The 57,671-nt window shown below is 44.1% G+C and carries 51 protein-coding genes and 2 pseudogenes (1 of these 53 running past the window's edge); 25 read left to right on the top strand and 28 right to left on the bottom strand.

Going from position 1 to position 57,671, the window contains the following annotated elements; genetic code table 11:
- The 6 genes and pseudogenes from IQQ51_RS27560 to IQQ51_RS22220 all read right to left on the bottom strand — a co-directional run.
- Positions 1 to 552: pseudogene (locus tag IQQ51_RS27560) on the bottom strand (RluA family pseudouridine synthase); the annotation flags it as partial.
- 151 nt (positions 553 to 703) lie between these two features.
- A complete protein-coding gene (locus IQQ51_RS22200) occupies positions 704 to 1,324 on the bottom strand; it encodes a glutathione S-transferase family protein (protein WP_193842162.1) in 621 nt (206 codons plus the stop codon).
- A 35-nt stretch (positions 1,325 to 1,359) separates the two neighbouring features.
- Positions 1,360 to 2,391 carry an NADP-dependent oxidoreductase gene (locus IQQ51_RS22205; RefSeq protein WP_193842163.1) on the bottom strand — a complete coding sequence of 344 codons (1,032 nt, stop codon included), beginning with the start codon at positions 2,389 to 2,391 and terminating at the stop codon, positions 1,360 to 1,362.
- Between the two features lie 143 nt (positions 2,392 to 2,534).
- Positions 2,535 to 3,125 carry a TetR/AcrR family transcriptional regulator gene (locus IQQ51_RS22210; protein ID WP_050634255.1) on the bottom strand — a complete coding sequence of 197 codons (591 nt, stop codon included), beginning with the start codon at positions 3,123 to 3,125 and terminating at the stop codon, positions 2,535 to 2,537.
- Between the two features lie 180 nt (positions 3,126 to 3,305).
- A complete protein-coding gene (locus IQQ51_RS22215) occupies positions 3,306 to 3,779 on the bottom strand; it encodes an FKBP-type peptidyl-prolyl cis-trans isomerase (RefSeq protein ID WP_017062642.1) in 474 nt (157 codons plus the stop codon).
- 76 nt (positions 3,780 to 3,855) lie between these two features.
- Complete coding sequence (locus IQQ51_RS22220; protein ID WP_004731367.1) at positions 3,856 to 4,482, bottom strand: thioredoxin domain-containing protein; 627 nt, start codon at positions 4,480 to 4,482, stop codon at positions 3,856 to 3,858.
- Between the two features lie 258 nt (positions 4,483 to 4,740).
- On the opposite strand from IQQ51_RS22220, the gene IQQ51_RS22225 reads away from it, so the two are divergent.
- Entirely contained in the window at positions 4,741 to 5,376 is a 636-nt protein-coding gene (locus IQQ51_RS22225) for an OmpA family protein (RefSeq protein ID WP_017631828.1), read from the top strand.
- Between the two features lie 109 nt (positions 5,377 to 5,485).
- Here the strand turns inward: IQQ51_RS22225 and IQQ51_RS22230 are convergent, their stop codons facing one another.
- Positions 5,486 to 5,845 carry a glutaredoxin family protein gene (locus IQQ51_RS22230; protein ID WP_193842164.1) on the bottom strand — a complete coding sequence of 120 codons (360 nt, stop codon included), beginning with the start codon at positions 5,843 to 5,845 and terminating at the stop codon, positions 5,486 to 5,488.
- Positions 5,846 to 5,934: 89 nt separating this feature from the next.
- Positions 5,935 to 7,527, bottom strand: coding sequence for a nitric oxide reductase transcriptional regulator NorR (gene norR, locus IQQ51_RS22235; protein WP_017072223.1), 1,593 nt, complete (start codon positions 7,525 to 7,527; stop codon positions 5,935 to 5,937).
- 368 nt (positions 7,528 to 7,895) lie between these two features.
- Here norR and hmpA point away from each other — a divergent pair, with 368 nt between their 5' ends.
- Positions 7,896 to 9,092: an NO-inducible flavohemoprotein gene (hmpA, locus tag IQQ51_RS22240; protein WP_193842165.1), complete on the top strand. Its 1,197-nt coding sequence runs from the start codon at positions 7,896 to 7,898 to the stop codon at positions 9,090 to 9,092.
- 159 nt (positions 9,093 to 9,251) lie between these two features.
- Here hmpA and IQQ51_RS22245 read toward each other — a convergent pair whose 3' ends face one another.
- Positions 9,252 to 10,232: a TDT family transporter gene (locus IQQ51_RS22245; RefSeq protein WP_193842166.1), complete on the bottom strand. Its 981-nt coding sequence runs from the start codon at positions 10,230 to 10,232 to the stop codon at positions 9,252 to 9,254.
- 206 nt (positions 10,233 to 10,438) lie between these two features.
- Complete coding sequence (clcA, locus tag IQQ51_RS22250; protein ID WP_193842167.1) at positions 10,439 to 11,845, bottom strand: H(+)/Cl(-) exchange transporter ClcA; 1,407 nt, start codon at positions 11,843 to 11,845, stop codon at positions 10,439 to 10,441.
- Between the two features lie 552 nt (positions 11,846 to 12,397).
- On the opposite strand from clcA, the gene IQQ51_RS22255 reads away from it, so the two are divergent.
- The 3 genes from IQQ51_RS22255 (at position 12,398) to IQQ51_RS22265 (ending at position 15,635) form a co-directional block, all read left to right on the top strand.
- Positions 12,398 to 13,381, top strand: a complete 984-nt coding sequence (locus tag IQQ51_RS22255) for a CobW family GTP-binding protein (protein WP_017069160.1) — start codon at positions 12,398 to 12,400, stop codon at positions 13,379 to 13,381.
- Positions 13,382 to 13,563: 182 nt separating this feature from the next.
- Complete coding sequence (locus IQQ51_RS22260; protein ID WP_019821956.1) at positions 13,564 to 14,850, top strand: DEAD/DEAH box helicase; 1,287 nt, start codon at positions 13,564 to 13,566, stop codon at positions 14,848 to 14,850.
- Positions 14,851 to 15,014: 164 nt separating this feature from the next.
- A complete protein-coding gene (locus IQQ51_RS22265; protein ID WP_017064486.1) occupies positions 15,015 to 15,635 on the top strand; it encodes a LysE family translocator in 621 nt (206 codons plus the stop codon).
- 256 nt (positions 15,636 to 15,891) lie between these two features.
- Here the strand turns inward: IQQ51_RS22265 and IQQ51_RS22270 are convergent, their stop codons facing one another.
- A complete protein-coding gene (locus IQQ51_RS22270; protein ID WP_193842168.1) occupies positions 15,892 to 17,919 on the bottom strand; it encodes a PhoX family protein in 2,028 nt (675 codons plus the stop codon).
- Positions 17,920 to 18,173: 254 nt separating this feature from the next.
- On the opposite strand from IQQ51_RS22270, the gene IQQ51_RS22275 reads away from it, so the two are divergent.
- The 6 genes from IQQ51_RS22275 to IQQ51_RS22300 all read left to right on the top strand — a co-directional run bounded on the left by IQQ51_RS22275 (position 18,174) and on the right by IQQ51_RS22300 (position 22,538).
- Positions 18,174 to 18,515 (top strand): YggL family protein, encoded by a 342-nt coding sequence (locus IQQ51_RS22275; protein ID WP_048606344.1) that lies wholly within the window; start codon positions 18,174 to 18,176, stop codon positions 18,513 to 18,515.
- A gap of 263 nt (positions 18,516 to 18,778) precedes the next feature.
- Positions 18,779 to 18,919: a hypothetical protein gene (locus tag IQQ51_RS22280; protein ID WP_181949898.1), complete on the top strand. Its 141-nt coding sequence runs from the start codon at positions 18,779 to 18,781 to the stop codon at positions 18,917 to 18,919.
- The gene (locus IQQ51_RS22285) at positions 18,912 to 19,595 is read left to right on the top strand and encodes a spondin domain-containing protein (protein WP_048606346.1); all 684 of its coding nucleotides are present in this window, start codon (positions 18,912 to 18,914) and stop codon (positions 19,593 to 19,595) included. The genes IQQ51_RS22280 and IQQ51_RS22285 overlap by 8 nt, the downstream gene beginning before the upstream one ends.
- A 9-nt stretch (positions 19,596 to 19,604) precedes the next feature.
- Positions 19,605 to 20,285 carry a spondin domain-containing protein gene (locus IQQ51_RS22290; protein ID WP_193842169.1) on the top strand — a complete coding sequence of 227 codons (681 nt, stop codon included), beginning with the start codon at positions 19,605 to 19,607 and terminating at the stop codon, positions 20,283 to 20,285.
- 81 nt (positions 20,286 to 20,366) lie between these two features.
- Positions 20,367 to 21,098, top strand: a complete 732-nt coding sequence (locus tag IQQ51_RS22295; RefSeq protein ID WP_193842170.1) for a response regulator transcription factor — start codon at positions 20,367 to 20,369, stop codon at positions 21,096 to 21,098.
- 66 nt (positions 21,099 to 21,164) lie between these two features.
- A complete protein-coding gene (locus IQQ51_RS22300; RefSeq protein ID WP_193842171.1) occupies positions 21,165 to 22,538 on the top strand; it encodes a sensor histidine kinase in 1,374 nt (457 codons plus the stop codon).
- Positions 22,539 to 22,587: 49 nt separating this feature from the next.
- Here the strand turns inward: IQQ51_RS22300 and IQQ51_RS22305 are convergent, their stop codons facing one another.
- Together IQQ51_RS22305 and IQQ51_RS22310 are read right to left on the bottom strand one after the other, a co-directional pair.
- Positions 22,588 to 23,052 carry a hypothetical protein gene (locus IQQ51_RS22305; RefSeq protein WP_017062624.1) on the bottom strand — a complete coding sequence of 155 codons (465 nt, stop codon included), beginning with the start codon at positions 23,050 to 23,052 and terminating at the stop codon, positions 22,588 to 22,590.
- Positions 23,053 to 23,210: 158 nt separating this feature from the next.
- Positions 23,211 to 24,140: a DMT family transporter gene (locus tag IQQ51_RS22310; RefSeq protein ID WP_050654117.1), complete on the bottom strand. Its 930-nt coding sequence runs from the start codon at positions 24,138 to 24,140 to the stop codon at positions 23,211 to 23,213.
- A 149-nt stretch (positions 24,141 to 24,289) separates the two neighbouring features.
- On the opposite strand from IQQ51_RS22310, the gene IQQ51_RS22315 reads away from it, so the two are divergent.
- Entirely contained in the window at positions 24,290 to 24,748 is a 459-nt protein-coding gene (locus tag IQQ51_RS22315; RefSeq protein WP_017062622.1) for an Lrp/AsnC family transcriptional regulator, read from the top strand.
- Between the two features lie 169 nt (positions 24,749 to 24,917).
- Here IQQ51_RS22315 and IQQ51_RS22320 read toward each other — a convergent pair whose 3' ends face one another.
- Both IQQ51_RS22320 and IQQ51_RS22325 read right to left on the bottom strand, forming a co-directional pair.
- The gene (locus IQQ51_RS22320; RefSeq protein ID WP_017062621.1) at positions 24,918 to 25,160 is read right to left on the bottom strand and encodes a hypothetical protein; all 243 of its coding nucleotides are present in this window, start codon (positions 25,158 to 25,160) and stop codon (positions 24,918 to 24,920) included.
- A gap of 269 nt (positions 25,161 to 25,429) precedes the next feature.
- Positions 25,430 to 26,005, bottom strand: coding sequence for a hypothetical protein (locus IQQ51_RS22325; protein WP_052879503.1), 576 nt, complete (start codon positions 26,003 to 26,005; stop codon positions 25,430 to 25,432).
- Between the two features lie 96 nt (positions 26,006 to 26,101).
- Between IQQ51_RS22325 and IQQ51_RS22330 the strand changes: the two genes are divergently transcribed.
- From IQQ51_RS22330 to phaC, 5 genes are all read left to right on the top strand, one after another.
- Positions 26,102 to 26,785: an SH3 domain-containing protein gene (locus IQQ51_RS22330; protein ID WP_193842172.1), complete on the top strand. Its 684-nt coding sequence runs from the start codon at positions 26,102 to 26,104 to the stop codon at positions 26,783 to 26,785.
- Between the two features lie 529 nt (positions 26,786 to 27,314).
- Positions 27,315 to 28,055: an SDR family oxidoreductase gene (locus IQQ51_RS22335; RefSeq protein ID WP_048613548.1), complete on the top strand. Its 741-nt coding sequence runs from the start codon at positions 27,315 to 27,317 to the stop codon at positions 28,053 to 28,055.
- A gap of 26 nt (positions 28,056 to 28,081) precedes the next feature.
- Positions 28,082 to 29,293 (top strand): acetyl-CoA C-acetyltransferase, encoded by a 1,212-nt coding sequence (locus IQQ51_RS22340; protein ID WP_193842189.1) that lies wholly within the window; start codon positions 28,082 to 28,084, stop codon positions 29,291 to 29,293.
- A 130-nt stretch (positions 29,294 to 29,423) separates the two neighbouring features.
- Positions 29,424 to 29,771 (top strand): phasin family protein, encoded by a 348-nt coding sequence (locus IQQ51_RS22345; RefSeq protein ID WP_048613546.1) that lies wholly within the window; start codon positions 29,424 to 29,426, stop codon positions 29,769 to 29,771.
- 75 nt (positions 29,772 to 29,846) lie between these two features.
- A complete protein-coding gene (gene phaC / locus IQQ51_RS22350; protein WP_193842173.1) occupies positions 29,847 to 31,673 on the top strand; it encodes a class I poly(R)-hydroxyalkanoic acid synthase in 1,827 nt (608 codons plus the stop codon).
- A 127-nt stretch (positions 31,674 to 31,800) separates the two neighbouring features.
- Here the strand turns inward: phaC and IQQ51_RS22355 are convergent, their stop codons facing one another.
- From IQQ51_RS22355 to napF, 6 genes are all read right to left on the bottom strand, one after another.
- The gene (locus IQQ51_RS22355) at positions 31,801 to 31,938 is read right to left on the bottom strand and encodes a TIGR02808 family protein (protein WP_065675419.1); all 138 of its coding nucleotides are present in this window, start codon (positions 31,936 to 31,938) and stop codon (positions 31,801 to 31,803) included.
- 11 nt (positions 31,939 to 31,949) lie between these two features.
- Positions 31,950 to 32,531, bottom strand: coding sequence for a NapC/NirT family cytochrome c (locus IQQ51_RS22360; protein WP_009845456.1), 582 nt, complete (start codon positions 32,529 to 32,531; stop codon positions 31,950 to 31,952).
- Positions 32,532 to 32,560: 29 nt separating this feature from the next.
- Positions 32,561 to 33,022: a nitrate reductase cytochrome c-type subunit gene (locus IQQ51_RS22365; protein WP_017062614.1), complete on the bottom strand. Its 462-nt coding sequence runs from the start codon at positions 33,020 to 33,022 to the stop codon at positions 32,561 to 32,563.
- 125 nt (positions 33,023 to 33,147) lie between these two features.
- On the bottom strand, positions 33,148 to 35,637 hold the full coding sequence (gene napA / locus IQQ51_RS22370; RefSeq protein ID WP_050634230.1) for a periplasmic nitrate reductase subunit alpha: 2,490 nt from the start codon (positions 35,635 to 35,637) through the stop codon (positions 33,148 to 33,150).
- The gene (locus IQQ51_RS22375; protein ID WP_019824440.1) at positions 35,634 to 35,939 is read right to left on the bottom strand and encodes a chaperone NapD; all 306 of its coding nucleotides are present in this window, start codon (positions 35,937 to 35,939) and stop codon (positions 35,634 to 35,636) included. Before IQQ51_RS22375 ends, napA begins: the two co-directional genes overlap by 4 nt.
- 23 nt (positions 35,940 to 35,962) lie before the next feature.
- Complete coding sequence (gene napF, locus IQQ51_RS22380) at positions 35,963 to 36,442, bottom strand: ferredoxin-type protein NapF (RefSeq protein WP_048606369.1); 480 nt, start codon at positions 36,440 to 36,442, stop codon at positions 35,963 to 35,965.
- Between the two features lie 253 nt (positions 36,443 to 36,695).
- On the opposite strand from napF, the gene narQ reads away from it, so the two are divergent.
- Together narQ and IQQ51_RS22390 are read left to right on the top strand one after the other, a co-directional pair.
- The gene (gene narQ / locus IQQ51_RS22385) at positions 36,696 to 38,426 is read left to right on the top strand and encodes a nitrate/nitrite two-component system sensor histidine kinase NarQ (protein WP_193842174.1); all 1,731 of its coding nucleotides are present in this window, start codon (positions 36,696 to 36,698) and stop codon (positions 38,424 to 38,426) included.
- On the top strand, positions 38,413 to 39,045 hold the full coding sequence (locus IQQ51_RS22390) for a response regulator (protein ID WP_008219279.1): 633 nt from the start codon (positions 38,413 to 38,415) through the stop codon (positions 39,043 to 39,045). Before narQ ends, IQQ51_RS22390 begins: the two co-directional genes overlap by 14 nt.
- 193 nt (positions 39,046 to 39,238) lie before the next feature.
- On the opposite strand, the gene dcuC is transcribed toward IQQ51_RS22390, so the two are convergent.
- The 3 genes from dcuC to IQQ51_RS22405 all read right to left on the bottom strand — a co-directional run bounded on the left by dcuC (position 39,239) and on the right by IQQ51_RS22405 (position 42,273).
- Positions 39,239 to 40,606: an anaerobic C4-dicarboxylate transporter DcuC gene (gene dcuC, locus IQQ51_RS22395; protein WP_172378948.1), complete on the bottom strand. Its 1,368-nt coding sequence runs from the start codon at positions 40,604 to 40,606 to the stop codon at positions 39,239 to 39,241.
- A gap of 463 nt (positions 40,607 to 41,069) precedes the next feature.
- Entirely contained in the window at positions 41,070 to 41,576 is a 507-nt protein-coding gene (locus tag IQQ51_RS22400; protein ID WP_193842175.1) for a hypothetical protein, read from the bottom strand.
- A complete protein-coding gene (locus tag IQQ51_RS22405) occupies positions 41,569 to 42,273 on the bottom strand; it encodes a winged helix-turn-helix domain-containing protein (protein WP_193842176.1) in 705 nt (234 codons plus the stop codon). Before IQQ51_RS22405 ends, IQQ51_RS22400 begins: the two co-directional genes overlap by 8 nt.
- Before the next feature lie 358 nt (positions 42,274 to 42,631).
- Here IQQ51_RS22405 and IQQ51_RS22410 point away from each other — a divergent pair, with 358 nt between their 5' ends.
- From IQQ51_RS22410 to IQQ51_RS22425, 4 genes and pseudogenes are all read left to right on the top strand, one after another.
- Positions 42,632 to 44,857 (top strand): lipase, encoded by a 2,226-nt coding sequence (locus IQQ51_RS22410; protein WP_193842177.1) that lies wholly within the window; start codon positions 42,632 to 42,634, stop codon positions 44,855 to 44,857.
- The gene (locus IQQ51_RS22415; protein ID WP_193842178.1) at positions 44,847 to 46,040 is read left to right on the top strand and encodes an outer membrane protein transport protein; all 1,194 of its coding nucleotides are present in this window, start codon (positions 44,847 to 44,849) and stop codon (positions 46,038 to 46,040) included. The genes IQQ51_RS22410 and IQQ51_RS22415 overlap by 11 nt, the downstream gene beginning before the upstream one ends.
- A 194-nt stretch (positions 46,041 to 46,234) precedes the next feature.
- Complete coding sequence (locus IQQ51_RS22420) at positions 46,235 to 47,557, top strand: efflux RND transporter periplasmic adaptor subunit (RefSeq protein WP_193842179.1); 1,323 nt, start codon at positions 46,235 to 46,237, stop codon at positions 47,555 to 47,557.
- Positions 47,544 to 50,622 (top strand): annotated as a pseudogene (locus IQQ51_RS22425) (efflux RND transporter permease subunit). The gene IQQ51_RS22420 and the pseudogene IQQ51_RS22425 overlap by 14 nt, the downstream one beginning before the upstream one ends.
- A gap of 96 nt (positions 50,623 to 50,718) precedes the next feature.
- Here the strand turns inward: IQQ51_RS22425 and IQQ51_RS22430 are convergent.
- From IQQ51_RS22430 to IQQ51_RS22445, 4 genes are all read right to left on the bottom strand, one after another.
- A complete protein-coding gene (locus IQQ51_RS22430; RefSeq protein WP_193842180.1) occupies positions 50,719 to 51,630 on the bottom strand; it encodes a 2OG-Fe(II) oxygenase in 912 nt (303 codons plus the stop codon).
- 235 nt (positions 51,631 to 51,865) lie between these two features.
- The gene (locus IQQ51_RS22435) at positions 51,866 to 52,630 is read right to left on the bottom strand and encodes a DUF481 domain-containing protein (protein WP_193842190.1); all 765 of its coding nucleotides are present in this window, start codon (positions 52,628 to 52,630) and stop codon (positions 51,866 to 51,868) included.
- A 191-nt stretch (positions 52,631 to 52,821) separates the two neighbouring features.
- A complete protein-coding gene (locus IQQ51_RS22440) occupies positions 52,822 to 53,718 on the bottom strand; it encodes a hypothetical protein (protein ID WP_193842181.1) in 897 nt (298 codons plus the stop codon).
- A 232-nt stretch (positions 53,719 to 53,950) separates the two neighbouring features.
- Positions 53,951 to 54,667 (bottom strand): GntR family transcriptional regulator, encoded by a 717-nt coding sequence (locus IQQ51_RS22445; RefSeq protein WP_009845448.1) that lies wholly within the window; start codon positions 54,665 to 54,667, stop codon positions 53,951 to 53,953.
- A gap of 317 nt (positions 54,668 to 54,984) precedes the next feature.
- Here IQQ51_RS22445 and mngA point away from each other — a divergent pair, with 317 nt between their 5' ends.
- A complete protein-coding gene (mngA, locus tag IQQ51_RS22450) occupies positions 54,985 to 56,919 on the top strand; it encodes a PTS 2-O-a-mannosyl-D-glycerate transporter subunit IIABC (protein ID WP_050644166.1) in 1,935 nt (644 codons plus the stop codon).
- A gap of 236 nt (positions 56,920 to 57,155) precedes the next feature.
- Positions 57,156 to 57,671, top strand: partial view of a mannosylglycerate hydrolase gene (gene mngB, locus IQQ51_RS22455; protein WP_193842182.1) — the 5' end (the start) only. It continues 2,124 nt past the right edge of the window; only the first 516 of its 2,640 coding nucleotides appear in the window; its start codon is at positions 57,156 to 57,158; its stop codon lies beyond the right edge, outside the window.

The following is a 57,671-nucleotide window of genomic DNA, read 5'->3' on the forward strand; positions in this document are numbered from 1 at the left end:
ATTCCCTAATGCTTTTTCTTGGTTTGCTTGCTCTCTGAGTTCGTTACGCTGAGCTTTGTTCGCGGCCATTGCTAACTGAAAGGCTTCGATAGCTTGTGCTGATTCGATTTTTAACCCTTCAAGCTCGGCCAATAATGCGTCCAGGTTGTGCGACTGTTGCAGCTTTTCAATGTCGTCCGCGAGTTGCAACTGGCGAGCAAGGTTCGCACTGTTCTGAGATTGAAACTGTTCTGAATCGAAGGCTGGTGGAACAAAGTGAATGTTGTTTAATTGAGAGACCAAAGCCGGATCTAACTGCAAGCCTGAAAACGCAGAAAGGTAGCCTAACTCTTGTGTTGTTGGATTCTGCACAAGAAGCACAGCGTAGAGATTACCTTGCGAGGTTTCATTCACACCACAGTCGATAAGTGACTGTTGAAGCTGCAACATAGCGAGTTCACACACAGGGTGCGGCGTATAGTAATACGGGAACGTAAAGCGAGTTGGTAGCGCTAAATCGACATTCGTGTTTGCTAGGTGCAGAGGTGTGTATTGAGCGAGGTTTGCTGGCATTAAGATCAAACTCTATGGCTGTTCAGTTAGAGTTCGGTATTGTTGTCGAAATGAAGACAAATGAGAAGCCAAAGCAGAAGATAAATCGGCTTTGGCTTCATTTAGATTGTTATGTTCATACTATGGAAGCATTGAATGGAACAAATCTTGATTAGTTCGAGTGCTCTAGCTCCACTTGCTCAGCTTTTTGGTAAGCAGGGTGGCTTGTTAAAAGTTCACCGTATTTAGCAATGTTTGGGTAGAGCGCAGTTGCACCAAAGTTACCCACGATTTCTACGATGAACGACATCATAAAATCTGCACCTGTTAGTGTGTTTGCAACCAAGTAGGTTTTACCTTCAAGTGCATTATTCACGTAAGTTAAGATCTTTTGGTTTTCATCGTCTGCATAACCGCCTAGGAAGTTAGTTTCACAGCCGTCTTTCATCACAAAGATCTTAAGCAACATTGGCAAAATACCTGAGCTCTCAGCGAAGTGAAGCCACTGCGAATATTCCACGTAGTCTGCGGTGCCGCGTGTAGGTGCGAACTTACCCTGACCGTATTTGTCGATTAGGTATTCCGTGATAGCACCAGATTCAGTGATCACGACGCCATCGTCTTCAATGACAGGAGATTTACCCAATGGGTGAATGGATTTGAGTTCTGGTGGTGCAAGAAAAGTGACACTGTCTCGTTGGTAGGGTTTGATTTGGTAATCTACCCCAAGCTCTTCCAATAGCCAGATGATGCGCTTTGAGCGCGACTTATTCAGGTGATGCAAAGTAATCATGATTCTACCTAGTTAACGGGTTCAGTTTATTGAATTTATTTAGCTTCGTTCGTTTTGATAACAAGCTTACCGAAGTTCTGACCTTCCAATAGGCCCATGAATGCTTGTGGCGCATTCTCTAGACCTTCAACCAGGTGCTCACGATAGTGCATCTTGCCTTGAGATAGCCATTCTGTCATTTGAACAGCAAACTCGTTGTAGCGGTGTGCGTAGTCATCAAAGATGATGAAACCTTGCATCTTAATTCGTTTAACCAACAGCATACCCATCAGGCTAGACATACGATCTGGTCCTTCAGGCAGTGAAGTCGCATTGTATTGAGAGATAAGGCCACACACAGGAATACGAGCACCTGTGTTAAGCAGAGGCATTACTGCATCGAATACCTTGCCGCCAACGTTTTCAAAGTAAACGTCGATGCCGTTGTCACACGCTTTAGCCAATTGCTCCGCGAAGTCGTCAGCTTTGTGGTCGATACATTCATCAAAGCCAAGAACCTCTTTCGCGTACTGACACTTCTCTTGACCGCCTGCAACGCCGATAACACGACAGCCTTTTAGTTTGCCGATTTGTCCAACGGTTGCGCCTACAGCCCCTGTTGCTGCTGCAACGACTAGCGTGTCGCCTTGTTTAGGTTGGCCGATATCAAGCAAGCCCATGTAAGCGGTAAAACCAGGCATACCCATGATGCCAAGCGCGTAAGAAGGGTGCGTTGGTTCTTTGCCGAGTTTGATTAGGCCTTCACCGTTAGACACACCAAGATCTTGCCAACCTGTGTAAGCCAGTACCCATTCGCCAACTTCGTAATCAGCGTGGTTTGATTCTTCAACCTGACATACGGTTGCGCCAACCATTACTTCATCAATCGCAACGGGATCTGCGTAGGATTTAGCATCGCTCATACGACCACGCATGTAGGGGTCTAGAGAAAGGTAAACTGAGCGAAGTAACATCTCGCCGTCTTTGATACTTGGCGCAGCTACTGTCTCTAAACGGAAGTTGTCTTGAGTTGGTGCGCCTACTGGGCGAGAAGCCAATACGATGCGGCGATTGTCTTGTTGAGTCATTGGATATCCTTAATCTATGTTTTATATATTTAGAATTAGACCAGTCGTCTAGTCTTGTTGTCTAAAAATCCCGCCGTCATCAAGTTGATAAGAGGGCGGGTGATTTCTTTTAAGTCAAAGCCTATAAAGCGCGCTGCGCGTTATTAGCTTTCACCTTTTAAAATTCGTTCGGTAAGGCTCAAAGCCGACTGTAAGCTATGTGAACTTTGGCTCAGCTTGCTCAATAAGCTCGCGCCTAACCACATTGAGTATAGGTTCTGAGCTGCTTCTTGGCTGTCTTCAACCTTTATAGATCCATCTTCGATACCGCCGACAATGCACTGCTCGATGGTATTCGTCACTTTCTCAGCACCCTTTAGTAGCGCTTGGCGCATAGGATCAGAAAGATCAGAAACTTCCGCGCTGAGTTTAACGACCAAGCATTTATGAGCATTACAGGTACCGTTTTCGGTCTTCGCCCATAGCGAGAAATAGCTCAAGATTCGCTGATAATGATTACCTTCACCGTGTACTAAAATTGCTTCAATCTTAGTGATGTAGTTTTCAAAATAGTGTTGAATCAACGCCTCGCCAAATTGCTCTTTAGATCTAAAGTAGTGGTAAAACGATCCTTTCGGCACGTCCGCTTCTTTAAGCAATTGCGATAAGCCAACGCCGTTAAAGCCGTTGTTTACTATTAGTTGGTAGCCCACATCTAAAACATGTAGGCGTGTGTCATTCGTTTTTTCGTTCATGGGCGGTACTATAAGTTAAATTAGACCAGTCGTCTAGTGGTCGAGTTTTGAGGGTATATTTGGTCGTTGTTACAGTAGCTAGGTAGTTAAGTAGCCAAATAGCCAAAGTGGCTTCAAATGTTCAGATATAAAAAAGCCCCAACATAGCGCGTATGTTGGGGCTTAAATCAGTTACTTCGATTATTTGATAGAGATGAGTTCTACATCAAAAATCAGAGTCGATGATGGTGGGATAGGGCCAGAACCGCCTTTACCGTAAGCTAGAGTGCTTGGAATAAATAGACGAACTTTTTGGCCTTCAACCATGTAAGTCAAACCTTCTTGCCAGCCTTTGATTACTTGCTTAAGAGCAAATGAGATTGGCTCGCCGCGCTCAACAGAGCTATCGAAAACAGTGCCGTCGATCAGCGTACCGTGGTAGTGAACCGTTACTTTGCTGTTCTTAGTTGGGTGCTCTGTGCCTGTGCCTTCCTCAAGAACAAGGTATTGAAGACCGCTTTCAGTCGTAATCACGCCTTCTTTAGTGCCGTTTTCAATTAGAAATTGTTGGCCTTGTTCGAAGTTTTCTCCGCCAGACTTATGATTCGTCCAAGTACGGTAAATCATGAAACCCGCCAAAAGAAAGACAATGACCGGGATGACAAATTTAGACATAGTAAAACCTATTTATATTGAGTGCTGAATTTCGTAGTTAATACAAAATGTGTTAATCAGTTGACTAAAGCCGTGATTATGGTTGAGTCAAAAGGTAGTTGATCGTTTTTGCAATGCCAGCAACGTCTTGGTGACCTGCTGTTAGTACTTGGTATTTACCGTTGATGATAAAGGTTGGTACTGAGTTGATCTGACCTTTTACTGAGATCTCTTCTGCTTTCTTAACGTAGTCAAAAAGAGCGACTTGCTGTTCTTTGTTCAGCTGGTATGGGCTAACCAAACCACGAGAAGTAAACGCTGTCTCTAGTGCTTGTTGGCGTTGCTCAGGTGTTGCATCTGCACCCATTTGAACGGCACCAAATAGGTCGTCCATGAATGCGTGGTCAGGCGTCGCATCAAGCTGCATCACTGCTGTGTAGTAGATCATTGCGCTGATTTGAGCGCTTTCGTTGAACGTCACGTGCATCTTGCCAATAGTTTGGTCTGTTAAAGATTCAATCTCTGGAATGGCACTTTCCATTTGACGGCAGTGACCACAGTTAAGAGAGAAGATTTCAGTGATCGGAGACAAGTTAAATTCTGTTAGAGCAGTTGGAAGCGCTTCGTATTGAACGCCTTTTTGTGGCTCGTCTGTTTCACTACAACCGGCGATAATAAGTACGGCAGCAAGTGCTGTGATGAATTTAGTAAATGGTTTAAACATAATGTTTGCTCTAGCGTTGAGAAGTCGTGAGATTCTAACTATTTAGTACGAATTGGAAAACAATTATAAGGTAAATAAATGCAAACAGTTCGAACTAGCGGCTGAAGACAGGCTAGTAGACGGTTAACTGTGATCAACAGCACTTTTTTGGGTTCTGCTTTCTTTTCGTCTAAAGTTTTTCCCTCGGTGCCGATATAGACATTAGTGAATGGTTTATCTGCATGAGTGGTTGGTGAAGTAATGAGATATTTAGCGATAATGTTAAGCATAGCTTTGGCGGGGTGTGAAGCCACATCACCAACTGACTTACTTGGCGGTGACATGCTAGAAACTGCACCGCAAACCGATTACGACTTGATGCATCCTGAATGGGGTGTGGTTCAAACGACTCATGTAGCAAGCAATCGTGGGTACTCGATTCAGAGCAGTACTCATCAACAAAGAACCATAACGACCAACTACGGACGTGGCGTTTCGACTAACGATCCACTGGAAGTCTTTTTAAGACAAAACCGTATCGATTTTGAAGTGTTGCCGGGTAACCATGTGATGGTAAAGCTTGAGCAGCACGTGAACTTTAAAACAGGTTCAGCATTCCCCGAGCCAGCTTATAATCAATGGCTAGATACGCTAGGCAGCTACCTTGCTCAACGCCAAGATATTGATGTGGTGATTGAAGGGCACACCGATAATACGGGCACAGATCGAATCAATGATCCGCTTTCAGAGCAGCGAGCAAAAGAAGTGAAGGCTCGATTAGAGAGTAACTATGTGTCGAGTCGTTCTATTTATACTCGTGGATTTGGCGAATACGTACCAGCTTGCACCAACGCTTCTGCCCAAGGCAAGGCGTGTAACCGCCGTGTTGAATTGATGCTGATTGTAGCGAAGTAGTGGTTTGAACTTTCGCTCCCAATTTGAAGCGATTAACGCCAAATAACAGACATAAAAAATCCCTCACATTAGAGGGATTTTTTGTATCTAGATTTTGTCGCTTTATTGCTTATGCAAACTGCTTTTCTAAGTAAGTTACGATATCTGAAGATTCGTACATCCACTCAGTTTTGCCGTCTTTTTCGATACGTAGACAAGGCACTTTCACACGACCGCCGCCAGCTTCAAGTTCAGCACGGTGTTGTTCGTTGTTTTTTGCATCACGAAGTTCAAATTGAACCGACTGACGTTTCATCGCGCGGCGCACTTTCACACAAAATGGGCACGCTTCGAATTGGTATAACGTGTGCGTTTTTGCCTGCTCATTCACTTTGCTTTGTTCTTCTTGAGAACGCTTCACACCATGTGGGCTGAAAACAAAATTCAATAACAAGATGACACGACCTAAGAACCAACGGATAAACTTCATAACTCTCTCTACATATTTAAAATTAGCGTTACAATTTGCAGCATTATATACACAAGTTTTGTCAGATGCTCGCAACAAACCGCTAATATCTATTTTGTCCGTTCGATCGTGTGAGACTTAGCCACATTTAGCCCTAAACGCTTAGACAGTCGAGTTAGGTTTGCTCGGTCTGTTTTCAGAACTCGTCCTGCCTGTGCCCAGTTAAAGTTGGCATCTTCCAACACCTCAGTAATGATACTGCGTTGAAAATCGTCCGTTGCACCACGCAGCCCTGCAGAAAGGTCGATCGTTGGTGTCGATAACGGTGTGTTTTTCACCTGTGTCGTCGCAATAGGCTGATCTTGGTCTAGAGGCCCACAATCTTCCTTGGTGATTGTCACCAAGTTTTTATTGGTGCTACGCGCTAACGCTTTCAATGCGGAACGACTGATCACGTGCTCAAGTTCACGTACATTACCTGGCCAACCATAACGGTTTAGGAAAGAAAGAACGTCAGAGCGGAACTTAACTTGGTTGATACCAAGCTTACGACGCGCTTGTTCTAAGAAGAAACCTGCTAATAGGCTGATGTCGTCACCACGATCTTTCAGTGCTGGCACCGCGATAGGGTACACACTCAATCGGTGGTACAAATCGGCTCTGAATCGACCGTCTTCAACTTCTTGTTTTAGATCTCGGTTTGTCGCTGCCAATACTCGCACATCAATGGTTTGAATATTGTCTTGACCAACAGGTTGGATTTCGTTGTTTTGCAGCGCACGTAGGAGCTTACTTTGCGCAGCCAAAGGCAACTCACCAATCTCATCAAGGAACAGTGTGCCACCATCGGCTAAAGCAAACTTACCTAAGCGGTTTTTGTCTGCGCCCGTGAACGCGCCACGAACGTGACCAAACAGTTCACTCTCTACTAAGTTTTCAGGAATTGCAGCACAGTTTACGTAGACGAGTGGGTTACGTTTACGTTGAGATTGGTGGTGTAGGGTGCGAGCCACAAGCTCTTTACCAACCCCGGTGTCACCATGAATCAAGATATTAAACTCAGACGGCGCTACAACAGCGATGTCGTTCTTAAGCGCGACCATGGTGTCACTGTTACCAATCAACTCACCGCCGTCACGTTCCCACGCTTCTACGTTCAGTTCTTCGAGTAATTGCTTTGACTGCTTTGCTTGATGTTCAAGTTGCGAAAAGGTCAGTGCCATCTGCATGGTTGAGGCTGCAATAGCCGCCAGCACTTCAAGGTTACGCGCCGGAATATTCGCGAAGACATCAGGTTTCAAGCTGTCTAGAGTCAGAATGCCTAATAACTTGTCGCCAAATAGCAAAGGCAAGCCCATACAAGCATGCATTGGTAAATCGCCATCATGGTCAATAAGCAAACCATCGAAAGGATCGGGTAGGGAGCTGTCAGCATCGAAACGAACAGGAGAGCGAGACGCGCAGATCTCTTCAAATCGTGGATGTTCTGAAATGATAAAGCGACGACCGAATGTATCTCGGCTGAGCCCTTGCATTGCGATAGGTACTAGCGTGTCGCCTTGAAGACTTAAAAGCGCGACACAATCACACGTTATGGTTTTGCGAATGGCATCGATCAGGCGATTGAAACGATCTTGATCGTTGACACCACTTGCGAGGCCAATGGTCATTTCCATGAGGGTAGATGCGGAGATATCTTGCATAAAAAACTCTAACTGTGTGTGTTTATAAACATAATAGAGTCTTATTGACTTAAAAAAAAGGTCTTTTTGACATTTTTATAAGATGAGTTTTGAGAAGAAAACCAGTAATGACGGGGATTGATAAAGTTGGCACTGATTGTGCTAAAGATACAGCGAAGCCTAATTATAGCGCTGATTAAGCAGACTATTCTTGATCTCAATCAATCAGCTGGCATTAATCGGGTTTCGCGATTTTTTGAAATGAAAACGAGTCAAAATAACTCAGTTTCTAAAAATAACTAAGGTTTCAGAAAATCGATAAGTCATTCTTAATTTTTAGTAGTCAAAATGACATATAGGTCATAAGGCTCAGTGTTCGGAGTAAATTCATGCTTAACAATGCACATATCGAAATCATCAAATCTACTATCCCTCTACTTGAGAGCGCAGGCCCAGCTTTAACTCAGCATTTTTATCAACGCATGTTCACGCATAACCCTGAGTTGAAAGATATCTTCAATATGACTCACCAAAGAACAGGTCGCCAAGGCGTAGCACTGTTTGAAGCTATCGCGGCATATGCAAAGAACATTGAAAATCTAGCAGCGTTAACAACAGCCGTTGAACGTATTGCTCAGAAACACACAAGCTTTAACATTCAACCAGAGCACTACCAAATTGTTGGTTTACACCTGATTGAAACATTACGTGAACTAGCTGCTGACGCGTTTACTCCCGAAGTGGAAGAAGCATGGACAGCCGCTTACCTATTCTTGGCGCAAGTATTCATCGATCGTGAAGCTGAACTTTACCTACAGCGTAAGCAAGCTGTTGGTGGTTGGGAAGCAGCGCGTACGTTTGTGATTGCAGACAAAATCGAAGAGTCAGCGCTAGTAACAAGCTTCATCTTACAGCCAAAAGACGGCGGTGAAGTTCTTGATTACACTCCAGGTCAATACATCGGTATCGAAGTGAAGCCGGAAGGCTCTCAATACAGCGAGATTCGTCAATACTCACTGTCTGATAAGCCAAACGGCAAGCAATACCGTATTTCTGTTAAACGTGAAGGACAAGGCCAAGAGACACAAGGCGTTGTATCTAACCACCTACACGATACGGTTGCTGTTGGTGATGAAGTTAGCCTATACGCACCAGCAGGTGACTTCATGTATCAAGAGCGCAGCAAGCCAGTAACGCTTATCTCTGCAGGTGTTGGTGTCACGCCAATGCAGTCTATGCTTGAGTTCCTAAACACGGAAGATAAAAACGAGCCAGTACTTTACCTTCACGCTTGTGAGAACGTAGGCCAACACTCTTTCACGACTCGTGTTAAAGATATTGTTGCCGACAAAGGTTGGGAAGCGAAAACGTGGTACATGAACAAAGATGAATCTGCATGTGAAAACACGCATCAAGGCCAAATGGATCTAGCGTCTATCTCTGATACTAAAGGCTTTGAAGAGAGCGATTTCTACATCTGTGGTCCTGTTGGTTTCATGAAGAACATCGTAGAGCAGCTAGATGCATTGAAAGTTGACCGTTCACGCGTTCACTACGAAGTATTCGGCCCTCACGCTAACTTCTAATAGCTATCGGCATTTCTAGTAACACTCGCCTGATCTATTAAAAACCTTGCCTATTCAAAGGTCTCACATTGTGAGGCCTTTTTGGGTTTGGTTGGTTTTGTCTGACATCATCGACTACTGCAGAACACGATGGTTCAGCTAAGATCTTTTCTCTTCTATCTAAGAACGTTTCACCTTCTTAGACATGTAGTCGGAATCAAAAAATTCAGGCCAGTACATTTTCACGTAACCACCTGCGACCCAAATTACTAGGATGGTGGCGATGGTTAGCTCAAAGAATCCGAACTTGTGCAGCCAGTACCATTGTGGGTATTCCGTGCCGAAAAATGCGGTTAGACGATGCATGGCAATAGCGCTGATCACAGATGGGAAGGTGACGGCAGCAATTGAAGGTTGGAATTTCAAACGCATTAGGCGGATGTAACACAAGTAAATCAATAGTGTCATAGTGATGGCGATGCCAGCCAATGCACCTGTTAGAATTGGGTCTGGGTTGTCGAAGTTAACCAAGTAAGCGGCTAAAGATAAGTTAACCGGAGCCGCCATGATTGCGAGTGTTGGTCTTGCTCGGCGAGGAAGATTGCCTTCGAACACCAAGCGGTACAACACCACTGGCAACATAAGGAAATAGATACCAATACAAGTGACCGCAAGTGTTTCTGAAAATACGGTGTGCCCGAACTGTGTGCCAGCTAAGGAACTGCTGATCAAACCGACCGGATACAGAAACCAACTCGGTACAATGTTCGACATTTTGAAGTTGATGATCTGAAAACTAAAGAACAACACCATCATGGTAAAGTGCAGCAATAGCGCGCAGAACCATACTGGGTAGGCGATAGCTGGCGATATCTCGGCTAAATAGTCGCACAGAATCAGTAAAGCCATGCTCATTGGTGCCATCAAGCTTCCGCTTAACGGGTGGCGAATATCATTAAGGAAGGTATTAAAGTTCGTTAAATAGCGCAGTAAAACAGGCAGCAATAATAGCGCGCCGAATGCAGCTAGGTAGGGACGAATTATCTCACCAATGCCCGGGATATATAACGCCCAAGCTTGACCTAACCCAATAACGCCAAGTGCTAAAGACGCCTGAGATGGCGGCACATTTTTTACTTGGGTTAATCTTCTCCAGTTCAACGACTTGCTCCGACTTAGTTAATTACAGAATATTGGACTATTTGCCTTAGTTAGAGTGTGTAGGTCTTCCATCAATAGATTTTGAGGGCACTCAACTAATTTTGAGTGGATGATACCAAGTTTAACGTTTGCTTTTTTGATTTTGATACGGAATCGGGAGATTAAGCACGTTGAATGTGTGCTTTTGTTTCATGAGTCATTTGTAATTAACGCACTTCCTCTTGTTGAGGGAGATCTTGTTGTCTTAGTTTCTCGTTTTTCAGCGTACGGTTAAGCAGTTGACTGTAAATTGGCTGCCCACCTAACATTTGAGCAATGATTACCGCGCCTAAGCAGGTGATGATTAACGGCAGGATCAGGTAGTAGTTATTGGTCATTTCAATAACCAACAGTATGCCTGTGATAGGTGCTCGAACAGTGGCGGCAAATAATGCTCCCATGCCAGCAATGGCAAACATACCCGGTTCAATATTCAGTTCGGGAAAGAATGCCGCTGCGATAAGCCCAAACGCATAACCAAAGAGTGTTCCTAGCGCAAGCATTGGTGCAAAGATACCGCCGGGCGCACCGGAGCCGAAACAAAGCAGGGTAGTGAGGACTCGGCCTAAGAATATCAACAACAACACATTGGCGCTGTAGCTGCCATTCGTGATGTTCGGGATGATACCAATACCACCACCAGTTAATTCAGGTATATAGAGCAGCAACAAGCCAAAGCAACCACCAAGTAGGGTACCTGTCATCAAGTAGCGTTTACGGTCATTCTTGTGGATCGCCACAAACAGATCTTGGGAAAGCGTAATCAGTTTATTGAAAATCACACCAAACAGGCCGAACAACACACCTAACAACAAGAACAACCAAAGTGCGTTGAGTTCAGGTGGCTGGTACTGAGGCATTGTGATAACGGCAGATTGGCCATTGATAGAACGAAATACAATGTTGGCCGAAACTGCTGAGATGATGACGGCTTTGATTGATATGAGTGAGTAGCGAAACTGTGGTCTCATCTCCTCAACCACAAACATGATGCCAGCTAGCGGTGCATTGAATGCGGCGGCTAAGCCACCAGCGGCACCTGAAGCCAACAGTGAATGGCGAGTGTCATCATCTTTGACTCGAAAGATATCTGTGACCATACGACCTATACTGCCGCCCATTTGAACGGTTGGCCCTTCGCGGCCTAAAACCATACCAGAGCCTAACGCGCCCATGCCGCCAAAGAATTTTACGGGTAATACTCTCCACCATCGAACAGGGCGCATGCCGTCCATTGCACCTTCGATTTCAGGGATACCTGAACCGGCAGCTTCTGGAGCAAAACGGTGAACGAGAAAATAGCCAATAAAGGCGAATGCAGCACTAATAAGGAAAGCGGCAAGCCACAGTGGTAGATGGCTACCGATTTCATCTTTTAGCCAATCGGTACGGGTTTCTGTGATGAAATGAACTGCCACTTCGAAATAGGTACCCACTACACCTGCAAGTAGACCCACAATACAAGAAAGAAAGAGAACTGAAGCTGGGGTCTTATCTCTTGAGAGAAATTGATTAATAGCATCCCTTGGCATTTTGGCTAATAAGGACTGCTTAATTTTCTCTCTTCTGGTCATAGAGATAAGTTTCCTGAATGAGTTAAGGCGGGGTTGCATTAAATTATACGCTTCCTCTGCATATCCTATAGCAACAAAGATGAAAAGTTGAATTTCATTTATGGAATGTACGTGTTACATAAATGGAATCTATGGCCAATAGTGGAATCACCGTCACAATTTTGATCGATTCTCTGGCGGCGGCTTGAATATCCCCAAAAATGAACCATAGTTAAATCGTAAAGCAACATAACGAACCGCAAGGAGAAGTGAGGTTTTACACACAATTTGGATGGATTCAGAAACAAAGTTTTAGTTCCTCGTTAAATGTTCAGGTCGATATTTAAGGCTTCCTGATTCGCGAACTCACGATTGAGTAACGAGGGTGAGGCGTACTGAGTAAGTACGCCTTTAGTTCGTCTGGAGCATCCCATTTCCTCATTCCGCTTCTACTACTTTATCTCTTCTGATTATTTTCGCACCAACCTCTATTAACGAATCTCAGTATAAACAAGCGATTGGGGTCAATTTCTCCGTGATTGTGTATATACTCCCTTAAAAAGGAGAACTGATATGACTAAAAAAGTTCCTACAAACATCATTACGGGTTTCTTGGGGGTTGGTAAAACGACAGCCATCTTGAACCTGCTAAAAAATAAACCTGAGAATGAAAACTGGGCTGTTCTGGTTAATGAGTTCGGGGAAATCGGTATTGACGGTGCATTGATGACAGATCAAGGTGCTTTGATTAAAGAAGTACCGGGTGGTTGCATGTGTTGTACTGCGGGCGTGCCTATGTCGGTAGGTATTAATGCCTTACTTCGCCAAAAACCAGACCGTTTATTGATTGAGCCGACAGGGCTTGGTCACCCTAAACAAGTGATTGCGACACTGACTTCCGATCAGTACACACCATATGTCGATTTAAAAGCGACGCTTGGTTTGGTTGACCCTCGAAATCTTTCTAATGAAAAGTACACCTCGAATCAGAATTTTAATGATCAATTAAACAGTGCAGATGTGATTCTTGGTACTAAGGTTGACCTTGTTCATTCTGAAGACATCGATGTGTTTAACGATTGGGTGACGGATCAAACGCCAGCAAAAGTCTTCCACAAGCTAATCCATGACGGTGAAGTGCCATTGGAAGTGTTAGACATTGAAAGAGTATACGGCAGTGCTTCCTCTCATATTGAAGCACATCATCACGATCACGCTGAACAAGAGCCTCAATTCCAACTTCCTCCCGGTGAAGCCTTCATCCGTAAAGAGAATAAAGGACAGGGCTATTTCAGTTGTGGTTGGTTGTTTGGCGCAGAGCATAAGTTCGACTTCGATGCGCTATTCTCTATGTTGTCGGATCTAACGGCCGAGCGTGTAAAAGCCGTCGTGAACACCGACCAAGGTTGCTACGCATTCAATGTGGCGAATCAAGTCGTGTCTGTGAACGAAATTACGCTTGATGGCTTTGAGTCTCGTCTTGAAGTGATCGACTCGCAGCTCATGCCATGGGGCGATCTCGAGCAGATTCTACTCAAGCTGTGTGGCATCAAATAGTCCTGTTTTTGCTGTTTGAACCAAGGATCTCGGTGTTTACTTCGTTTAAGGTGGGGTAAACACCAGATTAAATGAGAAAGTTTGCGTTATATCACGATAAATGTGAGATAAATCACTCTAATTACTTTATAGTGCTCGGCTGAAATAAGAATGTAGGCTGTCTGCTTAAGGAACCCGTAACAATGTCATTTTCCTCTCAAGGTTTTGCTCCTGAATTAGTCAAAGCGTTGACTGAGTGTGGTTATGAAAAACTCACTCCAATTCAACAAAAAGCGATTCCAATGGCTCGTAAAGGCCATGATATTTTTGCTACTGCTCAAACCGGTACGGGTAAAACAGCGGCATTTTCATTGCCTGTTATCCAACACCTTTTGAACAGCGGTAAAAAAGCGTCTAGAGGAACGGCTCGCGGCCTTATTCTTGCTCCAACTCGTGAGCTTGCTGCGCAGATCGCTCAAAACATTAAAGACTACGTTAAATACACGGATCTAAGCGTTTCTGCGGTTTACGGTGGTAACAAGATGTCTTCACAAGTTCGTCAACTAGAACTGGGTGTGGATATTTTGGTTGCAACACCTGGCCGTTTAGAAGAGCACTTAGAGGCGGGTAACGTGTCTATTGCTAACCTAGAATTCCTAGTATTTGATGAAGCTGACCGTATCCTTGATATGGGCTTTATCAATGCCGTTCGTAAGATCATGTTGGATGTAGAAACATCACCGCAAATCATGATGTTCTCTGCAACGACTTCTACTCAGTTAAACCAACTGTCTGTTGATATTCTGCGTAAACCAAAACGTATTAGTGTTGAGCGCGAAAACTCTACGGCTGCTACTGTTGGTCACGTGGTTTACCCAGTGGATCAAGAACGTAAAACTGAACTGCTGTCTGAGCTTATCGGCCGTAAAAACTGGCGCCAAGTGCTCGTGTTCGTGAACTACAAAGAAACAGCGAATGATGTGGTTAAAGAGCTTAAGCTTGACGGTATTAAAGCGGTACTTTGCCACGGTGATAAAGCGCAAAGCGCTCGTCGTCGTGCTTTGGATGATTTCAAAGAAGGCAGAGCTCGTGTGATGGTTGCAACCGACGTTGCGGCTCGTGGTCTTGATATCGAAGACTTACCACACGTAATTAACTACGACATGCCTTTCCTAGCGGAAGATTACGTTCACCGTATTGGCCGTACAGGTCGTGCTGGTAAACAAGGTCACGCAATCTCTTTCGTTAACCGCGAAGAAGAGCTGACTGTTGTTCAAGTTGAAAAACTGATTCAACAACGTATTCGCCGTGTTGAACAACCGGGTTACGAACCGAAGAAACGTGATGCTTACATCGAGAAGCTGAACACTAAATCGGCTTACAAAAACCGTCAGGGTCGTAAGAACAACGCGAACGAAGAGCCACAAGATCAAGCAAGCGCTGAACGTCGTTTGACTATGATGAAGCGAATTAAAAACCGTCGTAAGTAATTACGGTTGGTGATTGAAAAGAGCCACTGTTATGTGGCTCTTTTTGTTTGTATTGATCGCAATATTGTTTATTGTCATCACTGCTTCGTTTCAACCTCGCTTCATTTCAAGCCCGATCAAGAAACAAGAACTATTAAATAAAAATAAGTCGATAAGGTAATAATATGGATAGCGCGCTACTTTGGGCTTTTATTCCCACTTTTTTCTTCGTGTCAATCACGCCCGGTATGTGTATGACTTTGGCGTTGACGCTAGGAATGAGTGTTGGATACAAGCGGACATTATGGATGATGATCGGTGAACTGGCTGGTGTCGCTGTGGTTTCTATTGCTGCGGTATTGGGTATCGCTTCGATCATGTTGAACTACCCATGGCTATTTACGGGCTTTAAATTTGTTGGCGCAGGTTACCTGTTTTATTTAGGTGTTCAGATGTGGCGTTCGAGAGGCAAGCTGGCGATCAGTACTGACAACCAAACAACAAAAGTCAGCAATGATTGGGACTTGGTGGTTCAAGGTTTTGTCACAGCTATTGCTAATCCGAAAGGCTGGGCATTTATGATTTCTCTACTGCCTCCTTTTATTAACAGCAATAAAGACTTAGCACCGCAGTTGTTCATTCTCGTGTCGATTATTCTGGTTTCTGAGTTTGTTTGCATGACTTTATACGCGACCGGCGGAAAGAGCTTAAAGCATATGCTGGGCAAAGCCGATAACGTTAAGTTGATGAACCGTATTGCAGGTACGTTGATGATGGGCGTTGGTGTTTGGTTGTTCGTGAGTTAATTCTGGTTAGCCTACAACGAGCAGAGATCCCCGACTCAGTCGTTCCTCTTTCTCGAGGATGACGCGTACTTGGGATGATGACTACTTAGGATTACGGTGAGGTTTGAAGATTAGGATTCTTACTTAAACCGAAGAATGCATAGAATATAAAAAGAGCGATAGGGCATTTGGCCTTATCGCTCTTTTTGATTTTACTTAGCTAGCGAACAGAGACTAGATAACAGAAATGTTTCTGATCTTAGTCTGCGTTGTATATTTAAACCGCGATTTCACCGCCGTCTTCACGACGAATCACAACCGTAGATGCTCTTGGGCGAACGTTGCCCTGAGTCTGAGCCGTTGCATCTTCTGACGATGGCCAGTTTGCTGGGTGCTGAATGTTCACAAACAGTGATTTGAAATCTGGGCTAATAGTAAAGCCAGTTACTTCACAACCGTTTGGACCAACAAAGAAGCGTTTAAGCTGTGCTTGGTTGTTTGCATCAATCACCGCGCTGTTGCCGTTGTCATCCGTTAACTGAGATGGAACCACTGCCAGCATTTGGTCATTGGTGTAGCCAGTGACTTCGTCTGCGCCGTTATCTGTCTGAATCCACAAAATGCCACGAGCATCAAACGCTAAGCCGTCAGGGCTCGCGAATTGGTTCATGTCTGTTAGGCCAGATCGGTTAATAGACTTGTCTTCCACTGCTGGTGAGCCAAATACGAAGATATCCCAATCGAACTCGCCTGCTGTTTTGCCTTCATCCCAACGGATAACGTGACCGAACTTGTTGTCTACGCGAGGGTTCGCAGAGTTCGCTTCTTTACGCTTGTTGTTATTAGTCAGCGTTAGGTAAGCCGTACCTGTCATTGGGTCAACAGAGCACCATTCAGGGCGATCCATTGGCGTTGCACCAACAAGGTCGGCTGCTCCTGCGGTATTAATGATAAGCGCTGCTTGAGAGTCAAATGAATCACCTAGCTTGCCGCCGTTTGTGGTCTTGCTGCTCAACGTTAGTGGTAGCCATGTACCTGAACCATCATCATTGAACTTAGCCACATACAGCGTGCCTTTGTCCATGTACTTGTCACCCGCACTTAGACGATTGCTTGGATCTGCGTCTCGTGGGTCCCATTTCTCTTCAGAAACGAATTTGTACAGGTATTCAAAGCGAGAATCGTGACCAGAGTAGAATACGATTGGCTCGCCTTCGGTCAACTTACCAAACGTACAGCCTTCATGGCGGAAACAACCCAGTGCAGAACGTTTTTTAGCGCGAGAGTTTGCTGTGTATGGGTCGATTTCAACAATGTAGCCGTGACCATGTGCTTCGTTACGGTAATCGTCCATTGCTGACTCACCCGTTGGCGTCACATCAAAGCGTGCAAACTCGTCTAAGCGTTCTTGTTTGTTACCTGAAAGCGTGTCCCAACCGTAACGTGTTTTTTCGGTAGCGATACCAATACGTTCTTGCGCTGGTGTTGTCTCGCCTTTATTAACGAAATAACCCGGCCAGTTTTCTTCACACGTTAGGTAAGTGCCCCATGGCGTGTAGCCATTACCACAGTTGTTCAACGTGCCACGAGCTTGGCTGCCATCTTGTGAGAACTTGGTTTTGGTAAATTCACTGTGAGCAACCGGGCCAGACAGATCCATTACGGTCGCGCCCGTGTAGCGGCGGTTCAGTGGATCGTTATCGACCATCACCCATTGGTTGCCTTCAAGTTTCACACGAACCACACTGACGCCATGCGCGTTGATCTCTTTGCGAACTTCATCAAGGCTAGGGCGGTTGCCTTCATCGTATGTAGGACCATTAGCGTGCAGAGCTTTTTGGTCGATGTATTCGTGGTTGATCACCAATAAGCCGTCGTTGCTGTTGCCATTAATCGGGAAGAAGTGCATGCCGTCGTGGTGCATGCCCAGTGAGTTTGCTTGATCTTGTGCATTGTTGGTGCCGTCTTTTAACCAAGCCTTGCCTTGCTTGTTAAGTGGAGTACCCCAAGGAACCAATACTTGTGCTGTATAGCCTTTTGGTACAACGACACTGTCTGTCAATGAGCCTTTAACCGATTCGAATGCTAGTGTAGCAGTGCTTTTTTGCGGTGCGCTAGATGATGCTGTCGCTGCGTGCGCTGTGCTGTGGCCTGCTAAACCAAAAGCGCCAAATGCGGTCATTGCACTGATGCCCAAACCGCCTTTGAGAACATTTCTTCTTGAAAGGTTCGCATCTAAAACTTCTTCGAAGGGTTTGTTGTTACTCTTGTTAAAACGAGTGCTATCAAATGTTTCCTTGCTCATCTCGACTGCTTCCTATTGGCTGATTTTATTATTCGTTATTCATGACTAACCCAGTTACTAACTAATGAGTTAATAAGTTTGGTCAATGTGTGACTAATCGTGAAGCAGTTAAGTGACAGATTTTTATAGATTTGATTAAGATTTTGTTTCTGTAGCACGAATTTTGCCATTAACACTCTCGTGCAATACAAAACTCTTGGGGATTAGGGTAGAACTGTGTATAAATGCTTTATCAAACGAAAAGAGAGACAGTTATGAAATTAGATAAAATCGAAAACAAAAATCGCCGCCTACGCAAAAAGCTATACCTAGGTGAATTCGCGATTCTGGGTTTTGAAGTAAGCTGCAAGACTTCGATTGCTGATTTTGACCAATACGATGTGTTCATTGACGAGTTCATTGATTTCATCGACAGCATCGGTCTGTGCTTTGGTGGCGGCGGCCTTGAGCTGTTTGAAGGTTTCTTATGCTCAATTGAGCGCTACCGTTCAGTAACAGAAGCAGAACAACTGCAAGTTGCACAATGGCTTGAAGCTCGTGCTGAAGTAAGCAAAGTGGAAGTTAGCGAGCTGATTGACGCAAACTACGCGTTCTAAATTGATGTTGTACTGTTAGCTTTGCTTAGAGGTCTACACGGCTTTTAGAACGAGTAACAGTACGCCAGAATAAAGGCCGAATCGTTAAATCGATTCGGCCTTTTTGTGTTTTATTCGTTCCATTTCTATTCTTTACCTTCTTTTCTATCCCTTCCTGCGCAAATAATGAATTGATACTTTTCGATTAAATATTAATACCTTACCGCTATTTTTATTGGCAGTAATAAGTTTGGATAAACTTGTGAGAGTTTTATGAGAATTCAATGAAGTTGCTGATAGATTTGATCGCCATTCTTAGAGTCAACAACACCACAGTTCGTTCTGGCAAAGGTAACGGTATATCGCTGTTACTCGTTTTGTTGGCAACGATAGGACTCGATAAAGGATGGAATCAAAATGAATAAACGTACTCAAATCAGCTTAGTGATCAGCTCGGCTATGCTGGCCTTCGGAGCGGCTCAAGTTCAGGCTGCTGAGCTTGAAATCACTGTCACTAATGCAACGAAAGGGATCTACTTTACGCCTATCTTAGCAGCAGCTCATGACTCAAGCTTGTTCATGTTTAGAACGGGTGAAACGGCTTCTGCGGAACTAGAATCCATGGCCGAAGGTGGCGATATTTCAGGTTTATCTGGTGTCATTGCCAACGCGGGAGGCGTGGTGGTGGAGAATCCAGCGGCCGGAATTCTCAATCCGGGTGTCGCAACTACGTTTGATATCAGTACTGGCGATTTAGAGTACCTATCATTGGGTGCCATGCTGCTGCCGACTAACGACGGCTTTGTTGGTCTAGATAGCTGGAAAATCCCAACTCAAGCGGGCACCTACAAAGCGACTCTAAATGGTTATGACGCGGGTACAGAAGCCAATGATGAGCTGGCGGGCAGCATGCCGAACCCTCCATTCATTACCTTTGGCGCTGGTGGTACAGGTGTAGAAACGGCAGTATCAAACGCTAAGGTTCATATTCATCCGGGTAACATTGGTGATAGTGACGCGGCGGGCGGCATCAGTGACCTCGATAGCAGTAGTCATCGTTGGTTAAACCCTGTTGCAACTATCACCATTGTTGTGAAGTAAGGGGGATGTATGAAAGCTAGAATTCTATTTATCGCTGCATCAGTAGCTGTGTTAGCGGGTTGCCCGGACGATGACGACGATTACTATCGCTATGATGTGAGTGTTACTAACCTCACCCCCAATCAACCAATGTCACCGCTCGCGGTGTTGACTCACAATACGAATTTTGACCTGTTTGAAGTTGGGCAAAGTGCTTCTGTCGATCTTGAATACTTGGCGGAAGGTGGCAGTAATGCACAATTACTTGCGCTTAGTGACAGTGACGGCAATGTTTATCAAGGTATCTCAGGCAATGGGTTGATTCTTTCAGGAGAGCAAGACACGGTGTCGATTCGTGTCGACCCAAATCAAGAAGGGTATATCTCAGTTGCTTCCATGTTGGTGAATACTAATGATGCGTTTGTCGGCGAATCCGGTCTATCGCTCAAGTCATTAGCGGTGGGTGAAACCTTTACCATGAACATGAATGTTTGGGATTCGGGAACTGAGCTGAACGATGAGCTTGCTGCAACCATTCCGGGACCAGCAGGCGGTGGTGAGGGTTTTAATACCACACGTGACGACACCGATGTAGTGAGTTTCCACTCTGGCGTAATCAGCCAAGATGACGGCCTCACGACCTCTACTTTAAGTGCCAATCATCGTTTCCTTAACCCCGGTGCAAGAATCACCATTACTCGAACTGAGTAACAGGTTGAAAGCACGATGAAAGAATTCCTGCTCTGTTCCGGTCAATTGAAAGGTGGGCAGACTCAGAATAGAGCAGGGATCATGAATAGTGCTGCGGTAAATTTGATGGCAAACATATTGTTGGTTGAAGACGATGATGACTTGGCTGAACTGGTGCAGATGCATCTTAAGTTCCAAGGGCATAACGTAATCAGAGCTAATGTGATTGAAAAGGCTCAGGCGCTCTATAAAGAGGGTCATTTCGATTTGATCGTACTGGATCGTGGCTTACCAGACGGTGACGGACTCGATTTCTGTCGAATGTTGCGTCAGCAAGAGGATTGGACGCCAGTACTCATGCTAACCGCAAGAGATGCTGAGTTAGATAAGGTGTCAGGCTTAGAAGCCGGTGTTGATGACTACATAACGAAACCTTTCAGCGTTCTCGAATTTCAAGCAAGAGTGAGGAACGTGCTTCGCCGTTTAAGCCATGTCGAATCAGCGACTCAAGAGGTTGTGATAGCAGAATCGATTATGAATTTTGGTGGGCTCACTATTCAACCTGAACGCCATCAGGTGTCACTCAATAACCAAGATGTACCGCTGACTGCTACCGAGTTTACCTTACTTCATTTCTTAGCAACCCGTCCGGGACGTGTGTATAGCAAAGACGAGCTGCTCGATCATGTTTGGAATACTCATCACTCCGGCTATCACCATACCGTGTGTAGCACAGTCAACCGTCTAAGAACCAAGCTTGCGATGCCGAATAGTGATGATGATTTCATTAAAACCGTTTGGGGTGTTGGCTATAAGTTTGAGTCGAAAGCTTAGGCCTATGTGTCGCGTCCGAAGTTTACTAAAAAGCCAGTAACACCTAAGAGCCATCGAGGAGAGAGCATGAGTTTCAAATCGCGTTTAGTGTTGTTCACCAGTTTGTGGTTTCTGCTCGTGAGTGTGGTGATCGCTTACACTTATAATTGGCAAAAAGAGACCATAGAACAAAGAACTAAGCAGAGCTTACACAAAGAGCTCGCGGTTCATATGCGCGATGATAACCCTCTGATGATTGGTACCGACTACAACCCTAAAGCGCTCAAATCCATATTCCACACCTTGATGTTGATAGGGCCAGATTTCGATATTTATTTCCTCGACAGTCAGGGCAAGATTACGACTCATGCTGCGCCAGAAGGCACTGTGTTAGCCAACCAGATAGACTTAGCGCCCATTCAACAGTTTTTAAACGACGAGCCTTATCCCATTCTGGGGGAAGATCCGATAAATCCGGGAGCTCGTAAGGTATTTTCCGTAGCAGCGATTGAAGAGCTAGGTTCGACCGTTGGCTATCTGTACGTTTTGATTGGCAGTAATCGCCACACCGTGATTGCCAATTCGCAGGTCGACACGCCATACATTGCGCTAGCGGGGCTCATGCTGATCTCTATCTTAGGTTTTGCGGTTGGGGCTTATCTGTTGGTCAAACGTAGCCTGTTAAACCCAATAGAAGCAGTAACCAACAAGCTACAACAACAAGCAGAGCAAGATTTTCGATTGGATCCGAACTTCATTCATCAAGTACCAGAATTGGTGCCGATTGCACGCTCGTATCAGTTAATGGCGAAGCACATTCAACAGCAATTTTTGCAACTTGAATATCAGTCATCACACCGCAGACAAAGCTTATTACAACTCAGTCATGATTTGAAAACGCCATTGTCGAGTGTGTTGGGTTATCTGGAAACGTGGAAGATTCAAAACCCGCTATCAGACCCGTTAATTGACGTTGCTTACCGCAATGGCAACAAGTTATCTGAACAGCTCCATTCGCTGTTAGATAGCGCCAAGAACGATAACCCGGTACCTACATATCAATACGCTTCAATCGATTTCAATGGGCTAATGAGCGAATGTTTAGAAACGATTCAAAGCCAGTATCGCCATAAGAATGTAGAGTTGAACGTTCATATGCCTAATGGAATCAAGGCTGTGGGTGACAGTGATCTGCTTGAGAGGTTGATTTTGAATCTTTTAGATAATGCATTGAGGCATAGCCCAAGTGGCACCGCGGTGTCGTTAGATGTTGGTTTTGAAGCGGATTCCAAACGGGTGAAGGTGGTGATTCATAATGGGGTTGAACAGGAAGCGCCGAATGGTTCTTTGGGAATAGGAACCAAGATCGCGCAGTCGATACTGATGTTGCATCACAGTGTGCTAGAAACAACAAAGGCAGAGAACTCCTTTCAGCAAAGCTTTTACTTGCCTTCGGTATAGCTCTATCTGCCTTCGATTTAGCTTGATGTGTACTTACGTAGAAGTAACGTTAAGCGTCTTTACTGTCTTCGTTACCTTCGTTCACTTTTGCGTAGAAGTGAAGCAGTTCAGTTAATTCTTTAACCCAGCCAAACGCATCTTTAGGTGCGTTCTTTAAGATCTTTTCTACTTTCTCACAGTGCACTTCGATTGCGATTGCTTCTTCAAGGTTGAAAGAAATTGAGTAGAAGTGCCAAAGCAGTAGGCGAGTCATTCGCTCGATGTTCTGTTGCGAGTTATCTGACTCTGAGAAAGCTAGGTTCACTTCACCAAGCGCGATAGCGGTCATTCGAAGCATTGCGTCAAACTTTGCTGATTGCATGCGTTCTTCGCTGGTGACTTCTTCTTGCTCGAACGTAAACAATTCCGTCATTGCATCTTCAGGAACAAGGCGATGAATCATTCTTAAACTAAATTCTTCTAGTTCATGGCGAGGCATGGTGATTAAGCAATTTAAGGTGTAGTCGCGTTGCATGGTGTTCTCTTGGATCTGCAAAAAGGTCGGACAGTTTAATGGAGAAGCGAGCTCAGAAAAAGCAGATTTTAGATAAGCCTACGTTTGCAGGCTTATCTGTGTACTACAAGCCCTAAAATCGATGCTTAGGGGAACTGTATTTAGGTTTGAACGCAGTATCAGGCTTTGCTATGGCTTGGCGGTTGGTACTGCATGGACTGATCGTTTCTCATGAAAATGTTACTCGCGACCAAACTGCCGATGCAAATCGAACCAAGGGCGAGCCAAGTCATCGCATCAGGAATCTCGTTGAATAGTGGGATCGCCAACAAGGTCGCCACTGCGGGTGTTGCACTGCCAAAAGCGGCAGAGCGTTCAGCCCCTAAGGTATTAACCGCATAAAGGTAAGTGAACGCCGCGATTAAACCCGCCCCAACGCCTTGCACTGCTGAATGAACGGCAAGCTCTGTGAAGGGCCAATTAGCGATAGGTGTGTCCATTAGGTGGCTTGGGAGGGATCCTGTCAGGATTAGGACGAGTAACAGCAAAGTAGAGCAGAGAGAAATAAAACCGGCACTGACTAACGCATTAAGATTAGCGACACGAGCTGAGATGGTGAACATCGCCCACATTAAGCTTCCGCATAAAAACAACAAATGACCTTTGGTGTATTCAAAGTTGAAGCTGCTTAAGCTACTCCCTAAAAACAACAGTATGCCGAGCAAAACCAAACCTAAACCGACAACACGGTGTCGGCTGAGTGGCTGCTTAAAAAAGAGTACCGCAATTCCAGTGACGAACAGAGGGAGCGTGCCCGGAACAAGAGCACTGCCATGTGATACCGGAACAAACTGCATCGCCGTTCCTGCAACGAGCAGATAAGGTAATCCGCTACCTACGAACATACCCGTTAGATATCGTTTAGGGACTTCAGCAATCGTGCTGCGTGCTTTCCACATCAAAGGCAATAACACCAAAGCCGGTATGAGAAATCTTGTGAGGGCGATATCGGCAGGTGTTAAATCTGAATTTGCGCCGCCTTTAAGAGACAGGAAGAAGCTCGCCCAAATGAGTAGGGTGACAGTAATAGATAAGTAGCCAAGATTCATAATATTGAAGGAGAGTGGGTGATGACTCATTATGGAATAGTTGTTGTGCCACAGGTTGGCAAGTTTTGGCCTAAATTGAACTATCGTTGATGATTTCTGCTAACATTTACCAAATAATTAACGGATTTAACTAATGTTTGGCATTTACTATGGATAGAATTGATAGACATCTTCTCGAACTGCTACAAAAAGATGGCAGGTTAACCACGGCTGAACTTGCTGATGAAGTGGGGTTATCACCTTCACCTTGTGCAAGACGAGTCAAAAGGCTAGAAGAAAAGGGCATTATTGACGGTTATCGTGTGAGCTTGTCACGAGAACAAGTCGGCATCGCAATGAGTGTGTTTGTTGAGGTGAGCCTAAACAACCACCAAGAAGTGTCGATAGATAAGTTTGAAGCGGCTGTTGTAGAGATGGAAGAGGTGATCAGTTGCCACGTTGTATCTGGGGCTTATGACTATTTGCTAGAAGTGGTTAGCCCGAACTTGATGGCCTACGAGGCATTTACAAGAAAACTTCAAAGGCTCTCTAACGTGAAAGATATTCATACCCACCTTGCGATAAGACAAGTAAAAGGCAATGCACCACTGCCAATTTATACCGATTAAGCCAAACTCTGAGCAGTAACACGAAGGAAGAATGAGCTGAAAACGAAATGGTTTACTCCTGAAGTAGAAGCGCGGTCAATATCAAAAATCATCCATTAAGTGTCAGGCTTCAGGCAATAAAAAACGGAGCACCTCGTGAAAGGTACTCCGTATATGATAGGTGCAAAACTTAGTGATACTTAAAGTTAGAGATTGAACAATCCCCAGTTTGTGCATTAATTCTGAATGAAAAAGCATGTGAATGATAATCCACGCCGTCATTCCAAATTGTCTCTCCAAATATCTTACATAGCTCTAGCTCACTTACTGAACCGAACTCTTCCATGTGTTTAGCTACAGATAAAAGTTTACCTCTTATCTCTGCAGTCCATTCCGTGTTACTCAAGCAGTTGAAAGCCATAGTCTTTTGCATATTACCTAGCCAAAATGTTTCTTGTTATTAAGTTATATGAAGATTCATGATAACAATTTTCTGGCGTTTGTAAATCTATTTTGTGATGAATATCTCACATACTCGCTTGCATTGGTCGGAAATTGAACTTCATTGTTGATAGATAGCACATTACTTTTACAACCTATTGATAAAGCTTTGATTAACGAGTTCTTAGAATATTATGAATGGGATTGAGCATATTTATTGGAAAAGTCCAGTCGAACGAGTGAGAGAATCTAATGGTGATTTCAGTTTGATGCATCGTTTACCGGTTGGTTTATGTGGCGTGCTTCATCAATCATCGTCGCTTCTCTGCGGTATTTTGAAGACAGCTGACGGAATTTTTCACTGAGTGTATGGAGATCTCGGGAGAGTGATTGTGAGCTTTGGACGTGCACCTGCGCGCTTTCTGCCTGGCGTGGGAGTTTTGCTTTGGTGCAGTGTTTGGCGACGGCTTGCCATGAATACGCTAGAGAGTCAGCGCCTTCAAGTTCACTAGACACAACATACGCCTGTTGTAGCAAAACCTCGGAGACGTCATACGCGGTATTCATATGACTATTGAGCTGCACATTAAACCTTTCTTCGTACTTAGCCCAAAGTTCAATGATCTGCTTTTCATTAAAGTGTTTAGATAACAATGTTTGTGATTCGTAGGTTGAGAGAACTTGGTTGAACTCTTTGGTGTACTGATTATAGCGACCTTCAAAAGAGAGCTGACGATCCAAAAGTGTTTGCCAGTTTTCACGGTCACAATGATTCGCTAGAGCGACATTGGCACTCAAAGTTACGCTTACAATGATAACCTTCCCCCAAAAACTCATGACTTTCCTCTACTTACCGTGCGCTCTATTGAGAGTATAGATGAGCAGCAGCATGAGTTGATGTACACTTGAGACATACCTATAACGGAAGAGCTGGTGGATTTGATGAAAAAAGCGCTGATCGCTTTACTTGTGTTGTTGATATTGGGCGGAGGGGGAGGAGCGGCATACTACTTCTTGGTCATGAATAAAGACCCAATCCCACAAGAGAAAACGGAAGAGCCGGCGTTAGAAGCTACCGAGCAACCTGAATCTGACCTTGTACCTATCATGGATCTTCAGCCTGAACCCGAGCAGACGGAATTTTACGTTTTGGAGAGAAAGCTTGAAGTGGTCGAGCAACCTGAAATTGATGGCTTGATAACAGATTACCTCTATAAAGGAGAAAAGGTGGAGGTACTCGAGAAACAAGGCGAATGGGCACGTATCTCAGACTATATAGTCCTTAAAGAAGGCGGCCCACAGACGGCGGAATGGGTCTCTATGTCAGGCTTATCGAATGATGAAGTCATTATTTCGGAAAAAGAAAGCAAAGAGATATTGGATTCCTATTTGGTTAAGTCTGATGACCTCAAGATCCATCAAGAAAAATTCCGTAATTCGGTGGCTAAACTGATCTCTGAGGGGGAGTGTGCCCCAAGTGATTTTGAAGAATTAGGCGGATGGGTGAAATCTGTTAAGTACAGTCACAGAGATGTCTATTTTATTTATTGTGGTGGGTTGTCCCTTGAAAACAAAATTTATCTTGATGTAAATACAAATGAAATATTTACGAAGTAAGATCCCACGCTCAATTTATTAATGCTATTTACTTAAGCCCACTCATAGATTGAGTGGGCTTTTTTGTCTATTCATAATGCTCATCTTCCCCATTTAGAACGTTAATTATATTGAAGCTCATATAGATTCATTAGGAACCATTTATTAATTCCTAATAAGAGTTTTGTTATTATTCTCGTGATCAATCATTTCAAATTCCCACATTGCATTATTCTTGAAACAAGCTGAGAGATATAGATTTATCTCGTATTAACAAAGGCTTATCTGCTTGGTGATAAAAGTAAAATTAAATAAACCTTATTAATATCAGATCTTTGCGTTAATTTACATGTTCGTAACATTTCATTGGTTTTGGGATGCAAGTCTAGTTTTTAATCATAATATGAAAATATTTTATATTTGTAATAATACTTTTTGATTTTGAGCTGTAGGGTTTAATTAAAGCAAAACGTAAATTTTAATTATCAACTAAGACATTATCTTATTAACATCATTGTTATTTAATTGCTTGTAAGGGATGGAACCATTAATGAAAAAGCTTGCTTTAATTACAGGGTCAAAAGGCGGTATCGGCTCAGCAATTTCTTCTAAATTAGTTGCAGACGGCTATCGTGTTATCGCGACTTATTTTACTGGAAATTACCAATGTGCCTTGGATTGGTTTAACGAAAAACAATTCACCGAAGATCAAGTGAGATTGTTTGAATTAGATGTTACCAATACTGCGGAATGTGCGCTGAGCTTAAGCAAGTTGTTAGAAGAAGAAGGCACGGTGGATGTGCTGGTCAATAACGCAGGTATTACACGTGATAGCGTCTTTAAAAAGATGGATGCCGAAGCGTGGAAAGAGGTTATCGAAACGAACTTAAACAGTTTGTTCAACGTAACTCAACCTTTGTTCGCTCCTATGTGTGAAAAGGGTAACTGCCGAGTCATCAACATCTCTTCCGTCAATGGTCTTAAAGGTCAATTTGGACAAACTAACTACTCGGCAGCAAAAGCTGGAATGATTGGTTTCTCTAAAGCTTTGGCTGCGGAAGGCGCTCGTAGCGGCGTAACCGTGAACGTAATTGCTCCTGGCTACACAGCAACTCCTATGGTTGAGCAAATGAAGCCTGAAGTACTGGATTCAATCAAGAACCAAATTCCGATGAAACGCTTAGCAACACCTGTTGAAATTGCAGACGCAGTGGGCTTTTTAGCGAGTGAATCTGGCGCGTACATTACAGGCGAAACATTGTCTGTGAATGGCGGCTTGTACATGCACTAATTAGCGAAACTGAAGGGATTGGAATGATGGAAAAAGTATTTATTGTTGCGGCTAAGCGCACTCCTATTGGTGCATTTACCGGGTCGCTAAAAAACGTATCTGCGGGCGAGCTGGCTGGCGTTGCGATCAAAGGTGCACTTGAGTTTGTCGATATTTCGTTAGATGCGATTGATGAAGTGATCGTCGGCAACGTGATTTCGGCAGGTCAAGGCATGGGGGTTGCTCGTCAGGCTTCCATCTATGCAGGGCTTCCTGAAGAAACACCAGCATACGGTGTGAACATGATTTGCGGAAGCGGCATGAAATCAGTGATGGACGCAGCGGCGCACATAAAAGCACAAGATGCTGAAGTGGTTATTGCTGCTGGCGTTGAAGTGATGTCACAAATTCCTTTTGTGGTACCAGCGAGCGTTCGTAATGGTCACAAAATGGGTGACATCTCAATGAAAGACTTACTGGTTGGTGATGGCTTAACCGATGCGTTTAATCATTACCACATGGGCATGACCGCTGAGAATATCGCGAACACGCTGAATATTTCGCGCCTAGCTCAAGATAACTATGCTTTAGAAAGCCAACAGAAAGCCGTTGCTGCGATTGAAGCGGGTAAGTTTAACGAGCAAATCGTGCCTGTAGAAGTTAAGCAGCGCAGACAAACCGTCACTTTTGATACCGATGAGTACCCGAAGTCAGACGCGACATTCGAAGGTCTGCAAAAGCTTCGTCCAGCTTTTGACCGTGAAGGGTCTGTTACGGCAGGTAACGCTTCGGGCATCAATGATGGCGCGAGTGCAATCATCTTAGCGTCTGAGTCGGCGGTAGCGAAATATGGTCTAACACCTTTAGTGGAACTGACCAGCTACGCACAGTCAGGTTTGGACCCAAAGATTATGGGGCTAGGACCAGTAGAAGCGGTTTCTAAAGCGCTTGATAAGGCGAATCTCACTCTAGAAGAAGTAGATTTGTTTGAATTAAATGAAGCGTTTGCAGCACAAGCTCTTGGCGTAATGTACCAATTGTCAGAGCAGCATGACTTACCACTTGATGAGTTCAAGCCAAAGGTCAATGTGAATGGTGGTGCAATCGCACTTGGCCATCCTTTAGGTGCGTCAGGTAATCGAATTATTGTTTCACTCATCCATGAAATGCTTGAACAGAAAACGACTTATGGCGTTGCTTCACTCTGTGTGGGTGGAGGAATGGGAACCGCTGTTTTGCTAAAAGGTATTGAAGGTTAGAGCCTGATATATCGGTAGCAAGCTTAAATATCGGATCAGCTTTTCAAAGCATCGTGAGTTAATCGATGAGCGTTGGCTGAAACGATAGTGACACAAATTTATTAAACTATGTATTCATCAGGAGTTACTTATGTACACGGATATTTTCAAAACAATTACTGACCAAACTGAAAAGCAATTTGAACCGTACTTAAAGTTCAACAAGTTGGTTGCAAAGAACGTCCAAACGATGACTGAACTGCAAATGAATGCAATGCAGACTTACACGGACATGGGTCTTGCGCAAATGAAAGCAGTGACTGAAATCAAAGACGTGACTAGCCTAACGGCGTTCAACAGCCAGCAACTAGCAGCGCTAACTCAATTGTCTCAACAGATGATGAGTGATAGTTCAAAAATGCAAGCTGCTGCAAAAGAGTTCAAAGAAGATGTTGAAACACTAACAACTGAAAACTTGAAAACAGTTACACCTGCATAAATTTAATCGCCATCGAGTTAGCGCAGTATTTACTGTGAGGCTCGGTGGCGATTTTCCGATTATTGGAGTCATGTTATGTTTCAACACTTCTTTTCGGACTACCTTGTTAAACTTCAACAAACGAACCAGCAATGGTGGGAAAGCTTTGAACAAAACAAGGAAGCCGCGCAATCTCCCCTAAACCAAGCGATGCAAGAATTGAACTTTGATGATGCATCAAAAATCTTCGAGCAAGCCGCCAACCAACCCGCCGTTCTGCTTCAGTTACAATCTCAATGGTGGGAACAGCAACTTAAGATCTGGCAGAATGCCGCGCTGATGGGCAACACCGAGAGTGTTATCTCAGAAGACCGCAGCGACAAGCGCTTTATTGATGAAGCGTGGAAAAACGACCCGTTCTACAGCTTTATCAAACAATCCTATTTGTTGTTCAGTAAAAGCTATATCGACACCATCAACTCGATCGAAGGTATTGACGAAAAAACCAAAGAGCGAGTGGCGTTCTTTTCTCGTCAGGCAATCAATGCACTTTCTCCAAGTAACTTTATTGCAACGAATCCAGAGTTGATGAAACTGACGCTTGAGCGAAATGGTGAAAACCTTCTCGATGGGTTAGAGCAGTTACAAGCAGACGTTGAAGCGAGTGCTGATATCCTCAAGATCCGCATGACCAACAATAACGCCTTCCGATTGGGTGTGGATGTTGCGAATACCGAGGGTGATGTTGTCTTTCAAAACGAGCTGTTTGAACTCATTCAATACTATCCAAAGACACCGCAGGTCAATGCGACGCCTTTGCTGATTGTTCCGCCGTTTATCAACAAGTACTACATTCTCGACCTTCGTGAGAAGAACTCGATGGTACGCTGGTTGCTTGAGCAAGGGCACAGCGTGTTCATGATGTCTTGGCGTAATCCGGGCGAGGCGCAGAAAGATCAAGAATTCGGTGACTATGTCACGGAAGGCGTGGTTAAAGCGGTTGCTTCGATTGAAGACATTACTGGTAAAGAGCAGATCAACGCCGCGGGTTACTGTATCGGTGGTACGGTACTGGCCTCTACGGTGGCTTACTATGCTGCGAAGCGTATGAAGAAACGCATTAAAACCGCGACGTTCTTTACCACCTTGTTGGATTTCTCGCAGCCGGGTGAGGTGGGCGCGTATATCAATGAGACAATCATCAACGCGATTGAGAAGCAGAACGATGGCAAAGGCTATATGGATGGTCGCTCGTTGAGTGTGACGTTCAGTTTGCTTCGTGAAAACAGCCTGTACTGGAACTACTACATTGATAACTACCTCAAAGGCAGCAGCCCGATGGAGTTTGATCTTCTGTACTGGAACAGTGACAGCACAAACGTAGCTGCTAAGTGCCATAACTTCTTGCTGCGTGAGCTTTACCTTGAGAACAAACTGGTTCAAGACAAAGGCGTGAAAGTGGGCGGTGTTTGGATTGATCTGAATAAGATCAAAATACCAAGCTACTTCATTTCAGCTAAAGAAGACCATATTGCCTTGTGGCAGGGGACGTACCGTGGTGCTTTGAATACCGGTGGCAACAAGACGTTCGTACTGGGCGAGTCTGGTCATATCGCGGGTATTGTTAACCATCCAGACAAGAAGAAGTACGGGTTCTGGCTGAATGACAACCTAGACGACTCGGTGGATGAGTGGCTAACTAATGCGACTCATAATGAGGGGTCTTGGTGGACACACTGGAATCAGTGGCTCCAAGGTTTTGAAACTGACGAAAAAATCGAACCTTTCAATCAAGGCTCAGAGCTTAACCCAGTGATAGGCAAAGCGCCAGGCAACTATGTAAAACAGGTGCTGCCGATTGTCGATCAAGAGCAGGTTGATAAAGAGACCGTAGAGAAAGAAGCGCCAGAAAACGAAGCTTAGGGCGTTAAGTCACATTCAAAAATAAAGATACACAACGTCAGATAATAAAAAAGCCACTGAATTCAGTGGCTTTTTAGTATCAACTCATCCCAAAGATAATTGGCCTAAGTTGAAGCAATTTCGATTTCTAATCGACTTCTTTGTCTTTAGTCATAGATAAAAGCCAAAGAGATACGGCTGCAACACCTGCAAAGCCACCAAGAATGATAACTGGCATAGCGCTGTAACCTAGGATGTGCCAAATTACGCTTTCTAAAGTACTCATTCAATTGCTCCTTATTGCCAGCCTTCAACGCCGTGCATGTCTGGTAGTTTGTGTGCAATACCTTTGTGACAGTCTACACACGTTTTTTCACCAGAAGCTAGTGCAGTCGAGTGTTGTTTCGCACTACGAGGGCTCTGCTCTGAGAAGTCCATGTAATCGAACTGGTGACAGTTACGACACTCAAGTGAATCGTTCTTTTTCAATCGAGCCCATTCGCGTTCCGCTAGGTGAGCACGACGTGCTTTGAACTTTTCTTCAGTATTGATGGTTTTCGCAATAAAGTGTGCATATAGCTCTTTAGATGCTTGAACCTTACGAACAATTTTATCTGTCCATTCATGAGGTACGTGACAATCTGAACAGATAGCACGAACACCAGAACGGTTAGAGTAGTGAATTGTCTCTTGGATTTCAGCAACGATAGGTGCGTGACAGCCAGAACAGAATTCTTCTGTGTTGGTTGCCTCCATACCCGTGTTGAATGCACCCCAGAACAAAAGACCACCCGAGAAACCCAAGAATAAAACAACGCCTACGGCTGCTTTACTTGGTGTCGCGAGTCTTTTCCAAAACGCTTTAAGTAATTTTATCATATATAGCCTCTCTTACAGTCCGGCTACGATTAACGCAGTGAATCTACAGGTTTGAACTCGTTCTCAACTAGTGGCTTAGCATTAGCTTGAGGTACGTGACACTGTAGACAGAAGTAACGACGAGGTGATACGTCTGCAAGTACCGCATCTTCACGGTTCATGTAGTGAGTTACGCTCACTTTAGTAGCACCCATTTCTTTTGCGTTTTTCCAGCTGTGGCAAGAAAGACACTTGTTAGCGTTAAGAGAAACTTCATAGCTACGAATAGTATGAGGCACTAGAGGTGGTTGGTATACGTAGTCACTCTCAAGTACTTGGTCACGAGGGAACTTTTTGAAGTCATCTGCTGCGCGAGTTGCTTCAAGTTCACTTGCACCACGTAGAGACTCTACGCCACCAATGCCGCCTGGGTTATCCAGTTCAGCTTCAGCTTGAACTGCACCAGCTAGCAAAAGACCAGCTGATAGTAGGGCAGTAATCAGTTTTTTCATGGTTAATTTCTCCGCCTAAAGGCTAATTCTTTGAGTGGACTACTTCTTTCAAAAAGTAACGAAAAAAGTAGTCGCAATATTAAATACGTTAGATCTTGTATCTAGGTTCGAAAAGCGCTTGGCTCTTAAGAAACCTTAGTGATCTTAACTGGACACTTCTTGTAATCCGTCTGTTTAGACAGAGGATCCGTTGCATCCAAGATCAACTTGTTGATCAGAATTCTTGCATCAAAGAATGGTACGAATACCAAGCCTTGTGGTGGACGGTTACGACCACGAGTTTCAACACGAACGCGTACTTCACCACGTTTGTTTTCGATAAGAACTTCATCACCACGGCGAAGACCACGAGCTTTAGCATCAGCAGGGTGGATGTAACAAAGTGCATCCGGTACTGCTTTGTAAAGTTCTGGTACACGACGAGTCATAGTACCTGTGTGCCAGTGCTCAAGAACACGACCAGTACATAGCCACATATCGTATTCATCGTTTGGTACTTCAGGTGGCGCTTCGTATGGTGCATTGATGATCAGTGCTTTACCATCTGGTTTGCCGTAGAAGTCCCAATCAGAACCTTTCTTAGCGTATGGATCTGAACCTTCTTTAAAGCGCCATAGTGTCTCTTTACCGTCAACAACAGGCCAACGTAGACCACGAACTTGGTGGTAGCGATCGTATGGTGCTAAATCGTGACCGTGGCCGCGACCAAAGGCTGCGTATTCTTCGAATAGACCTTTTTGAACGTAAAAACCTTGAGCTTGTGCATCGTCGTTAAGCTCTTGAGCTTCAGACAGTGGGAATGCATCAACGTTGCCGTTTTTGTAAAGCACGTCGTACATGGTTTTGCCGCGGTACTCAGGCATTTTCGCAACCAGTTCTTCACCCCAAACTTCTTCAATAGTGAAGCGCTTAGAGAATTCCATGATTTGCCATAGGTCAGACTTAGCTTCACCTACGGTTTTCACTTGTTGGTACCATGCTTGTGTACGACGCTCTGCGTTACCGTAAGCGCCTTCTTTCTCAATCCACATTGCTGTTGGAAGGATGAGGTCAGCCGCTTGAGCGGTTGCCGTTGGGTACGGGTCAGAACATACAATGAAGTTCTCTGGGTTACGGTAACCTGGCAGACGTTCAGTGTTGATGTTTGGACCCGCTTGCATGTTGTTGTTACACATTACCCAGTAAGCGTTGATCTTACCGTCTTTAAGCATACGGTCTTGAACAACAGCGTGAGCGCCTGGCTTGCCATTTAGAGTGCCTTCTGGAAGTTTCCAGATGTCTTCTGCAATCTTACGGTGTTTAGGGTTAGCAACAACCATATCTGCCGGTAGACGGTGAGAGAACGTACCAACTTCACGAGCTGTACCACACGCAGATGGTTGGCCAGTTAGTGAGAATGGGCTGTTACCTGGAGTAGAAATCTTACCTGTCAGAAGGTGGATGTTGTACACAAGGCTGTTCATCCATACGCCACGAGTATGTTGGTTCATACCCATAGTCCAAAGTGACATTACTTTGATGTTTGGATCGGCATATTGCTTAGCCAGCTTGATAAGGTCTTCTTGAGATACACCTGACATTTCAGACGCTTTCTCAACGGTGTATTCAGCAACAGACGCTTTGTAGTCTTCGAAAGAGATAGCAGTCATTTCACCTGAGTTAGGGTTTGCTGCTGCTTTCTGTAGTGGATCATCGTCACGAAGGCCGTAACCGATGTCTGTCGTTGCTTGCTTGAAGTTCGTGTGTTTGTTCACGAAGTCCCAGTTAACTGCATCGTTTTGAATGATGTAGTTAGCAATGAAGTTAGCAATTGCTAGATCTGATTGAGGTTCGAAGATGTAACCCGTGTCTGCAAGCTCGAAAGAACGGTGGTAGTAAGTAGACAGTACGTTTACTTTAACGTGTGGGTGGCTTAGACGACGGTCTGTAATACGAGTCCATAGTACTGGGTGCATTTCTGCCATGTTTGAACCCCACAGTACGAATGCGTCTGCATGTTCAAAGTCATCGTAACAACCCATTGGTTCATCGATACCGAAAGTACGCATGAATGCGCCTACCGCTGAAGCCATACAGTGACGAGCGTTTGGATCGATGTTGTTTGAACGGAAACCCGCTTTCATCATCTTAACGGCTGCGTAGCCTTCCATCACTGTCCACTGGCCTGAACCGAACATACCAACACCTGTTGGACCGTTCTTCTTAAGAGATGCTTTCCATTTCTCAGCCATTACGTCGAACGCTTTGTCCCAAGATACGGGTGCGAAATCACCATCTTTATGGAACTCACCGTCTTTCATACGAAGTAGAGGAGTCTCAAGACGGTCTTTACCGTACATGATTTTTGAAAGGAAGTAGCCTTTGATACAGTTAAGGCCTTTGTTTACCGGTGCTTCTGGGTCGCCTTGAGTCGCAACCACTTTACCATTTTGAGTACCTACTAGTACCGAACAGCCCGTACCACAAAAACGACAAGGCGCTTTATCCCACGTGATTTTTGTTTGATCAGAGCTAGCAATCAGGTTGGTTGCTGTTGCCGGTAGAGTTACACCTGCAACGGCTGCCGCTGATGCAGCTGCGTTCGCTTTCACAAACGCACGTCTTGTCATTTTCATACTTCACCCTCAAGTTGAGAATTGTTGCTTCCAGTTTCTAAATCCGTTTCGTCCAGTCCAGTTTCGATTTGGTGATAAACCAAAGCTGTCCCTAAAACGTTCGTAATATTATTAATTTCTTCGATGGTATCCGTTACAAAACCTTGGTTTTCGGTTTCTAGGACCACTATGATTTTGCCTTCAGGGCTACTGCCGTAAATCTCTGCATTATCGAACTGTTCGATTTGTGCTTTGATCTCGTCTAGATGCTCTGGGCTCACATGCACGACTAAACTTGATATATGCACTTCATTTAGTGCCATAAATTGCTCTCGTTATTTTTGTTTTATGCATTACTCACAAGAATAGCTGAAGTAGGGCAAACTGCTACGCAGGCTCCACAACCGCTACACTCATCTAACTTGATTTTTGGTAGAGCAACACTGCCTGCTCTAAGTTGAAATTGAATGGCCATAGGTTCACACATGTCACCACAGCTTCGGCATTCAACATTTTGTTGCGCTAAACACTTATCAGAGATTTGTGCTTTTGCTTGCCAAGGCTCTCCTTGCTTTGGCTTAAAAATGGGTTCAGGACAAACATCTGCACATTGATAGCAGAACGTACACTCATCAATAGAGAAATCGACAGTGGGAAAACCACCATCGCCTACAATGATTATCTTAGTCTCACAACTTTCGATGCATTTACCGCAGCGAGTACAGTCATCTGTAAAGCTTTCTAGGCTGTTAATCCAAGGCAAACGAATCTGGCTTGAGTCAACTTTTCGTCTCGAAAAAAGACGTCGTTTTGATAGATCTACCACTAGATACCTATAGATGTTGCTAAGATGTTGTAATTGTAGGTCATTATTCTATTAATATCTTGTAATGAGTCCTCATAAGTAGTGTAGTTTTAGAAACAATTGTATAAATACCCCCTAAGGGCTAATTGGGGGCATATATTGTCTTAGATCAATAAATTACGGAGCGAGTGATCACATATTGAATGGAGCTATGATTTTTGATGTGTGACAATACGATATCGCTGGCAAGTCATTTATCAATAGGAAGGCACTTTTGCTTATAAAACCGGTTTCATCTGTAACAAGTACGATAGCAAAATCTTTGCTCTCTATACTGCTGTTGTCGGTTGCTACAACTGGCTTTGCCATCTTTACTTTGGCTTCAAGTTTGAATGATGCGGAAGCGGTTAACGTGGCGGGTTCAATGCGAATGCAAAGCTACCGTTTAGCCCATGATATTCAAATAGAATCTGTCGATTACGAATCCCATATTCGTGAATTCGAAAGTTCTCTTTACTCGCCATCCATGACCAATTTAGTCAGTTGGAATGTTCCGACAGACATCACAGAAGATTACTATTTAATTATCGGCCGTTGGCATGAGCTGAAACAGGTCTTGAATAGCGAAGAGCGCGATCACTATCTCGTGTTGGTTGAAAACTTCGTGGCTGAAATCGATGGCTTCGTTTATAAGCTGCAAGAGTTCTCTGAAGACAAGTTAATAAAGTTAGCGTGGGCTGGTGGTATCGGCCTTGGTGGAATTCTGGTCATATCTCTTTTTGTTGTTCACTTTGTCCGTAAACAAGTTGTTAAGCCGCTGCATGCGCTCGTTGGAGCCAGTCAGCGGATCAAAAACAGTGACTTTGAGGTGGAATTAAAAGTCACTAACAATAATGAACTTGGAATTCTGACTAAGACGTTTAACTCGATGGCCAAAGATTTGGGCGTGCTCTATCGAAACCTTGAGTCAGTTGTCGACGCTAAGACGGTCGAGTTGCAAAACGCCAACCAATCTTTGCAGGCGCTTTATCACTCTTCACAAGAGCTCACGGTTACACGTATCGCGCCAGAAAACTTCCGAGCTATTCTGCAACACCTGGTCAGTCTAGAAGGAATAGAGTCGTTAAGGCTTGAGATAGCTGATAGTTCGGGTCGTTCATTGATTATGGACGAAGGGTATGATTCGAACTTGGACTATGAAAAGTTTGAAATGAAGTTGGATGATAATGAGCTTATCTTGGGCTATTTATATTGTTCATATCATCATGGTCATTCAACCAAGACGCTGATTGAGAGCTTTATCCAACTGTTATCACGAGCGATCTATTATAATCGCGCGCAGAAGAAAGCAGAACAGCTTATTATAATGGAAGAGCGTGCAACGATTGCCCGTGAACTTCACGATTCATTGGCTCAATCACTGTCGTATTTGAAAATCCAAGTGACGTTGTTGAAGCGTGTGATTGGCAAATTGCCAGAGCAACAACACCGAGAGCAATCTGAACAAATAGCGTCGGAAATCGGCAACGGTTTAGCGGATGCCTATACTCAATTACGAGAGTTGCTCACAACCTTTAGGTTGACCATAAAAGAGGGCAACTTCGGAGATGCTTTAAGCACTATGCTTGAAGAGCTCAGTGAAAGAACAGATGCAAAGATTAACCTAACCAATAATCTTTCATCCATAGAGCTTGATGCACACAGTCAGGTTCACTTGCTTCAATTGATTCGTGAAGCAACAATAAACGCAATAAAACACGCCAATGCCGACTTGATAAATGTATGCTGTATCGATGAGGAAGGTGAAGTATTAGTCGTGATTAAAGATAATGGAGATGGCTTTGACTCAAGTAGTTCCAAGACGAACCACTACGGGATGAGCATTATGCAGGAGCGTGCGGCAAGACTGAATGGCGACTTAACGATTGAAGCGGCTCAAGGTGAAGGCTGTACAGTCATATTGAAATATAAAAGTTTGAAGGAAGTTAAAGTTGACGATTTGTAAAGTAATGCTGGTTGATGATCATCCATTGATGCGCAGAGGTATAAGCCAATTACTGAGCTTTGAAGATGAATTCGAAGTGATTGCAGAAGCAAGTAACGGTACTGAAGCAGTCGCTCTTGCCCATGAAGAAGAACCTGACTTGATCCTTTTGGATCTTAATATGAAAGGCATGTCTGGACTTGATACGCTGAAAGCACTTCGTACTGATGGCTCAAGCGCTAACATCGTTATTCTAACGGTTTCTGATAGCCCTGCAGACATTGAAGCGATTGTAAAAGCAGGCGCTGATGGCTACTTGTTGAAAGACACAGAACCCGATGAGTTAATCGAATTGCTTAAGCAAGCACACAGCGGTGACAAAGCTTACAGCAGTGTGGTTGCTCGTTACTTAAATGACGCTGGTAGTCGCAATGATATCTTCGACCAACTGACTGAACGCGAAATGCAAATCCTTCAAGAAGTCGCGAAAGGTTACCGTAACAAGCAGATAGCAGATCACCTGTTTATTTCTGAATCGACAGTTAAGGTACACATGAAAAGCTTGCTGAAAAAGCTACAAGTGCCTTCACGTACTGCTGCAACGGTTCTGTATCTAGAACGCTATGGTGAAATGAAGTAGGGCTTGTTCCTTTGAGATAACACTATTTCAAGTCTTACTGTTTATACATATCTCGATAGTTTTAACGATGTTGAGAAAATGAGATTAAAAAAAGGCGCTGAACTTATTAGGTTCAGCGCCTTTTTGTTTACGCATTTTATATCAGTATTGGTGTTCGTTTGTTCTTCGTTCTTTGAGATTAGAAACTTAAGGCTTACGCTGCCATTGGAACCAATACAAGCGTGCCGAAGATAACGGTAATAAGACCACAGATTACTGGTACAGAAGTACGTTTTACTACTTCAAATGGGCTGATTTTACCCATACCAGATGTCGCTACAATTACACCAGATACTGGTGAAATAGTACGGCCTAAGTTAGATGCTTGAAGCATTGGGATGATTAGGAACGCTGGGTTCAAGCCCATTTTCGCCGCTAATGATGGAGCCAGTTCTACGAATGCATAGAAAGGTGCGTTACCAGAACCTGTCGCGATAGCAGCAGCCACCGTTAGACCCGTCAGGATAAGCATTAACGCGATACCGCCTGCGCCTGCAGATTCAGCAAGACCGATTAGGTTGTCAATTGCACCGATAGACATTAGACCTTGAGCAAATACGCCTGCCGCAACCAACAGCATTACCACGCCTTTGAACGCGTCAGCCATACCTTGGTAGCAAGAGTCTAAATCTTCTAGTGTTTTCTCGCCGTCAAACTTCTTAACAACGTAATCGATAACTGCACCCACGAAGATAGAACCTACCACAATGGTGTAGATATCAAGTGAAAGCCCTGGAATCGTACGACCGTTGAATAGGAAAACGCCGATGATAGGTAGGAATGGGAGTGCAGCGTAGAAAGCCGGAGCCGTTGTTTCGATTTCAGAAACGTCTACTTTTTCCATTGGCGTGTTTTCTTTCTTATCTAGGTATTTGTTCCAGAAGAAAGCCGCAGCCGCCATCACGATGATCGCACAGATAGAAACAGGCAGTACCGTTTGAACAGCAAACACATCAAGAGACATGCCTGATTTTTCTGCTGCGATAACCACATCACCAGAGGTTGGTGAAAGAATGATGGCTGCAGGTGATGCACAAACTGCAACTGCCGCTGGGCGAGAAATACCCATTGCCGTCATCATTGGGAATAGGGTTGCCATCAATAGCACACCAAGACCCGTTGCAGAACTTACTGCTAGAGACATCAGACACGCTACGATGTAAGCCGCAACAAGAAGTACATAGGGAGATTTGATCGCAGCAAGTGGTTTAGAGAACTGCTTCACTACCACGTTGTTAGCGCCAATATGCGTCATGTAAGAAGCAAAACCACAAAGAAGCATGATTTGCATGCCTAGGCCGCCCCCGCGGTATTGAAGCATGTACTTAACAAATTCTAGTGAGTCGGTAACCATGTTACCTGTTGAAGCGATTTTAGCTGGTAAGACTGTGTGACCAATAAGGCCGGTGATAAGAAGTAGGGCAAGGCCAGCAGTTAGTAATACACCCGCCGCTTTATAGCCTTTTACAATAAAGTAACCAACAGCAATAGTAATCACTAATCCGATCAAGAGCTCTAACATAGAAATCTCCACAAAGTTTAAAAAATATAAGAAAGTGTTTCAGAATATGACAATGAATGTACAGAAAACTGCACTGTGGCACGAGGCATAGTTGAGGTTGATATGATCTAAGACAAACATTTTTTTCGATGTTAATTGTGGTTGTAAATCGTGATTAACTACTGTTGTTCAGATGTTAATAAACAAATTTTGTGGCTCGTTAGAATATAACTTGGATCACCTTTAATTGTTCTGGTTGCATATGGGGGTGTTGTTTTATAAATCGTGAGTATTTTTTGTACTTTGGAAGGAAACGTGTAACGAAGTGGGTATTTATCGGAGTAAAGAGGTGGGAATCTTAGCTTTTAAGCTTACTTACATTTAAAGATTACTTATGTTTAACGCCTACTTACTTCCCTTAAGTAAGCGCTAAAACACAAGCTGGAACTAAAGTATAATTAAGCTGAAAAATAGCCGAGCGAGTTTAGTTTATATCAACGTCAGGAGTGTCATTTGAATACGTTGGCAGTTCAGAACAGACGACCTTCTTACAAAAATGAATCATCCCATAGCGAGTAATGAGTAAAAACTCTTCTTTATTCAATGGAATGTAAGGCATGGCATCAGAAGATAGGGTAGACCCTTCACTTATCATCACCTTTTCGTAAAACGACAACTCGCGATTCGGGATGATTTGTTGGTGTTGGTTCTCATCCAGTGAGATGTCGTGTTGAGTGACAGAGTAAGATCCCGATGACGTAAAGCCGACTTGCTTAGTCGATACGTACAATAGGTCATAACTGTCATTCTTCTTAAACTCGATGTTAATAGCAGACTGGTTATGAATCATATTATTGGACGGGTTAATAATCGACGCTGTATTGGCTAAATAATGCCCTTCAAGATGTGACTTGGGAATAAAGGTAGAAACCCAGCCGACTAATACGCCAAGCAGTACCACAAAAATTGCTGTATTCGTTTTATTATTCACAAGTCACTCCTTTAAATCCGGCAGGGAAGCTCAGAGATTTTCCTGAATTATCGATGATGATTTTTCGTCCCTTATATTCATAAAGTGTTACGTTGAATAACTCATTAAATGTGAATTCATCGGATTCGATTTTACATGAGATAAAATGCTGACCTACGAGATCTTCGCCTAGGCTATTTCTATCTAAATAAGAAAACAAATAATGGGATAAACCTGCAGCCACTACAAATAATGCAACCAGTGCTAATAGACTGTTTGTTTTTTTCGTTGCGGCCGTTGTCTCGGTTGCTGAGCTTTCAGGCGCTGTGTTGTTTTCAGGTTGTGTCGTTTCTTGCTTTGGTTGTGATTGAATTTTACTCAGCGCGCGTTCTTTGTCTTGTGTCACTTGTCCTGCAAACCGGTAACCTTTACCGCGCTCAGTGACGATGATCATCCCGCTCTTATCTTCTAACGCTTTTCGGCAAATCGAGATGGTCTGCATTAGGCTGCCATCTTCAACATATATACCTTTAGACACCCACACTTGTTCAATAAGAACTTGGCGAGTGATCACCTCATTAGGTCTCGAGATAAAAAACTTAAGTAGCTCTGATTCATTAGAACCTATTGGGTAGGTACGGCCCGTCTTAAAGTGATGGATTTCACTCTCTTCTAAATTGACCTGTATATCATCATTGATAATAAATTCAGCAGACATCTGGGTTCTCATTGTTATAAGCGTTCTAACCTAAATATAACAAATCTTACAACAAACATAAACTTACTGATTTCATCGTCTTTGATGTTTAAGTGTTTGAATTTATGTTGATTATTAACCTAATTAGATTTCCTTATATACCTTTTTGAGGTTGTTTAATGCGGTTTCAGGTGCTTGCCGTTAGTAGCTATTGGATCATTAACGGGTGACGCTGATTTAGTGGGTGTGGGTTAATTGCTCAAATTTCTTACGTAGTTTTATCAACGTGTCATTCCAACTCTGTGTTGCCTTGCTCTCTACGAATAAAAAGTCGAGCTTACCTCCGACTCAATCGGCAACTCAAATAACGATAAATCGCATGACCACACCAGTTAAATGCGAAAGCTACGAAGGAGCTGTTTTGAAAGATTTCAATAAGCCATATATATGTGGACTAATTACGCTTGCCTTACTCGGCTGTCAGTCTGAAGACTCGACTCAAGAGGCCGTTTCGGTATTGGTTCCCTACAACATTAATGAACTACCAAAACCGAACGATGGTTATGGTTATGACGACGATGGAACAATATCGGGTGTCGGTGAAGACGTCGCCGCAATGTCATCGACCAATGATGCTTATTATCAGGATTACAACAATTCATACGCAGCCCTAGACGGTTGGGGACTTTGTGCAGAACCGATTTTAATTCCTCTACAAAGTGTTAATTCGGACAAACGTTATCCACTAAATAATGAAACCTTAGCCGGGAATGTTGTATTAATTGATGACCTAACAGGCGATGAAGTCGTCACTCAAATATCCGCTGATGGTTCTAATATTAAAATTCAATGTGAATCAGGCTTAGCTGAGAGTCGCACTTATTCAATTGTAGTAACAGATGGGGTAAAAACTGAATTTAATGAGCCTTTAAAAGCAGATGCGAGCTTTGATGAGTTGATTGATTCAGACGTTCCATTAAACAACGAAAAAGAAGAAGTTCTTCAAGAGCAAGTATTGAACGCTATTGATTCATATTATGCGATATATCCAGATAAAGGTATTCCTGTATATGCCGCGCAATTTAAAACTCAGAGCGCTTATTCTCCTCTGGATGCGATGAAAAGAAACCATTTATTGTATGGAAGTTCTTTCTCTAGTGCCCTTCCTGAACTTAAAGAGGAAAAACGCGGGTACAACCTATATACAAAAGTGCTCAAAATTCCGTCTTACTTACCTTTTACAAAAGAGAGGGAGGCGGAATGTATCGTTGATGAGTTTGATCCTAAAGAAAATTGCCCGCCACTTTATGAATGGATCACCAACACTGACGATGGTTTCCCTACGGCTGGTAACCCGATCCCCCAAATAACTGAAGAACTCGAGATCACAGCAGACATATACGTACCAAAGAGTTTTAGCTGGGTTATACCTAAACAACTGCCTACAGCCATCTTTATACATGGTGTTACAGCCGAGCGAGGCACTGCTTCTTTAATGGCTGCAGAATATACGGATAAAGGCTATGCCGTGGTTGCGATTGACATGCCATATCACGGGGAACGAATGCGTTATGACTCAAGTCCTGAACATGTAGAAATAAGCGCTAGAGCAAACAAGGCGTTCTTCATCAATATTGATTCCCCTTTGGCACTTCGTTCGAACCTTCAGCAATCAGTGTCTGACTTTCTGGGTCTTCGTTATGCGCTAAGCCAAGAAGCTTGGGTGAAAAAAGATGATGTCCACTTAATTGGACAATCGTTGGGTGGAATCATGTCGGTGATGGTAAGTGAATTCAGTCAAGCGTCTCGAGAACTTACGGCTAATTCAGACTTTGCTTTCAATACCGTGAACTTTGTTGTTCCGGGGCAAGGGCTAACCAACTTGGTTTTGTCTTCTCAAACCTTAGGCCCTGAAATGTCTGAAGGTGTTAAGAAGTCTCCAGATGTTCAGCGCGGCATTGCTGAAACTGTCATACCAGATACATGTACAACAGAAGCAACAAATCAGCAGTGTATTGAAGCACTTAGAGAGTTTGTCGAACTTTCATCTGATAACGCGCTGCTTGTCAGCCAGCTAGAGAATGACATCTTCGATTTAGTTGTGACAGACCTTAAACAAGGGGTCCAAGCCACAATTGATAGTGCAGACCCTGCTAGCTTTATCTCTCGTCAAGTCGCTGCTGAGCAACCCACTCTTTTGTTAGCTGCCGTTGGAGATTGCGGGGAGACTTGTGACGTTGGCGTTGATTATGTCCCAGATAGCGTAATTCCAAACACCGCGCCAGATAACATTCGTACTGGTACTGAACCACTGATTACTGCGCTTGGCTTAGACCCAATTACAGGTACATCAGAAAATATTGATGAAAAGCGCGGAGCCGTGAGAACAACTACCGGCGGACATGGTACGTATTTGTTCCCCTATGAAGGTCCCGTTGATGAAAATGGCTTGCCGGGCACACCAGGTGAAAACATGTCAGACGTTCGTGAAGCGGTGGGCACTCAACAAATTGCTGTTGCTTCAATGGTAATGAGTGACGGTGCAGTAGTCGTCATTAATAACGAAGATCATATCGAAACAGAGGTGCCTCAAGATGAAGAATAAACTTTTATTGGGCACTGCCGCTGCTCTTGTCCCTTGCCTGACTAATGCGGCTGGATTTCAACTTAACGCGCAGTCTGCAACAGGCTTAGGCCGTGCATTCGCCGGTGATGCTGTGATGGCAGATAGTGCTGCGATTGTTGCTAAGAACAGTGCTGCGATGGCTTACATCGAGCAACCAACACTCTCTGTCGGCGCTATCTATATCGATAGTGGTATCGATGTGTCTAGTGTTAGCTACACACCAATGATTGGTGATACTGAAGTGTTAGATGACCAATCATTAGACGCAGGGACATTAGTTCCGAACATTCATTATGTGCATCCTATCGAAGGTTCTAAGCTCACTCTGGGCGCAACAGTCCATTCCAATTTCGGTACTGATGTTGAGTTTGACGAGTCGTTCGAAGCGGATGAGTTTGGAGGCAAAACGGCGCTTTCCAGTATCAATGTTGGCTTTGCTGTGGCTTACGAGTTGTCTGAAAAAATCAATTTGGGCGCTGGGCTAGATGTTATTTACGGTGAGGGTGAAATATACCGCCAAAACTTGTTAAACGTAGATGCCGATGGTTTCGGTTTGGGGGCTAACGTTGGGGCGACTTACCAAGTCAATGAGCATAACAAGTTTGGTATTACCTACCGTTACAGCCCAGATATAGAAGTGGAAGGTGACATTACTAAAGGCGGTGTCTCTGCCGACAAGATGAATGTACCCCTACCAGACACTCTAGAGTTTTCCGGTTGGCACCAGCTCAACGAACAGTGGGCTTTTCACTACAGCCTGCAGTGGGTGAACTGGTCTGAATTTGATTCGCTAACATCTGACTCTTATGACGACTCAATTAAAGAGTACCAATGGAAAGATGCAGGGCATATTTCTGTCGGTGGTACGTACACTATGTCCAAAGACATCGTTCTACGAGCGGGTTACATGTACGACATTTCCCCAACTGACGAACTCACATCGTTATCAATTCCTGATGTTAACCGTCATTGGCTAACGGTCGGAGGGACATATAACTTCACGGCTGCCAGTTCTGTAGACATTGGTGTCGGTTTTATCATCGGAGAATCACAAGATATTGACGAAAGCCTGACGACGATCCCAGGAACGAGTTCCAATATAACTGCTGATGTGACTGCCGATGCTCTCTTGCTCGGTGTTCAATATCAGCATCGTTTTTAACTTTTACTTTGGAGTTCAGAACGTAAAAATTTAGGAATCATATAAAAATTGCAGGGCTCGACAGTGAGTTGAGCCCTTTTCTCATTATTAGCTGTTTTAGCATTATTTAAATAGCTGGAAGCTCATTAAGTAAGAAATAGCTGCTTAGAAAAACGTTTTAATTCAGACGAATTCAACGGTTATGGTTATTAAAAATGAAATTTACAAAGCTCAGTAAAACAATCTGTTTGGCACTGTTTGCCTTACATATCTCTCCATCGTTTGCCCAAGACTCAAACTTAATTCCTGTGACTATCGAAAAAGCTCACAAACAAGCATTCACTTCTTCAATCAACGAGGTAGGTAAAATCAGGGCAACGGATTCTGCTGCATTGACATTTAGTGCTTCCGACAAAATTCTCAACATCCATTTCAAAGATGGAGATTCAGTTAAAAAAGGCGAACTGATCGCTCAACTGGACAATACCAAAGCGAAAGCTGATTTAGACAAAGCAAGAAGCTCTCTAGCGTTAGCAAAGTCGAAATTAAAGCGTGTACAAGAATTACTAAAGAAACAGCCTGACTCTATGTCTCAACAAGATGTGGAAGAGCTGGGCGAACAGGCGAACCTAGCCGCAGCTGATTTCCGTCAGAAAGAAGCGCTGATGAATGACTATTTATTGGTAGCACCATTTGATGGGCAGCTAACTAATTTCACTCACTCAGTGGGCAGTAAGATTGATAGCGCAACCGCGTTGGTGAGCTTAATCAAACTCGATCCTGTTGAAGTTCAGTATTCAATTGGTCAGTCGGATTTAGGAAACGCAAAGCTTGGGCAGAATGTTTCCATCCAAGTTGATGCATTTGTCGATGAAGCATTTTCTGGTGTGGTGGATTACATTGCGCCAGCGGTGGACGAAAGCTCAGGCCGCGTCGAAGTACACGCGCACGTGACTAACCCAGAGCATCGCTTAGTTCCGGGTATGTTTGCCAAAGTAAGTCAGATGACGAGCGAAGATTCAACGCAGATGGTGGTTTCTCAAAACTCCGTTCAAGCCAAAGATACAGAGCGTTTTGTTTGGGTCGTGAATGGTGAAAAGATCGAGCAACGCATTGTCGAATTAGGCGTGAATACTAACGATGGTTATGTTGTTGTAGAGAAAGGCTTGAAGCTTGGCGATAACGTCGTTGTGACGGGACAACAGAACCTTAAGAAAGCGTCGTTAGTTAAGGTCATGAACCCAAATGCTGAGCAGAAAACTGTTGAGCTAATCACGGAACCGACAAGCAAAGAGAACACTCAACAGACCGCTGAGCCTAAAGTAAAAAAGACCGTAACAGAGGTGGACGAAGCACATCCAATTGAACCTTCGGTTGATTGGACGGAAGCATCGAAAGGTGTGGACGAAGCGATCAATGAAAACAGCGAGCAAGTAGAAACAAGTGAGGCTGTTGAGCAATCATCAAGCGAAGCTCACAGCAAGGAAACACTAAGCAAGGAAGCTGAAACGAAGGAGAATCTGAATGAAGCTTCCTGAGATTTGTATCAAGCACCCTGTGTTTGCATCTGTTCTGAGCATCACCATTGTCTTGCTTGGGCTTTTGTCGTTTCAAAAGCTCTCAATCCAATACTTTCCAGAACATAAAACACCTTCAGCAACGGTAACGGCTGCGATCAATGGTGCTAGTGCTGAGTTCATGTCGCGCAATGTGGCAGATAAGCTTATTACCGCAGCAACGGGCCTCGACAGCGTTAAAACCATGACGACGGACTGTCAGGAAGGCACGTGTAATCTAAAAATCATCTTTGAAGATGACATTAATGATGTCGAATATACCAGCTTGATGAACAACCTGCGCAGCAGCGTCGAAGCGATTGGTGATTTCCCGCCGAGCATGACGGATAAGCCAACGGTAACGGATGACTCTTCTGACACCAGTATGCCGAGTAACATCATTACTTTTGTGAACACTGGCAAGATGTCCAAACAAGACATGTATGACTACATTAGCCAACAAGTAGTGCCTCAATTTAAGCACATCCAAGGTGTGGGTGGCATTTGGGGGGCCGTATGGTGGCAGCGAAAAAGCGGTGCGTGTCTGGTTGCAACCGGATCGCATGATGGCCCTCAATATGAGTGCATCCGATGTTGTCGGAACATTGAGCTCATACAACGCAACGTTTACAGCGGGTACTATAAAGGGGCAGGTGCGAGATTTCTCCATCAACCCAGTAAACCAAGTAACCAGCGTTGATGATGTAAGAGACTTAGTGGTTCGTGTTGATAACGGTAAGATCATTCGTATAGGTGATATTGCTGAAGTCAAAATGGGTGAAGAGAACCTTACACCAAGTATTCTGCGTGTAGATGACAATCTAGCGATGTCGATTCAGGTGTTGCCACTGAAAAGTGAAAACCCAGTAACCGTTGCGAATAAAGTTAAGACACAGATTGATGTGATTCAGCCTCAGTTGCCAGAAGGCATTGAGATGAAGATGGTCTACAACCAAGCTGATTTCATTAAAACCGCAATTGATGAAGGCTTAATGACTTTAGTTGAAGCGATAGTTTTGGTTTCAGCGGTTGTGGTTCTGTTCCTTGGCTCTTTTCGAGTTGCTTCAATTCCGATCATCACCATTCCAGTGTGTGTGATCGGTGTATTTGCTGTCATGCATTTACTTGGATTTAGCATCAACGTACTGACGATTCTCGCTATCATTCTCGCCATTGGTTTGGTGGTTGATGATGCGATTGTTGTGGCTGAAAACTGTTACCGTCATATCGAAGAAGGTGAAACGCCGTTCAATGCTGCAATTAAAGGGTGTCGAGAGATCGTCTTTCCAGTGATTGCGATGACGCTGACTTTGGCGGTTGTTTACTTACCAATTGGCTTGATGGCTGGCTTAACCGCCGATCTATTCAGGCAGTTCGCGTTCACACTTGCTGCAGCGGTGATCATCTCTGGGTTTGTGGCGTTAACGCTCTCACCAATGATGAGTGCTTACTTAATGAAGCCAGTATCAACCCCGGCGAAGTGGTATCAAAAAGTTGATGCGAAACTGAATGTGTTATCGGATTTATACACCAAAGAGCTAGGCAAATGGTTTGATCGTAAGGCTCTGATGAGTGGTAGTGCTTTAGTGCTGATCGCTTTATCTGCCTTAGCGGTTTGGAAAATGCCTCAAGTGTTGCTTCCAACCGAAGATACCGGTTTTGTTGAGGTGACTTCTACGCCACCAACAGGTGTTGGTCGTCAGTATCATCTAGATAACAACGAGCAACTGAACAGTGTGTTCAAAGGTGATAGTTCAGTAGAAGCGAACTTATCTTACATTGAAGGCACACCGACCAATCACGTTCTATTGAAGCCATGGGGCGAACGTGACCAGTCCGCTGATGAATTGGTAAACGAATTTATCGCTAAAGCACAAAGTTCAGTCTCTGCTTACGGCATGTCTTTCAAGGTGCGCTCAGCAGATAACTTGAACATTGCTACCAATATGATCCTTGAACTGACCACGGTTAACCGTGATACCACTGTGCTGTCTGAAACTGCGAGCGAAGTCGTTAAGGCGCTAGAGGATTACGAGGGCGTGACCAACATTAAGAACTCAATGTTGCGTGACCAATTACGTTACGACTTGTCGATTGACCGCAATGCGATTGTATTGTCTGGTGTTGATTACGGTAACGTAACCAATGCGTTATCGACGTTCCTTGGTTCTGTTAAAGCCGCAGATTTGCAAGCGGACGACGGTTATACATACCCAATTCAAGTTCAAGTGAACCGAAGTGACCTTGGTGATTTCAAGGTGCTTGATAAGTTGTATGTGGATTCACAGTCGGGGCAAAGGCTTCCTTTGTCTCAGTTTGTATCAATCAAACAAGTGACATCGGAATCTAACTTCAAGACGTTCATGGGTAAAGACAGCGCTGAAATCACCGCGGACTTGATGCCCGGATATACGGCGAGCGACGTGAAGGCATACATTGATGACACGGTACCAAGCCTGTTGAAACCTGCTCAGAGCTACGAGTTTAATGGCATCGTTAAAGATTTGGTTGATTCAACCGCGGGCGCACAAGTGCTGTTCGTATTGGCATTGATTTTTATCTTCTTGATCTTGGCGGCGCAGTTTGAAAGCTTTGTCGACCCGATGATCATCTTACTGACAGTTCCACTGTGTATTGTGGGCGCGATATTGACGCTTTCGGTATTTGGTCAAAGCCTCAACATCTATTCTAAGATAGGATTGCTGACACTGGTTGGTCTCGTGACCAAACACGGTATTTTGCTGGTGGAGTTTGCCAACGAGAAACGCAAATCTGGCGCGAGTGCCAAAGAAGCGGCGATCAGCAGTGCACGTTCAAGGCTACGTCCAATCTTGATGACCTCACTGACGATGATCCTCGGTTCATTGCCATTGGTACTGGCGGATGGACCGGGTTCATTAGGTCGAATCAATATTGGTTTGGTATTAGTCGGCGGTTTGACAGCCGGAACCTTCTTTTCATTGTTCTTAGTGCCAGTTGCTTACGTTGGCATGGCGAATCTAAAACAGATGGACATACTGACTCGGTTGAGAACGAAACCCGCATAACTCGCCATATAGATTGACCAGTCAATTGAAGTGAAAACTAAAACGCGCCTACCATGAACCATGGTAGGCGCGTTTTGTATTTATTATCTCAATTGCCTAGAACGGTGCAAAATTGTCATGTACCACTGTTGGTACTGCCCAGCGATGATGCGCATCTATAGTCTCTAGCACCGGATTGTGGTGTGGTATTTGTCCACGGTCGCCATACAACCACAAAACTAAGTTCGAACGTTCACCACTTGTTATCGGCAGCGCCGCATGGGCAACGTTTCCTCGATGAATCATAGCGACACCGGGCGTAAATGTCGTTTCGTTCATCTTACCCGTAGCAGGGTCATAAAAGTTAAGTTCTGAGCCTGAAAACTCTTCATCTGGCATATTTACGTTTATGTTGAGCGTGACAGAAGACGCATCAGTATGAAGACGTAAAGACGTATCTTTGTTCGCTTGATACTGAATCGAGAACCCAAAAGTTTGCGTATCGTAACCCATGATTTCAGGGAACAATAAGCGAGCGATAGGACGCATGTAACTGTCGAGTAAATCTCGGTAAAACGCTTGGAAACTTGGCGCGGCTAAATAACCTTCAGATCGGCTGTCTAACATTGCTCCACCACGGTTGAGCACTATGCCATATGGTGGGCGTAGCGGGATTTGAGCGTTAGAGACCGCTTCCAAGTAATCACGCAACTCAGCGAGACGTTCAGCATCAAAGAACTGAAACTTAAACACCCCAGGAGAGATCTCTTCGAGTAAGTCTTTTACCGCGATTTCTTTCGTTGGATCTTGCCAAGCTTCTCTGACAGCTTCACGCAGGCGTGCATCTAACAGCGAATCGTCAAAATCTAATTGGCTGCCTTCCGCACTTGCTTCCCATTCTTTCCAAGCCTCGCTGAACAAGCCCTTATTGTTGTCCCAAAACTGTTGTACAGAAGGAGCTCGTTGAAGCATCGCTTCTCGTGTCGGTAAATCGATGGCGCGTGCGCGCTCTAGTTGATTAGATAACATAATGTGTTCGCTCCTTTTGTTTGCTTGCAACCAATCTATTACACCAAGGTTTGTAGATAAACGGGGCGCTGGGCAAAACAGAATTAACCTTTTCTATATAATCAAATAGCGGCTTAGCGGTTCTGCTTAAGTAAATAAGCGTCAGGAATAGTTAGTGACGAACAAATTACGGAGTGATGGAGAAGCTTAGACGATCATGCAAATCCTTTTGCATGTTCGATGGGGGAAGCGTTGGTTAGAAATCGTAGTTGAGGTTCATTGAGCTGTAGATTTCGGCGTTACTTTGGTCTGATGCGACAGTGGTGTTGTAGATGTATTCGGTATCGAAAGTCAGCGCTAAATTGCCCATCAAGATGTTCTTTAGATAGCCTTTGAGGTTGTAATTGGTGTTCTCTTCACCGTAAGCCATGTTGGCCGTTGCCCCCATAGAAAACGTTTCTGTGAGCGTCAGAGAGCCATCAACACTGGCATTGACGATCAGCTCATAGTTCTCTTTGTTCGGGAACTCTTCATCGGAGGATTGGCGTTGACTGATTCGGTAACCCGGACCAGCAGAGCCTTGGAGTTTGATTCTTTCAGTATCATAAAAGTGGCGACCCAACCCTGTAGCCGTTATGAATTGCTTACGATAAGTACCAAAGTGGTCGTGTTCAAAGCGTGTTGTCGCGACCAAATAGGTGACTTCGTTCAAGTCATAGCTGATGCCATAGTTGGTGGTATAGCGATTGGTGCCGTCTTCATCGTTTTCGGCATCGGTATAGTAGGTATCAAACTGAACTCGTTGGCCCCAGTTCTCTTTTTTGTATCCAACAGAGATTCCAGAGTTGATCGACAAAGATGAGCTGGTGTTTTGTGAGTAGATAAAACCGAGCTTGGTCAGGGTCGTAAAAGGGGATTCTTCAGCTTCTTCTTGTAACTCGGAACCTTCGCTTAATACGACGTCGTCCTCGAGTATCACTTCTTCAACCTCTTCTCCAGCCTCTTTTCCAAATATAGGCATAGAGAACGCGATGAGAAATAGAGGCAGCTTTGCTAGGGAGCGTGTGTATGAAACTGTGTTGGTTGATGGGCGCGTTGTTTGTGAGATAGCGTGTGTCGACATAATGGTTTGGTATATAAGGTGATTGAACACGACGAACGCAAGGCTAGTCGTGAAGAGTCGTCAATGGTTGAATCGAAAATGCGAGTAAGTTATGACGCCATAGGCAAAGGCGAAAAAATCGTTTTTATCGCAGAGAATCCGTTACCTCGATGAGGATTGAAATCTTCAATGTGGACAAAGAATTCAAGTATCTCAGAGGGTTTATCGTCTTCGATTAACAAGAACTCGAGTAGCCCTTGTTCGACATGGCATGAAACGATGGTTTCGCTCGATTGATCAGCTGAAATCTGTTCAACATTGATCACAACGCTCGTCTCGGGTAACACATTGAAAGCATCTTGCGCGCACTTAAGAATACAGCTGCAGACATACTCTCGATATAAGGCATTATTTTCAGAAAGAGACATCGTTTCAAGCTTCACTTCGCCTTGGCTCAATACCTTTTTTTCTTTAGGGATCACGTTGTGCTTATTAACCTGAATATTGATTTCTAGCAGGTGACCATTCTTATAGGTATTAAAGTTATGGTTAATCAGCTTAGTGTCGACTACCGCAGCGTTAATCGGGTTTTGTTGAGCTTCGGAAAGGGCTGATAGTTTTGCTTCACTATCGTTGTTTAATATACCTTTCGATAATTGGTTGCCCTTGGCCCAGTAGCTATAGCTTTGAACCCAATGTACAAACTCTGTCTTGTATTGCTCGATGTCTTGTTCGGCGGCACGCTCGATATTATTGGTGAGGGTGTACAACTTCGACTTGTTGCCTAGCAGCATATCTAGCCAGTTAGGTTTGTACTCATCGAGAGCTTCCATGGCTTTGACTTTATGATCGAATCGAACCGTTGGCATTGTCGGCGCAGGTTCCATCGCAATCGACTCCCAATTCATTTTTGGGGTCGGAATGGTATGCACGGATTGGATTAAGTGGAGGTGCTGATTGAATAAGCTCACTTCACTTACAGCGTCCTCAAGTTGTTTGGTATTCATCTACATTCCTGTCGACTGTTGTTCTTGTAATTTGGCGCTTAGTTTATGGTCAAAGCGGCAGAACAGTATTTAAATGAATGTGAATGATCTTTCGTGAGGTTACTTGATATTGGTTTAGGAATATTTGGGGAGGAAAGTTGGGTTTATGATTGAGTTAACAGCATAGAAACACAGAGAGCAAGGCGCTCTCTGTGTTGGTCATTTTGTTATTATAGAAACTCGTTGATGAGCATTATCTCTGGCGTCTTGCGACCAAAGTGAATCGGTAATCGTTAGACGTGAAGTAGTTTCGGCTGTATTCAAATACCGTGTTATTGGCGAGGTAACCGCGAGTACGTTTTTCAATGATAGGCTGAGCTGGGTCAATACCTAACTGTTTAGCAACGTCTTCAGGCGGAAGAATCGGTACCAATTCCTGCTCACTTCGATCAATCACCATGCCTTTGGTGTTTTCAATAAAGTCGTACTTTGATGTCTGCATCACTTGATAGGTGAGATCTGGGAATAGGGCAACAGGTAACCAAGTTTCTTCAACCGTGATTGGATTGTTGTCTATGAAACGAACACGTTTTACGTAGAAAACCAATTCGCCTTCTTTGATATCTAAATGTTCAGACATCGCCAAAGAACACGGCTTCATTTCGAAGGCCAGAACTTCACTGTGTGTAACCACATCTAAATGCGCCCACTTTTCTTGAAAGCTCGACTGTTTGTAGATGTCGTAATTGATCTTGTTCTCTTTGACGTAAGTGCCGCTGCCTTGAACGCTTTCAAGCTCATCGTTTTCGATCAGTAGTTTCAGCGCCTGTCTAACCGTTACACGGCTTACCGAGAATACTTCACGCAATTGCGCTTCTGTTGGGAGTGCTTCTCCAACTTTATATTCTCCAGAACTGATCTTTTCTCTTATTGCATCGGCGATTTGGCGATACATAGGGAGTCTTGCCATTTTTGCCTCATTTGTGCGCTAGGACAACTAGACTTTGATTAAGAACCTGTACCTTAAATACGTAAATTTGCTCTATATAAGCCTTGCTTTAAAGGTTAGTGTGAGCATCGTATCGGCGTTTTGTAGTACATATAATACAAATTAAACGATACATAACAAGCTTTCTTAAAGGATTTACCAATACGATTTAAATACAAATTAAATACAAATATGTATTGGTGAGATCGTGATCACGGATTAAATGTCTTGAAGTTGTATTATTCTTATCGTCGGCAGGGACGACTGTCGTACTAATCCGTGACTATGGGACAAAGGTTATGAAACTTACTACTCTAACGAATAAGTCGCTCGTAAATCTGCAAACTACGTTTAGCAGTCGAGAAGAAGCGATTTACGCACTTGCTGACCAACTGGATCAGCAAGGCAAACTGCATAACAAGCAAGAGTACCTTGATGCAGTATTTGCTCGTGAAGAGCAAGGCCCGACAGCGCTTGGCGAAGGCCTAGCAGTACCGCACGGCAAGACTGACGCGGTTAAAGAAGCTGGTTTCGCTGTAGCAACGCTTAAAGAAGACATGAAATGGAAAGGCTTGGATGAAGACGAGGATGTAAATCTAATCTTCCTAATTGCGATTCCGAATGCAGAAGCGGGTTCTACCCACATGCATCTGCTTACTGCACTGACAACTACATTGGTTGACGACGATGTTCGCGAAGCAGTATTAAAAGCAACAACCGCTGAAGAAATCTTTGCGCTTCTTGATGGCGACAATCAACAAGATGAAAAACAAGACAACTTAGATACAAATGCACCGACAATTGTATGTGTGACGGCTTGCCCTGCAGGCATTGCTCATACTTATATGGCGGCAGAATATCTTGAAAAGGCGGGCAAAAAGCTTGGTTATAATGTGCATGTTGAAAAACAGGGCGCAAACGGTATTGAAGATCGCTTAACGGCTGAGCAATTAAACAATGCAGTGGCTTGTGTATTTGCTGCTGAAGTTGCGATTAAAGAATCTGAGCGCTTTAACGGCATTCCTCGTGTAGAAACGCCAGTTGCAGAACCGATTAAACACGGTGAACGCATTTTAAACGAAGCGATCGAAGAGTCGAAAAAAGGCAACGGTGCAGAGCGTAAAGTAGCTACTGATGATAAACCTAAGAAAGTGCCACTGAAAACAGAGCTCAAACAAGCACTGCTTTCTGGTATTTCTTATGCGGTTCCTCTTATCGTTGCTGGTGGTACTGTTCTTGCGGTTGCTGTTCTTATCGCGCAAATTTTTGACCTGCAAGAGCTCTACGCAACAAAAGATTCTTGGCTATGGATGTATCGCAAACTAGGTGGCGGCCTACTGGGTACATTGATGGTGCCGGTACTGGCAGCTTACACAGCTTACTCATTAGCAGACAAACCGGCACTAGGTCCTGGTTTTGCCGCGGGTATTGCAGCAAACATCATTGGTTCAGGTTTCCTTGGTGGTGTCGTTGGTGGTTTGATTGCGGGTTACGTGATGCGCTGGGTGAAAGAGCATGTTCGCTTAGGCCCTGCATTTAACGGCTTCCTTACTTTCTACCTTTACCCGGTGATTGGTACTTTGGTAGCAGGTAGCTTAATGCTGTTTGTTATCGGTAAACCTGTTGCGTTCCTAAACCAAGGTCTGACGGACTGGTTGAACGGTATGTCAGGCACTAACGCTCTGCTTCTAGGTGCGATTCTTGGCCTGTTTGTATCATTCGACTTGGGTGGTCCGGTAAACAAAGCCGCTTACGCATTCTGTTTAGGTGCAATGGCGAACGGTGTTTATGGCCCATACGCAATCTTCGGCTCAGTGAAAATGGTATCAGCGTTCACCGTAACGGCTTCAACCATGATTGCTCCACGCTTATTCAAAGATTTTGAGATTGAAACGGGTAAATCAACTTGGCTACTTGGCCTAGCGGGTATTACTGAAGGTGCAATCCCAATGGCGATTGAAGATCCAATCCGTGTAATCGGCTCATTCTTACTAGGCTCTGTGGTTACAGGTGCAATGGTTGGTGCGGCAGGTATTGGTCTATCGACTCCGGGCGCAGGTATTTTCTCTATCTTCTTGTTACACGATTCTGGTTTGGGCGCATTCTCTGCTGCGGCAATCTGGTTCGGTGCTGCGATTGTCGGCACAGTGATTTCAACCATTACTCTTCTGATGTGGCGTGGTCACGCGGTAAAAAAGGGTAAGTTTGAAGCAAGTACTGCAACACAGAACTAACTGAATTTTGAGTTAGCTCCTAACTCACTGCGAAATCAATATATAAAAAATAACAAACAACTGGCTGTCCTAAATACCTGTGCTCCTAACGGTTTTATTCACACAGATTCTGGGCGTGGTTTTCTGCACCCTAAATTTAGTGGCAGCCAATTTTAACCCCTTGAAAAAATTTAATTTAGTCGTATTTGGGTTCGAACTTTAGTTTTACTCGAAGCGACACATTTAGGTAAATGATTATGACTACATCACGCGTACATATTACTCCTCACATGCACTGGGATCGTGAATGGTATTTCACAACAGAAGAGTCTCGTATTCTTCTTGTGAACAACATGGAAGAAATCATGAACCGTCTGGAGAGCGATCCAGAATACAAATACTACGTTCTAGATGGTCAAACCGCCGTTCTAGAAGATTACTTTGCAATCAAACCAGAAAACACAGAGCGCGTAAAAGCATTGGTTGAAGCGGGCAAGTTAATTATTGGCCCTTGGTATTCTCAAACCGACACAATGCAAGTTTCTGGTGAGTCAATTGTACGCAACATGATGTATGGCATTCGTGACTGTATGAAGTTTGGCGATGCAATGAAGATTGGTTACCTACCAGATTCATTCAGCATGAGCTCACAGCTGCCAATGATCTACAACGGCTTCGACATCACGCGTGCAATGTTCTGGCGTGGTTGTTCAGAGCGTCATGGTACCAACAAAACAGAATTCTTATGGCAGTCTAATGACGGCAGTGAAGTA

It is taken from the genome of Vibrio sp. OPT18, assembly GCF_015163615.1.
Classification (GTDB): domain Bacteria; phylum Pseudomonadota; class Gammaproteobacteria; order Enterobacterales; family Vibrionaceae; genus Vibrio; species Vibrio coralliirubri.

Excerpts from the sequence above, each read along its gene's own strand:
- IQQ51_RS22290 (WP_193842169.1), top strand. The coding sequence starts at position 19,605 with ATGAAAGCTAGAATTCTATTTATCGCTGCATCAGTAGCTGTGTTAGCG.
- IQQ51_RS22265 (WP_017064486.1), top strand. The coding sequence starts at position 15,015 with ATGGATAGCGCGCTACTTTGGGCTTTTATTCCCACTTTTTTCTTCGTG.
- IQQ51_RS22295 (WP_193842170.1), top strand. The coding sequence starts at position 20,367 with ATGAATAGTGCTGCGGTAAATTTGATGGCAAACATATTGTTGGTTGAA.
- IQQ51_RS22420 (WP_193842179.1), top strand. The coding sequence starts at position 46,235 with ATGAAATTTACAAAGCTCAGTAAAACAATCTGTTTGGCACTGTTTGCC.
- IQQ51_RS22340 (WP_193842189.1), top strand. The coding sequence starts at position 28,082 with ATGGAAAAAGTATTTATTGTTGCGGCTAAGCGCACTCCTATTGGTGCA.
- IQQ51_RS22320 (WP_017062621.1), bottom strand. The coding sequence starts at position 25,160 with ATGCAAAAGACTATGGCTTTCAACTGCTTGAGTAACACGGAATGGACT.
- IQQ51_RS22255 (WP_017069160.1), top strand. The coding sequence starts at position 12,398 with ATGACTAAAAAAGTTCCTACAAACATCATTACGGGTTTCTTGGGGGTT.
- IQQ51_RS22315 (WP_017062622.1), top strand. The coding sequence starts at position 24,290 with ATGGATAGAATTGATAGACATCTTCTCGAACTGCTACAAAAAGATGGC.
- IQQ51_RS22280 (WP_181949898.1), top strand. The coding sequence starts at position 18,779 with ATGAAGTTGCTGATAGATTTGATCGCCATTCTTAGAGTCAACAACACC.
- IQQ51_RS22200 (WP_193842162.1), bottom strand. The coding sequence starts at position 1,324 with ATGATTACTTTGCATCACCTGAATAAGTCGCGCTCAAAGCGCATCATC.
- IQQ51_RS22355 (WP_065675419.1), bottom strand. The coding sequence starts at position 31,938 with ATGAGTACTTTAGAAAGCGTAATTTGGCACATCCTAGGTTACAGCGCT.
- IQQ51_RS22445 (WP_009845448.1), bottom strand. The coding sequence starts at position 54,667 with ATGGCAAGACTCCCTATGTATCGCCAAATCGCCGATGCAATAAGAGAA.
- IQQ51_RS22260 (WP_019821956.1), top strand. The coding sequence starts at position 13,564 with ATGTCATTTTCCTCTCAAGGTTTTGCTCCTGAATTAGTCAAAGCGTTG.
- IQQ51_RS22415 (WP_193842178.1), top strand. The coding sequence starts at position 44,847 with ATGAAGAATAAACTTTTATTGGGCACTGCCGCTGCTCTTGTCCCTTGC.
- IQQ51_RS22210 (WP_050634255.1), bottom strand. The coding sequence starts at position 3,125 with ATGAACGAAAAAACGAATGACACACGCCTACATGTTTTAGATGTGGGC.
- IQQ51_RS22410 (WP_193842177.1), top strand. The coding sequence starts at position 42,632 with ATGACCACACCAGTTAAATGCGAAAGCTACGAAGGAGCTGTTTTGAAA.
- IQQ51_RS22230 (WP_193842164.1), bottom strand. The coding sequence starts at position 5,845 with ATGAAGTTTATCCGTTGGTTCTTAGGTCGTGTCATCTTGTTATTGAAT.
- IQQ51_RS22305 (WP_017062624.1), bottom strand. The coding sequence starts at position 23,052 with ATGCAACGCGACTACACCTTAAATTGCTTAATCACCATGCCTCGCCAT.
- IQQ51_RS22300 (WP_193842171.1), top strand. The coding sequence starts at position 21,165 with ATGAGTTTCAAATCGCGTTTAGTGTTGTTCACCAGTTTGTGGTTTCTG.
- IQQ51_RS22375 (WP_019824440.1), bottom strand. The coding sequence starts at position 35,939 with ATGGCACTAAATGAAGTGCATATATCAAGTTTAGTCGTGCATGTGAGC.
- norR (WP_017072223.1), bottom strand. The coding sequence starts at position 7,527 with ATGCAAGATATCTCCGCATCTACCCTCATGGAAATGACCATTGGCCTC.
- IQQ51_RS22275 (WP_048606344.1), top strand. The coding sequence starts at position 18,174 with ATGAAATTAGATAAAATCGAAAACAAAAATCGCCGCCTACGCAAAAAG.
- clcA (WP_193842167.1), bottom strand. The coding sequence starts at position 11,845 with ATGACCAGAAGAGAGAAAATTAAGCAGTCCTTATTAGCCAAAATGCCA.
- dcuC (WP_172378948.1), bottom strand. The coding sequence starts at position 40,606 with ATGTTAGAGCTCTTGATCGGATTAGTGATTACTATTGCTGTTGGTTAC.
- IQQ51_RS22215 (WP_017062642.1), bottom strand. The coding sequence starts at position 3,779 with ATGTCTAAATTTGTCATCCCGGTCATTGTCTTTCTTTTGGCGGGTTTC.
- IQQ51_RS22365 (WP_017062614.1), bottom strand. The coding sequence starts at position 33,022 with ATGAAAAAACTGATTACTGCCCTACTATCAGCTGGTCTTTTGCTAGCT.
- IQQ51_RS22270 (WP_193842168.1), bottom strand. The coding sequence starts at position 17,919 with ATGAGCAAGGAAACATTTGATAGCACTCGTTTTAACAAGAGTAACAAC.
- mngA (WP_050644166.1), top strand. The coding sequence starts at position 54,985 with ATGAAACTTACTACTCTAACGAATAAGTCGCTCGTAAATCTGCAAACT.
- IQQ51_RS22430 (WP_193842180.1), bottom strand. The coding sequence starts at position 51,630 with ATGTTATCTAATCAACTAGAGCGCGCACGCGCCATCGATTTACCGACA.
- IQQ51_RS22205 (WP_193842163.1), bottom strand. The coding sequence starts at position 2,391 with ATGACTCAACAAGACAATCGCCGCATCGTATTGGCTTCTCGCCCAGTA.
- IQQ51_RS22225 (WP_017631828.1), top strand. The coding sequence starts at position 4,741 with ATGTTAAGCATAGCTTTGGCGGGGTGTGAAGCCACATCACCAACTGAC.
- napA (WP_050634230.1), bottom strand. The coding sequence starts at position 35,637 with ATGAAAATGACAAGACGTGCGTTTGTGAAAGCGAACGCAGCTGCATCA.
- IQQ51_RS22310 (WP_050654117.1), bottom strand. The coding sequence starts at position 24,140 with ATGAATCTTGGCTACTTATCTATTACTGTCACCCTACTCATTTGGGCG.
- IQQ51_RS22345 (WP_048613546.1), top strand. The coding sequence starts at position 29,424 with ATGTACACGGATATTTTCAAAACAATTACTGACCAAACTGAAAAGCAA.
- IQQ51_RS22435 (WP_193842190.1), bottom strand. The coding sequence starts at position 52,630 with ATGCCTATATTTGGAAAAGAGGCTGGAGAAGAGGTTGAAGAAGTGATA.
- hmpA (WP_193842165.1), top strand. The coding sequence starts at position 7,896 with ATGCTTAACAATGCACATATCGAAATCATCAAATCTACTATCCCTCTA.
- IQQ51_RS22285 (WP_048606346.1), top strand. The coding sequence starts at position 18,912 with ATGAATAAACGTACTCAAATCAGCTTAGTGATCAGCTCGGCTATGCTG.
- IQQ51_RS22405 (WP_193842176.1), bottom strand. The coding sequence starts at position 42,273 with ATGTCTGCTGAATTTATTATCAATGATGATATACAGGTCAATTTAGAA.
- IQQ51_RS22335 (WP_048613548.1), top strand. The coding sequence starts at position 27,315 with ATGAAAAAGCTTGCTTTAATTACAGGGTCAAAAGGCGGTATCGGCTCA.
- IQQ51_RS22220 (WP_004731367.1), bottom strand. The coding sequence starts at position 4,482 with ATGTTTAAACCATTTACTAAATTCATCACAGCACTTGCTGCCGTACTT.
- IQQ51_RS22440 (WP_193842181.1), bottom strand. The coding sequence starts at position 53,718 with ATGAATACCAAACAACTTGAGGACGCTGTAAGTGAAGTGAGCTTATTC.
- phaC (WP_193842173.1), top strand. The coding sequence starts at position 29,847 with ATGTTTCAACACTTCTTTTCGGACTACCTTGTTAAACTTCAACAAACG.
- IQQ51_RS22325 (WP_052879503.1), bottom strand. The coding sequence starts at position 26,005 with ATGAGTTTTTGGGGGAAGGTTATCATTGTAAGCGTAACTTTGAGTGCC.
- IQQ51_RS22360 (WP_009845456.1), bottom strand. The coding sequence starts at position 32,531 with ATGATAAAATTACTTAAAGCGTTTTGGAAAAGACTCGCGACACCAAGT.